The organism is Bacillus zhangzhouensis, from assembly GCF_000715205.1.
Classification (GTDB): domain Bacteria; phylum Bacillota; class Bacilli; order Bacillales; family Bacillaceae; genus Bacillus; species Bacillus zhangzhouensis.
The window spans coordinates 57,672-115,342 of the sequence record NZ_JOTP01000011.1 but is presented as its reverse complement, the minus strand read 5'-3'; the positions used below and the strand labels follow the sequence as shown (position 1 = coordinate 115,342).

Annotated in this window: 62 protein-coding genes and 1 riboswitch (2 of these 63 cut by a window edge); of the genes, 20 read left to right on the top strand and 42 right to left on the bottom strand. The window is 42.4% G+C overall.

Translation table 11 applies throughout. From position 1 onward, the window contains the following. The 6 genes in view from BA70_RS11165 to BA70_RS11140 are tightly spaced (at most 21 nt apart) and all read right to left on the bottom strand, a layout consistent with a single transcriptional unit that may run on beyond the window. On the bottom strand, positions 1-540 hold the 5' portion of the coding sequence (locus BA70_RS11165; RefSeq protein WP_034322040.1) for a cytidylyltransferase domain-containing protein. It extends 201 nt beyond the left edge of the window; the window shows 540 of its 741 coding nt (coding positions 1-540); it begins with the start codon at positions 538-540; the stop codon falls past the left edge of the window. Beyond that, positions 530-1,654, bottom strand: coding sequence for an N-acetylneuraminate synthase family protein (locus BA70_RS11160; protein ID WP_034322037.1), 1,125 nt, complete (start codon positions 1,652-1,654; stop codon positions 530-532). The genes BA70_RS11165 and BA70_RS11160 overlap by 11 nt, the downstream gene beginning before the upstream one ends. A gap of 1 nt (position 1,655) precedes the next feature. Further along, entirely contained in the window at positions 1,656-2,531 is an 876-nt protein-coding gene (locus BA70_RS11155; RefSeq protein WP_034322034.1) for a GNAT family N-acetyltransferase, read from the bottom strand. Beyond that, the gene (locus tag BA70_RS11150) at positions 2,528-3,706 is read right to left on the bottom strand and encodes a DegT/DnrJ/EryC1/StrS family aminotransferase (RefSeq protein WP_034322031.1); all 1,179 of its coding nucleotides are present in this window, start codon (positions 3,704-3,706) and stop codon (positions 2,528-2,530) included. Before BA70_RS11150 ends, BA70_RS11155 begins: the two co-directional genes overlap by 4 nt. 21 nt (positions 3,707-3,727) lie before the next feature. Further along, positions 3,728-5,140 carry a capsular polysaccharide export protein, LipB/KpsS family gene (locus tag BA70_RS11145; RefSeq protein ID WP_034322028.1) on the bottom strand — a complete coding sequence of 471 codons (1,413 nt, stop codon included), beginning with the start codon at positions 5,138-5,140 and terminating at the stop codon, positions 3,728-3,730. A 6-nt stretch (positions 5,141-5,146) separates the two neighbouring features. Beyond that, a complete protein-coding gene (locus BA70_RS11140) occupies positions 5,147-5,917 on the bottom strand; it encodes a glycosyltransferase family 2 protein (protein ID WP_034322088.1) in 771 nt (256 codons plus the stop codon). A 175-nt stretch (positions 5,918-6,092) separates the two neighbouring features. Between BA70_RS11140 and BA70_RS11135 the strand changes: the two genes are divergently transcribed. The 3 genes from BA70_RS11135 (at position 6,093) to BA70_RS11125 (ending at position 8,204) form a co-directional block, all read left to right on the top strand. Then, positions 6,093-6,767 carry a YIP1 family protein gene (locus BA70_RS11135; protein ID WP_034322025.1) on the top strand — a complete coding sequence of 225 codons (675 nt, stop codon included), beginning with the start codon at positions 6,093-6,095 and terminating at the stop codon, positions 6,765-6,767. Positions 6,768-6,917: 150 nt separating this feature from the next. Further along, positions 6,918-7,460, top strand: a complete 543-nt coding sequence (gene gerQ, locus BA70_RS11130) for a spore coat protein GerQ (protein WP_034322022.1) — start codon at positions 6,918-6,920, stop codon at positions 7,458-7,460. Between the two features lie 126 nt (positions 7,461-7,586). Continuing rightward, on the top strand, positions 7,587-8,204 hold the full coding sequence (locus tag BA70_RS11125; RefSeq protein WP_034322019.1) for a cupin domain-containing protein: 618 nt from the start codon (positions 7,587-7,589) through the stop codon (positions 8,202-8,204). Between the two features lie 39 nt (positions 8,205-8,243). Here BA70_RS11125 and BA70_RS11120 read toward each other — a convergent pair whose 3' ends face one another. The 3 genes from BA70_RS11120 to BA70_RS11110 all read right to left on the bottom strand — a co-directional run bounded on the left by BA70_RS11120 (position 8,244) and on the right by BA70_RS11110 (position 10,359). Then, positions 8,244-8,615, bottom strand: coding sequence for a DUF423 domain-containing protein (locus tag BA70_RS11120; protein WP_003215282.1), 372 nt, complete (start codon positions 8,613-8,615; stop codon positions 8,244-8,246). A 70-nt stretch (positions 8,616-8,685) separates the two neighbouring features. After that, positions 8,686-9,993 (bottom strand): purine/pyrimidine permease, encoded by a 1,308-nt coding sequence (locus BA70_RS11115; protein ID WP_034322016.1) that lies wholly within the window; start codon positions 9,991-9,993, stop codon positions 8,686-8,688. Positions 9,994-10,026: 33 nt separating this feature from the next. Next, on the bottom strand, positions 10,027-10,359 hold the full coding sequence (locus BA70_RS11110; protein ID WP_034322014.1) for a YwdI family protein: 333 nt from the start codon (positions 10,357-10,359) through the stop codon (positions 10,027-10,029). Between the two features lie 169 nt (positions 10,360-10,528). On the opposite strand from BA70_RS11110, the gene BA70_RS11105 reads away from it, so the two are divergent. After that, positions 10,529-11,887, top strand: coding sequence for an aldehyde dehydrogenase (locus tag BA70_RS11105; protein WP_034322011.1), 1,359 nt, complete (start codon positions 10,529-10,531; stop codon positions 11,885-11,887). A 32-nt stretch (positions 11,888-11,919) separates the two neighbouring features. Here BA70_RS11105 and BA70_RS11100 read toward each other — a convergent pair whose 3' ends face one another. Together BA70_RS11100 and BA70_RS11095 are read right to left on the bottom strand one after the other, a co-directional pair. Further along, entirely contained in the window at positions 11,920-12,600 is a 681-nt protein-coding gene (locus BA70_RS11100; protein WP_034322008.1) for a uracil-DNA glycosylase, read from the bottom strand. Beyond that, positions 12,597-13,424: a glycosyltransferase family 2 protein gene (locus BA70_RS11095; RefSeq protein ID WP_034322006.1), complete on the bottom strand. Its 828-nt coding sequence runs from the start codon at positions 13,422-13,424 to the stop codon at positions 12,597-12,599. Before BA70_RS11095 ends, BA70_RS11100 begins: the two co-directional genes overlap by 4 nt. Positions 13,425-13,552: 128 nt before the next feature. Here BA70_RS11095 and BA70_RS11090 point away from each other — a divergent pair, with 128 nt between their 5' ends. Together BA70_RS11090 and BA70_RS11085 are read left to right on the top strand one after the other, a co-directional pair. Then, positions 13,553-13,858, top strand: a complete 306-nt coding sequence (locus BA70_RS11090) for a general stress protein (protein WP_034322004.1) — start codon at positions 13,553-13,555, stop codon at positions 13,856-13,858. A gap of 126 nt (positions 13,859-13,984) precedes the next feature. Beyond that, complete coding sequence (locus BA70_RS11085; RefSeq protein WP_034322001.1) at positions 13,985-14,794, top strand: bifunctional hydroxymethylpyrimidine kinase/phosphomethylpyrimidine kinase; 810 nt, start codon at positions 13,985-13,987, stop codon at positions 14,792-14,794. A 162-nt stretch (positions 14,795-14,956) separates the two neighbouring features. Here BA70_RS11085 and BA70_RS11080 read toward each other — a convergent pair whose 3' ends face one another. The 5 genes from BA70_RS11080 to BA70_RS11060 form a co-directional block, all read right to left on the bottom strand. Beyond that, on the bottom strand, positions 14,957-15,211 hold the full coding sequence (locus BA70_RS11080; RefSeq protein WP_008359596.1) for a hypothetical protein: 255 nt from the start codon (positions 15,209-15,211) through the stop codon (positions 14,957-14,959). A 188-nt stretch (positions 15,212-15,399) separates the two neighbouring features. After that, complete coding sequence (locus tag BA70_RS11075) at positions 15,400-16,857, bottom strand: sucrose-6-phosphate hydrolase (protein WP_034321999.1); 1,458 nt, start codon at positions 16,855-16,857, stop codon at positions 15,400-15,402. A gap of 19 nt (positions 16,858-16,876) precedes the next feature. Then, positions 16,877-18,265 carry a sucrose-specific PTS transporter subunit IIBC gene (locus tag BA70_RS11070; RefSeq protein ID WP_034321996.1) on the bottom strand — a complete coding sequence of 463 codons (1,389 nt, stop codon included), beginning with the start codon at positions 18,263-18,265 and terminating at the stop codon, positions 16,877-16,879. A gap of 254 nt (positions 18,266-18,519) precedes the next feature. Beyond that, positions 18,520-19,353, bottom strand: coding sequence for a PRD domain-containing protein (locus tag BA70_RS11065; RefSeq protein ID WP_034321994.1), 834 nt, complete (start codon positions 19,351-19,353; stop codon positions 18,520-18,522). 52 nt (positions 19,354-19,405) lie between these two features. Continuing rightward, positions 19,406-19,681: a hypothetical protein gene (locus BA70_RS11060; RefSeq protein WP_034321992.1), complete on the bottom strand. Its 276-nt coding sequence runs from the start codon at positions 19,679-19,681 to the stop codon at positions 19,406-19,408. Between the two features lie 500 nt (positions 19,682-20,181). Here BA70_RS11060 and BA70_RS11055 point away from each other — a divergent pair, with 500 nt between their 5' ends. Next, positions 20,182-22,608: a S8 family peptidase gene (locus BA70_RS11055; RefSeq protein WP_034321989.1), complete on the top strand. Its 2,427-nt coding sequence runs from the start codon at positions 20,182-20,184 to the stop codon at positions 22,606-22,608. A 256-nt stretch (positions 22,609-22,864) separates the two neighbouring features. Here the strand turns inward: BA70_RS11055 and BA70_RS11050 are convergent, their stop codons facing one another. The 3 genes from BA70_RS11050 to BA70_RS11040 form a co-directional block, all read right to left on the bottom strand. After that, the gene (locus tag BA70_RS11050) at positions 22,865-23,866 is read right to left on the bottom strand and encodes an LLM class flavin-dependent oxidoreductase (protein ID WP_034321987.1); all 1,002 of its coding nucleotides are present in this window, start codon (positions 23,864-23,866) and stop codon (positions 22,865-22,867) included. A gap of 57 nt (positions 23,867-23,923) precedes the next feature. After that, positions 23,924-24,673 carry an oxygen-insensitive NADPH nitroreductase gene (gene nfsA / locus BA70_RS11045; RefSeq protein WP_034321984.1) on the bottom strand — a complete coding sequence of 250 codons (750 nt, stop codon included), beginning with the start codon at positions 24,671-24,673 and terminating at the stop codon, positions 23,924-23,926. A 110-nt stretch (positions 24,674-24,783) separates the two neighbouring features. Further along, positions 24,784-25,995 (bottom strand): FtsW/RodA/SpoVE family cell cycle protein, encoded by a 1,212-nt coding sequence (locus BA70_RS11040; RefSeq protein ID WP_034321982.1) that lies wholly within the window; start codon positions 25,993-25,995, stop codon positions 24,784-24,786. Between the two features lie 477 nt (positions 25,996-26,472). Between BA70_RS11040 and BA70_RS11035 the strand changes: the two genes are divergently transcribed. Continuing rightward, entirely contained in the window at positions 26,473-26,736 is a 264-nt protein-coding gene (locus BA70_RS11035) for a spore morphogenesis/germination protein YwcE (RefSeq protein WP_034321979.1), read from the top strand. Between the two features lie 77 nt (positions 26,737-26,813). On the opposite strand, the gene qoxD is transcribed toward BA70_RS11035, so the two are convergent. From qoxD to BA70_RS10995, 8 genes are all read right to left on the bottom strand, one after another. Continuing rightward, positions 26,814-27,194, bottom strand: a complete 381-nt coding sequence (gene qoxD / locus BA70_RS11030) for a cytochrome aa3 quinol oxidase subunit IV (RefSeq protein WP_034321976.1) — start codon at positions 27,192-27,194, stop codon at positions 26,814-26,816. Between the two features lies 1 nt (position 27,195). Next, positions 27,196-27,813 carry a cytochrome aa3 quinol oxidase subunit III gene (gene qoxC / locus BA70_RS11025; protein ID WP_034321973.1) on the bottom strand — a complete coding sequence of 206 codons (618 nt, stop codon included), beginning with the start codon at positions 27,811-27,813 and terminating at the stop codon, positions 27,196-27,198. Beyond that, a complete protein-coding gene (gene qoxB / locus BA70_RS11020; protein ID WP_034321971.1) occupies positions 27,813-29,771 on the bottom strand; it encodes a cytochrome aa3 quinol oxidase subunit I in 1,959 nt (652 codons plus the stop codon). Before qoxB ends, qoxC begins: the two co-directional genes overlap by 1 nt. Positions 29,772-29,798: 27 nt before the next feature. After that, complete coding sequence (qoxA, locus tag BA70_RS11015) at positions 29,799-30,755, bottom strand: cytochrome aa3 quinol oxidase subunit II (RefSeq protein ID WP_105927438.1); 957 nt, start codon at positions 30,753-30,755, stop codon at positions 29,799-29,801. A 516-nt stretch (positions 30,756-31,271) separates the two neighbouring features. After that, positions 31,272-32,354, bottom strand: a complete 1,083-nt coding sequence (locus BA70_RS11010) for a M24 family metallopeptidase (protein WP_034321966.1) — start codon at positions 32,352-32,354, stop codon at positions 31,272-31,274. A gap of 4 nt (positions 32,355-32,358) precedes the next feature. Continuing rightward, positions 32,359-33,879, bottom strand: a complete 1,521-nt coding sequence (galT, locus tag BA70_RS11005; RefSeq protein WP_034321963.1) for a UDP-glucose--hexose-1-phosphate uridylyltransferase — start codon at positions 33,877-33,879, stop codon at positions 32,359-32,361. 35 nt (positions 33,880-33,914) lie between these two features. Next, positions 33,915-34,907: a UDP-glucose 4-epimerase GalE gene (gene galE / locus BA70_RS11000; protein WP_034321960.1), complete on the bottom strand. Its 993-nt coding sequence runs from the start codon at positions 34,905-34,907 to the stop codon at positions 33,915-33,917. Next, positions 34,907-36,085, bottom strand: a complete 1,179-nt coding sequence (locus BA70_RS10995) for a galactokinase (RefSeq protein ID WP_034322085.1) — start codon at positions 36,083-36,085, stop codon at positions 34,907-34,909. Before BA70_RS10995 ends, galE begins: the two co-directional genes overlap by 1 nt. Before the next feature lie 182 nt (positions 36,086-36,267). Here BA70_RS10995 and BA70_RS10990 point away from each other — a divergent pair, with 182 nt between their 5' ends. Continuing rightward, complete coding sequence (locus tag BA70_RS10990; RefSeq protein ID WP_034321958.1) at positions 36,268-37,113, top strand: AraC family transcriptional regulator; 846 nt, start codon at positions 36,268-36,270, stop codon at positions 37,111-37,113. A 34-nt stretch (positions 37,114-37,147) separates the two neighbouring features. On the opposite strand, the gene BA70_RS10985 is transcribed toward BA70_RS10990, so the two are convergent. Continuing rightward, complete coding sequence (locus BA70_RS10985; RefSeq protein WP_034321957.1) at positions 37,148-37,405, bottom strand: hypothetical protein; 258 nt, start codon at positions 37,403-37,405, stop codon at positions 37,148-37,150. A gap of 27 nt (positions 37,406-37,432) precedes the next feature. Continuing rightward, positions 37,433-37,864, bottom strand: coding sequence for a GtrA family protein (locus BA70_RS10980; protein ID WP_078061709.1), 432 nt, complete (start codon positions 37,862-37,864; stop codon positions 37,433-37,435). Positions 37,865-38,272: 408 nt separating this feature from the next. Between BA70_RS10980 and BA70_RS10975 the strand changes: the two genes are divergently transcribed. From BA70_RS10975 to BA70_RS10950, 6 genes are all read left to right on the top strand, one after another. Continuing rightward, positions 38,273-38,413, top strand: a complete 141-nt coding sequence (locus BA70_RS10975; RefSeq protein ID WP_008345506.1) for an anti-repressor SinI family protein — start codon at positions 38,273-38,275, stop codon at positions 38,411-38,413. 302 nt (positions 38,414-38,715) lie between these two features. Beyond that, a complete protein-coding gene (locus BA70_RS10970; RefSeq protein ID WP_034321952.1) occupies positions 38,716-39,405 on the top strand; it encodes a class I SAM-dependent methyltransferase in 690 nt (229 codons plus the stop codon). After that, entirely contained in the window at positions 39,398-40,066 is a 669-nt protein-coding gene (locus BA70_RS10965) for a glycosyltransferase family protein (protein WP_034321949.1), read from the top strand. Before BA70_RS10970 ends, BA70_RS10965 begins: the two co-directional genes overlap by 8 nt. Positions 40,067-40,173: 107 nt before the next feature. After that, positions 40,174-40,488 (top strand): DUF485 domain-containing protein, encoded by a 315-nt coding sequence (locus BA70_RS10960; protein WP_034321939.1) that lies wholly within the window; start codon positions 40,174-40,176, stop codon positions 40,486-40,488. Then, complete coding sequence (locus BA70_RS10955) at positions 40,485-42,026, top strand: solute symporter family protein (protein WP_034321936.1); 1,542 nt, start codon at positions 40,485-40,487, stop codon at positions 42,024-42,026. Before BA70_RS10960 ends, BA70_RS10955 begins: the two co-directional genes overlap by 4 nt. Before the next feature lie 398 nt (positions 42,027-42,424). Next, on the top strand, positions 42,425-42,763 hold the full coding sequence (locus tag BA70_RS10950; protein WP_034321934.1) for a DUF4288 domain-containing protein: 339 nt from the start codon (positions 42,425-42,427) through the stop codon (positions 42,761-42,763). Between the two features lie 26 nt (positions 42,764-42,789). Here the strand turns inward: BA70_RS10950 and BA70_RS10945 are convergent, their stop codons facing one another. From BA70_RS10945 to cidR, 4 genes are all read right to left on the bottom strand, one after another. Then, positions 42,790-43,164 (bottom strand): nuclear transport factor 2-like protein, encoded by a 375-nt coding sequence (locus BA70_RS10945; protein WP_034321932.1) that lies wholly within the window; start codon positions 43,162-43,164, stop codon positions 42,790-42,792. Between the two features lie 133 nt (positions 43,165-43,297). Continuing rightward, positions 43,298-43,966 carry a thiamine phosphate synthase gene (thiE, locus tag BA70_RS10940; RefSeq protein WP_034321929.1) on the bottom strand — a complete coding sequence of 223 codons (669 nt, stop codon included), beginning with the start codon at positions 43,964-43,966 and terminating at the stop codon, positions 43,298-43,300. Next, positions 43,953-44,777 carry a hydroxyethylthiazole kinase gene (thiM, locus tag BA70_RS10935; protein WP_034321927.1) on the bottom strand — a complete coding sequence of 275 codons (825 nt, stop codon included), beginning with the start codon at positions 44,775-44,777 and terminating at the stop codon, positions 43,953-43,955. The genes thiE and thiM overlap by 14 nt, the downstream gene beginning before the upstream one ends. A gap of 17 nt (positions 44,778-44,794) precedes the next feature. Next, entirely contained in the window at positions 44,795-45,682 is an 888-nt protein-coding gene (gene cidR / locus BA70_RS10930; protein WP_034321923.1) for a cidABC operon transcriptional activator CidR, read from the bottom strand. Positions 45,683-45,847: 165 nt separating this feature from the next. Between cidR and BA70_RS10925 the strand changes: the two genes are divergently transcribed. Together BA70_RS10925 and BA70_RS10920 are read left to right on the top strand one after the other, a co-directional pair. Beyond that, a complete protein-coding gene (locus tag BA70_RS10925) occupies positions 45,848-46,231 on the top strand; it encodes a CidA/LrgA family holin-like protein (protein ID WP_078061707.1) in 384 nt (127 codons plus the stop codon). Next, positions 46,225-46,905: a CidB/LrgB family autolysis modulator gene (locus BA70_RS10920; RefSeq protein WP_034321920.1), complete on the top strand. Its 681-nt coding sequence runs from the start codon at positions 46,225-46,227 to the stop codon at positions 46,903-46,905. The genes BA70_RS10925 and BA70_RS10920 overlap by 7 nt, the downstream gene beginning before the upstream one ends. A gap of 37 nt (positions 46,906-46,942) precedes the next feature. On the opposite strand, the gene BA70_RS10915 is transcribed toward BA70_RS10920, so the two are convergent. After that, on the bottom strand, positions 46,943-48,124 hold the full coding sequence (locus BA70_RS10915; RefSeq protein ID WP_034321917.1) for a class I SAM-dependent rRNA methyltransferase: 1,182 nt from the start codon (positions 48,122-48,124) through the stop codon (positions 46,943-46,945). Between the two features lie 118 nt (positions 48,125-48,242). On the opposite strand from BA70_RS10915, the gene BA70_RS10910 reads away from it, so the two are divergent. Further along, a complete protein-coding gene (locus BA70_RS10910) occupies positions 48,243-48,626 on the top strand; it encodes a VOC family protein (protein ID WP_008345541.1) in 384 nt (127 codons plus the stop codon). 142 nt (positions 48,627-48,768) lie between these two features. Here BA70_RS10910 and BA70_RS10905 read toward each other — a convergent pair whose 3' ends face one another. The 3 genes from BA70_RS10905 to BA70_RS10895 form a co-directional block, all read right to left on the bottom strand. Then, positions 48,769-49,497 carry an amino acid ABC transporter ATP-binding protein gene (locus BA70_RS10905; RefSeq protein WP_034321915.1) on the bottom strand — a complete coding sequence of 243 codons (729 nt, stop codon included), beginning with the start codon at positions 49,495-49,497 and terminating at the stop codon, positions 48,769-48,771. Then, positions 49,494-50,138: an amino acid ABC transporter permease gene (locus BA70_RS10900; protein ID WP_024423856.1), complete on the bottom strand. Its 645-nt coding sequence runs from the start codon at positions 50,136-50,138 to the stop codon at positions 49,494-49,496. The genes BA70_RS10905 and BA70_RS10900 overlap by 4 nt, the downstream gene beginning before the upstream one ends. A 70-nt stretch (positions 50,139-50,208) precedes the next feature. Then, positions 50,209-50,973 carry a transporter substrate-binding domain-containing protein gene (locus tag BA70_RS10895; RefSeq protein ID WP_034321913.1) on the bottom strand — a complete coding sequence of 255 codons (765 nt, stop codon included), beginning with the start codon at positions 50,971-50,973 and terminating at the stop codon, positions 50,209-50,211. Positions 50,974-51,502: 529 nt separating this feature from the next. Between BA70_RS10895 and BA70_RS10890 the strand changes: the two genes are divergently transcribed. Continuing rightward, positions 51,503-52,588 (top strand): Rap family tetratricopeptide repeat protein, encoded by a 1,086-nt coding sequence (locus BA70_RS10890; RefSeq protein WP_034321910.1) that lies wholly within the window; start codon positions 51,503-51,505, stop codon positions 52,586-52,588. Positions 52,589-52,607: 19 nt separating this feature from the next. Next, the gene (locus tag BA70_RS20320; RefSeq protein ID WP_167331433.1) at positions 52,608-52,757 is read left to right on the top strand and encodes a hypothetical protein; all 150 of its coding nucleotides are present in this window, start codon (positions 52,608-52,610) and stop codon (positions 52,755-52,757) included. A 60-nt stretch (positions 52,758-52,817) separates the two neighbouring features. On the opposite strand, the gene ywaC is transcribed toward BA70_RS20320, so the two are convergent. From ywaC to BA70_RS10865, 5 genes are all read right to left on the bottom strand, one after another. Then, positions 52,818-53,450 carry a GTP pyrophosphokinase YwaC gene (gene ywaC / locus BA70_RS10885; protein WP_034321907.1) on the bottom strand — a complete coding sequence of 211 codons (633 nt, stop codon included), beginning with the start codon at positions 53,448-53,450 and terminating at the stop codon, positions 52,818-52,820. 93 nt (positions 53,451-53,543) lie between these two features. After that, entirely contained in the window at positions 53,544-54,557 is a 1,014-nt protein-coding gene (locus tag BA70_RS10880; RefSeq protein WP_034321904.1) for an ABC transporter permease, read from the bottom strand. Then, the gene (locus BA70_RS10875) at positions 54,554-56,050 is read right to left on the bottom strand and encodes a sugar ABC transporter ATP-binding protein (RefSeq protein WP_034321901.1); all 1,497 of its coding nucleotides are present in this window, start codon (positions 56,048-56,050) and stop codon (positions 54,554-54,556) included. The genes BA70_RS10880 and BA70_RS10875 overlap by 4 nt, the downstream gene beginning before the upstream one ends. A gap of 72 nt (positions 56,051-56,122) precedes the next feature. Beyond that, a complete protein-coding gene (locus BA70_RS10870; RefSeq protein WP_034321898.1) occupies positions 56,123-57,241 on the bottom strand; it encodes a sugar ABC transporter substrate-binding protein in 1,119 nt (372 codons plus the stop codon). A gap of 169 nt (positions 57,242-57,410) precedes the next feature. Next, a riboswitch (SAM riboswitch) is annotated at positions 57,411-57,521 on the bottom strand. A 118-nt stretch (positions 57,522-57,639) separates the two neighbouring features. Continuing rightward, on the bottom strand, positions 57,640-57,671 hold the 3' portion of the coding sequence (locus BA70_RS10865) for a DUF1565 domain-containing protein (protein WP_034322077.1). It continues 1,396 nt past the right edge of the window; 32 of the gene's 1,428 nt are visible here — the last part of the coding sequence; its start codon lies beyond the right edge, outside the window; it ends in the stop codon at positions 57,640-57,642.

Genomic DNA, 57,671 nt, shown 5'->3' with positions numbered 1-57,671 from the left:
TAATTGAAGGTGAAATTGCTCAGGATGCTTTCTGATATACAGTGTGACATGCTCACGCTCCGGCTGCGAGAGGGGAAAATTGTCGATTTCACTTAAAATAGGTGCATCAATCATTTCCCCGGAAATACCGAGTGGTGTTCCGTTTGTATACGTGTAATCAGCCTTCTCCAGTCTATGTTTTTCAAGCATTTTCGACAAAAGTGCCGGATCTATGAATGGATTATCTCCCGTTAAGCGTACAACAGTTTGTGGTTCAAACTGACGGACAATCTGAGCAAAACGCTGCAGCACATCCGTCTCACTGCCACGAAACACCTTATAGCCCTTTGATAAACAATAATGAGCCAACAGGTCATCTTCTGCCTCAACTGTGGTGGCGATCATGAGGTTTTGCGTTTTGTGATTGTAATGGTTTGATTGCTTTACCCGTTCAACAATCAAATCGATCAGCGCCATACCTCCGATCGGTTTCATTACCTTTTTTGGCAGCCTTGTCGAACCCATCCTAGCCTGTATCACAAAGAGCACATCATTGATCATTTTGGGACTCCTCCGTGAGCACATCTTTCCACGAAACGCCTGTATGGGCTGGGATGTCTCTCACAGCCTGTGCGCCAAGTAAAAGCTCCATGTATCGCGGGTGCAGGCCTTGGCTTTTTTGCCCTGGACGTAATACAGCTAGATTTTCTGCAGTCAATGTCTCGCCCTTTGCAATGTCTCTTGTCGTAAAAATCCCTCGATACGCAAATTCACGAATCTGACCTTCAATGGCTGTTGTCGTTTTATAAGAACTGCCAAGAAGCTCCTCTGACACAGAATGAGCGTCTGCTTCTGTTTGATTTCGTTGCTTTTCTGCTGCTCGAATATGTTGAACCATTTCCTTTAATTCTTCAGGATTAAGGGCAAAGGAATGATCTGCTCCAGGTAATGTTTTATCCACTGTAAAATGCTTTTCAATCATGGCTGTCCCAAGCTTCACAGCGGCAACAGGCGCTTCAGTCGGATGCTCACTATGATCTGAAAAGCCAATGACTGCCTCAGGAAAAGCTGAGGTTAAGGTTTGAAGCACACGAAGATTCGTGAATGCTCTTGGTGCAGGATACTTTGCCACACAATGCATAATGGCGATTTGCTTATTTTGCTGGCTTGTAATGGCCTCATATGCTTCATGAACATCGGCAATGGTTGCCCCAGCTGTTGAAAAAATGATCGGCTTTTGAAAAGAAGCGGTGTGACGCAAAAGAGGTAAATGATTGATTTCATAGGATGCCAGTTTAAAAGCAGGCGGATCGGTTTGATTCAATAAATCCGCAGATTCCTCGTCACACACTGTGCTTAAAAAGATCAGTCCCTTTTCCTCACAACGTGTTAATAAAGCTGGCAGCCATTCTGGCGGCAGCTCCATTTGTTCCACTAAAGAAAAAATGGACACTTCTTCACCTTTGGCCGTTTCGTACAAACCCGGTTCCTTTTGATACATCCGATCAGCTTGAAACATCTGAAACTTCACCGCATCGGCACCTGCTTCTTTTGCCACATCAATTAAAGCAAGGGCCTGATCCAGCTTTCCATCATGGTTAATGCCTGCCTCTGCAATGATAAAGACAGGCGCACCATCCCCCACTTTGCGATCTCCAATATAGAAATGTGCCATCTTACCTCTCTCCTTTTTTTGGCCACACATGGTAATACAAAAAGGCATTTGTTGTTCTAAATCCCATCTTTTCATACAGCTGGATGGCTGTCGTGTTATGCAGCTGTGTCCCGGCAGAAATGAATCGATGCCCTCTATCATAAGAGACCTTCATCATCTCAATAAATAGCTTCTTCCCAATCCCTTTTCCTTGTGCATCCGGTCTAATCGCAAAAAGCTCAAGTGCCATCTCATCGCCCTTTGTCATCCCTTGAATCAGACCAACCACTTCATCGTTCATCTTTGCCACGAGATTGATATCTGCGCGTCCGAGTAAGTTATTCCTCATCCATTCCTGATAGAAATGCTGGACGACACTCTGGTCTAAATATGGATCAAGTGCATACCGGCTTTTCACAAAAGCCTGATCACCTAGTAAAACTGCCTCATCGTATTCATTTTCAGCTGGCAGACTGATCATCACATCTTGACCAGTTGATGGCATCTCCATTCGAGCAGGCGGTGCCTCAAGCCGAGTGAGACCGCCGACATAGTACACATGTGATAGCCTTTGGACAATGCGGTTTTTTTCAAGATCAGCTGCTTCAAGACGTAAAAAGAAGAAATCACATTTCTCCGTTCTCATCCAGTTGATGAATCTCTCCATCAACTCTTTAAAGATAAGCGCTGACTCAGCTTCCACAAACTTCACATGAAAAATATGCTGATCAAAAATGCCGCTCTCCCATTTTGACCAATCGTATAACAACACCGCTCTAAGCTGGGCACCGCTGACAAGAGCAAACTGTTTGAAGCCTTTCATGTGTTCCGCTTGATGACCATATTTCACCAGCCAAGTGGAGAGCACCTGATCGTCTATTGCATGAACGACCTTCATGAAGATGCCTTCTTATCTTTTAAAATAGATAACACCGCAGTCATGACATCCTGCACATCTTCATCTGTCATACTTGGATAAAGAGGAAGTGAGAGAGTCCGCTTGTAATAGGTGAGTGATTCAGGGAAATCCTCTGGTAAATAGTTGTATGTTTGTTGATAGTATGGGTGCAAATGAACAGGAATAAAGTGAACACTTGTGCCGATTTTATACTCCTTTTGCAGCTGATCGATCATCTCATCACGTGTGATGAATGCTTCTCTTGGATCAACTTGCAGCACGTACAAATGCCATGCATGTCTTCCCTCTTGATGGACAGGCGGCAAGATCAACCCTGCTTCTTTTTGAAAAGCCTGATTGTATGCTTTCGCAATCTGTTCTCTGCGCGCCTGCATGTCATCCAGCCTGCTTAGCTGAACAAGTCCTAACGACGCCTGCACGTCAAACATGTTCATTTTATAGCCAGGTTCCTCGACCTCGTAGTACCATGTTCCCTTTTCTCCATAACGATTCCATGCTCCCTTGCTCATCCCATGGAGCGCTAGTCTTCTGATTCGAGCGGCAAGTGCATCATCATTTGTCGTCAGCATGCCGCCTTCTCCGGTCGCTATATTTTTCGTCGCATAAAAACTAAAGGCGGTTGCATCACCAATTGATCCAATGGGCTGACCATGATACGTCGTATAGAGGGCATGAGCAGCATCCTCAAGCACAAACAAATCGTACTTTTTGGCAATGGTCAAAATCCGGTCCATATCGCACGATTGACCAGCAAAATGAACAGGTACAATCGCTTTTGTATGTGGTGTGATGACCGCTTCCAATTTCTCTGCATCCAGATTGAGAGTCTCTGGATCAATATCGACAAAAATAGGTGCTGCTCCCGTATGGATGATCGTATTGGCTGTTGCGCAGAACGTCAGTGGGGTTGTGATCACTTCATCACCAGCCCCAATTCCCTTCGCCTTTAACGCTAAAAATAGAGCAGCTGTACATGAATTGACAGCTATCGCGTGTTTCACACCTGTCAGCTGCCGAAATTCTTCTTCAAATTGCCTCACTTTTGGTCCGGTTGACAGCCAGCCGGACTTTAATGTTCCAATGACTTCGTCAATTTCCTCCTGCTCAATCAAAGGCAATGCATAAGGAAGAAATTGTGCTCTCTTTTGTCCCATATCGCTTGCACACCCCTATCTTCATCTCTGAAAATCCACACCTGTTTTTGTTTTGAGCAGAGAAAGCAGAACATCGGTAGATCGCGCATGCGGATAATGCTGTTTAATGAAATGACCACCTTGCTGTTTCGCCAGCTTCATCTCTTGTTCATCCGACAAAATACGAATTGCTTTCTCAGCCAGTTCAACAGGGTTTTCCATATGATAGCTGCCAAGCGACTCGTAATAAGGGTATCTTCTGCCTTCTGTCATTTTCCCAATCAGCACACTCTTTTCAAAAAGCATCGCTTCTAGACCGACTGTTGATGTGAGCGTAATGACCATATCCATATACGGCAACAGATCATACAAGTCGATTTCTTTTTTTATCAACCTCACATGGTTCCACGCCCGCTCAATGGCCACGTACTCATCTAAACGGTTTCGGGCGATTTCCCACGGATGCGGCTTCATGATCAGTTGAATGTCTTTGCGTTTTGCAATCGTTTTAAGAACATCACCATAGAAGGCTTCTGAAAACGGCTGTGTTGCCACAAGCACTGTCTTTCTGGCTGGACTGAAGTTCAATTTACGAAATAATAGTTCCTGTTGAAGCGGCGTTCGTTCCTTCACCAAATCAAATCTCGGATGACCTGTGATCTCCACCTGTTCAGGCTGACAGCCTTTGTCTTCATACCAGTCCTTTTCATACTTTCCAAACACCCCGTGGCAGGTGGTGAAAATCGGCAAAAAGGCTTCGTCTCCCATGAGCGCGCCGTGCTGAAGGCAGATACTCGTGAGATGGCGTTTCACTGTTTGCAGAGCGAGTACACGGCTGTAAACATCCTCCGTCGTCCCAACAATGACAGCTGCAATAGGCTGCAGGTGAAATAGTGTTTCTGTCTGGTCAATCACATCAATAAATTGCACAATGTCCTTCCGAAGTTTTTCTCTAAAAAAGACATTGCCAAAGACAGGGTGCTGTGCGTAAGGTTTAAGTAAAGCATTTGCTTTTTCAATATATTCAGCATGGGCTTCTTTATTAACCTCTCCGGCTAATTCCGGCTTGCTGATGACTGGTAATCCGAAATAATCAGCCTTCTTCCAGCGAGCGAGTACCACTGTTTGATCCGGATGGAACCGTGTGTAATTTTGTTCAGTAAAGCGCAGGTGTTCGAAATGAAGCAATACCTTTCCATTCGTCGGACGATAAGCGGTACGATTGATCTGCTGTTTATGTTGATCAAAAAATGGCTGAATCTCTTCCGGCGATGGACAAGTGGTCGTCAGTTCTTGACCAAACGCTTCATCTTCCATATGTTCTCTCACTTCAGGGCTGATGTATTGATAAAAATTACTGATCAAGCCAAGTGGAATTTGCTTATAGGACAAGTCCTTCATTAGATTCACATACTCAAAGTACACTTGCCAATAATGATGAATATAGTGCGTCACTTAAGGTCATCTCCCATGTCTTTGTTTTAATATATGACGGAGCTCCCAGCAGGTAGACTGCGGAGGAAGTGCTTGAATAAAGTCACTTTTCTCTTCTTCTGCCAGCTGATAATGAATGGACTGTTCTGTGATGTAATTTGTATCTAATACTTCATCATAGGGGTAGAACGGATAAAAATGATTTAATCGAAAAAAGAACCGGGCATCCCCTATTCGATAAAAATGCGGACTCTCGTCCCAGTAGGACCCAAATTCAGCATGAATTTTTGTTAAAATAGATGCACGATGAACGACTGAGCAATGATCAATGGCACAGGGTGCATTCCATTGCACTGTTTTCGCAGGTCGAATCGTTTCCTTCACTGGCTCTTTTTTGCTATTTAAATAGATCACTTTAGAACCAGAATAGACAATATCTTCACCCGGGCGGGCATCTAGATAATTTATGAGCTTCTCTAAACGATCCGGGGCGTAGACATTGTCATCTGTTGCATAGGAAATATACTCGCCCTTTGCCTGTTCTAATGCTTGATTAATGAGCACAGCATAGCGGGTTTTCGCTGTTCTCTCCTCCAGCGTTTTGACACCGCTTTGGATAAAATGAACACGCGAATCTTTTCGAAAAGGCTCAATAGCAGCAAGGGTTTTTTCGTTTGATCCATCATCCATGATAAAAAGTTCAAGGTCTGACAACGTCTGTTGCAGTACCGCTTCAATCGATCTGCCAACGTAAGCCGCCTTGTTGTAGCTCGTCATAATGACAGTTACTTTTGTCAAAGTTTTCACCTCGGTCTCTTTCAAACTATGTTTATCATATGTGTCTCCTCTTAAAGAGACTGTAGAGGGACCTATTTTTTATAAAATTGTATTTTTTTATTGATCTATCTTTGAAAAACGCGAACTTTTTGGTAATATAAGTAATCATTTGTGTGTATTAAAGGAGTAAAGAACATTGGAAGCTATGAAAAGTGATCTCTCCCAAGAAGAGGAAGCAAAAGGATTTTTTCGATTTTTAAAAATTTTCATCGCAACAAAAACGATTATTCGCTCATACCAACATTCCTCTATCCCCATTTGGCTGATGATGCTCCTTGCAAGTATCGCTGGTACGAGCTGGATCTACGAAGGGTATTTTAGCGAGTATATGGGCAATCATATTCCATTCCCTTTTATTCTGTTACATGGGGCGGGTTTTGGTATTTTAGCAGGCAATTTCATTCTATTTATCGGTTCACTCATTTTACAGTGGTTAGGACGGCTCTTTTTTGGCAATAAAACGCCTTATCGAGATGTGCTCAAGGCCTGCACGCTGACGGTCATTTTCCCTTCCGCTTTATTTGCTCTTACTTGGATTTCCACTGTGGGGATGCTCGGTCCGTATACATTTGTGAAAATCTCACCATATTTAGATCAGCATTTTGAAGTTTGGTATTATCTCGATATATTGCAACTTATTAATGCGTATGCAAAGACATGGATATTGGGGATGGCTGTGTTAGGCATAGTCGCTGTGATGAAGCTAAGAGTATGGCAAGCCTTCATTGTCGTCATCACACCGCTGGCCGCATTTTTTCTCATCATGACACTTTTATTTGATGTCCAGCGGGCTGTCAACTGGATGATGTAAAGGGAACTCCTTCAAGCAGTTCCTTTTTTTCGTTCAATGTACATATTCTCCCCTCCTGTCTCATAGTGTGAAAGAGAGAAAGAATGCTATGGAAACAACAGGCTTAAACGCCTTCTGTTTAGAACACCATGAGGAAAGAGGAGGAACGTTATGAAATTGAAAAATCAATTTGGGCAAGGTTCGGGTTTCGAAGGTCAAGATTTTCGCCAGCAACAATATGGAGCAAATCCGTATCCTGCGCAGCAGATGGGTTATTCAGTCCCTCCCCAAACGCAGGGTCAAATGCAAGGTCAAATGCAGCAGGGTTTTTCGCCAATGCCATCTACTGGTCCATCACAAGGAGGCCAAGGCGCGCAGAGCGGCGGACAGCCATATCAAATTCCATCTGGACCGATTTATCAGCAGAATGTCACCGGTCAGCTGCCAATTGAGCAGTCCTATATTGAAAATATTTTACGATTGAACCGCGGCAAGGTAGCCACGATTTATATGACGTTTGAGGCGAGTAAGGAATGGAATTCGAAGATTTTTAGAGGGGTCATTGAAGCCGCAGGACGTGACCACATTATCATTAGTGATAACAAGACAGGGACACGATACTTACTGTTAACGATCTACCTTGATTACATTACGTTTGATGGAGAAATTCAATATGACTATCCATACTCTATGTCAACGTATTCTCCTAGATAACTTCAAGCAAAAAGCAAGGCGCAGACGCCCTTGCTTTTTTTCTTTTGACTAGGTTTTTGACACACTTTTCTGGCGCCGCTCATAAGATGCCTAGTAGTTTTTATCAAAAGCCTAGAGGTGACATCAATGACTGTTGAGCTGGATTATACATCACCAAATATCAAATATTCATTCGATCTGAATCAAAGCCCCCTTGTCAAATATGATCAACATAACCTGATAAATGTTTTAGGAAAAAAACAATTAAACTCATTGGATCAAGTATCCCTGCTGGATATATATTTGAGTAAAAGCAAAGTAGTAGAGCCTCATTATCACCAAAATGCCGCAGAGCTTGTTTACTGTATAGCCGGTTCTGCTGCTGTATCCATGCTGAATCCATTCACAAAAAAGTTGCATACCTATACCATTACCCCTGGGCAGGTGGCGAACGTGCCTCAAGGCTGGTGGCACTATGAAGTCGCCTTGCAGGACAGAACCCATTTGTTAGCCATTTTTAACGCATCTACGCCAGAAGTGATCCTAGGCTCAGACCTTCTCACCCTTACCCCATCTCACATCATGGCACATACTTATTGCATGAACGAAACGCAGTGGAAGAAGGCGACACAGCCTGTGAAACCAGGTGTGTTTATCGGTCCGTTCTGCCACAGAGAGGAAGAGGCCCAAACGCATCCTGTCCCTCCTTCTCACTACGTCCCTTATTATCAAGCACCCCCCAACTACACCCCTTATTGGAGTTAAAAAAAAACCGATGCCCCATCTGAGCATCGGTTTTTTGACTTATAAATTTTTTGCTGCTGCAATGACAAGCATGATCCAAGAAGCGATAAATGCCACTCCGCCAATTGGGGTAATGGCACCTAGAATCTTCACCTGAGTCAATGCCAGCACATAAAGGCTTCCCGAGAAGAAAAGGATACCTGCAAGCATTACCCAGCCAGCGGTCGGTACTAAAGAGACACCTGACAGCTTATCTGCAAGAAAGGCCACTATAAATAGTCCAATCGCATGGAACATCTGATATTGAACACCTTTATTCCATATCTCAATATACTTTTCAGGGATTTTCCCTTCCAGTCCATGTGCACCGAAGGCTCCAAGACCAACAGCAAGCATGGCATTAATTGCACCTAATATGAAAAATAGTTTCATTCGTCATTCTCCTTATCTCGTTCATTATGTTTATCATAGCGTGCCTCACATCAGACATTCAACTTTCCTTTTATGCTGACACGAGATTGTCGGATTTCTTCTTCTTTCTTAACAAGACTTGGTCAACAACGATCGCAATGAGTGTACCGAGAACAAGACCATTGCTTAATAAAGAAATCAAGACAGGGTGCATGCCTTTCAAGGCTGCCTGCGGAACAAACATCGCCCCTACACCTGCTAAAACCGCAATCCCCAGTACAAATCGAATGCGTGGAACCTCTTCCTTTTCATATTGATCAAATTCAGACATGGCGATCCCAATCATAGATGAGAAAACCACAAAGTTCACAGCGAGCCCTACTGGTGATGGCAATGCTGAGAAAAAGCTCATCAATAATGGGAATAAACTAATCAACACAATGAGCAGGCTTCCGAGGAAAAATGGCTTTCTCGATGGAATTTTTGTTGTCTGTATAAAGCCTGCTGCCCCCGAAATAGGTACAGGCGCAATCGCACCGATCATCCCGCTTAGTAGATGACCAAAAGCCGCCACAAAACCAGCAGGTCGAGCTCTTTTACGCTCACGCAGTTCACCAAATGCCTTCACTGAACTTTCCACAATTCGAATACTTGCCAGCATATTCACAATGAGTAAAATCGTAATAAAAAAGGACGTGACAAGCAATCCACTGTCAAAAACCGGCATGCCGAATGGAAACAGCTTCGGAAACTCGATGATATGCTCAGGAATTCGAACCGGCTTCGCCAATCCGAGTAAAGCGAATAACAGCCACCCGCCTGCAAGTGCGAATAACACAGAAAACTGTCTTAAGTAATGCCATTTTGAACGGCTGATCATGAAGGTGAGGACAATAATCAAGATCGATAAACAAAAGACAAGCCCGTCCACCTGATTTCCCCGATAGCCGATGCCCATCAGCCCTTTCATGATCGGCTGACTTAACTGCACAACAAGTAAGAGCAGGTAAATACCTGTGACGACTGGCGTAAATAAAGATGCGAGCCAATTAATGATTTTAAATAAACTAAAAATAAAAAAGAAAACAGCACTAAAAATTAAAGCCCCTTGTAATGCTTGCAGGGTTTCAGGATACGTCGCAAAGATCGTCCCTGTCATGCCTGCATAAAGGGTATACACACCCCACCACAGCCCTGCTGGACTTTCATTGATTGGCAGCATATGGCCGCATAAACACTGCACCATCGCCACAAGTCCAAGTGAAAAGAATGTACTCTGAATCAGCTCTGCCGATTGCACTTGATTCAATTCAAACGCTTGTGCAATCGCAATCGGTACTGCAATAGAAGCTGCGATAAAAAATGCCATCCACTGAATGGCGCCCAAAAATAGTTTCAAACCGATCACCTTCCCTTTGTCGTGACAAGACCACTAAAAATCAAAAATAGAGTCGCCGTTCCCATCCTTCCCTTTTTGCCCTTCTTCTTTATGCTGAAATGTTTTTGCACCACTAGTGCCCATCAGCTTCTCAAGCATGGCTTGATCCGTAGACACAGACGGTGCAGATGGTGTAGATATCGATGGAGGTGGTGAAATGACCGAAGACTGCGGCATTTGCACCTGTGACGGCGCGTCAAGAATGACATCACATAGTGAAGAAATCGCCGCCACTTGACGCTTCACCTCTTCATCATTTCCACTGTGTTTCGCTTTTTGAATCGCTTCCTCCATTTTTTGAAGCAGACTTGATATATGAATATTCAAGGGTAGACCCTCCAATCATAAAAATTCGTTTTCAACATTATTTTACCAAATGAACAAACCAAATGGGTTCATTTTTTCAAAGCAGTGCGCTTATGTACCTCTTATTTGACCAGTATCGGTTATTCACACATAATAAAAGGGACAACATTGTCTATGAAAGGATTGAATAATGAACAATCTCACTGCTCTTTTTAACAAACAAAAAGTCTTTCACAAGCCGGCGGTTCAAGACCGTATCCGCATCCTTAAAGACTTGAAAGCAGAAATCAAACAGCATGAAAAGGATATTTTACAAGCCTTAGCACATGACTTACATAAATCGGAACAGGAAGCTTATACAACAGAGATTGGGATGGTGTATGAAGAAATCAATCATACCATCAAGCACCTTCACAAATGGGCAAAGCCATCCCGCGCGAAAACACCTTTGACTCATATTGGATCGAAAAGCATGATCATCAAGGAACCTTACGGAAGTGTGCTCATTATTGCCCCTTGGAACTATCCTTTCCAACTGGCCCTTTCTCCATTAGTCGGAGCCATTTCTGCGGGAAATGCCGTCACATTAAAACCGTCAGAACTGACGCCGCAAGTCTCACAAGTAATCGGCTCAATTGTGGAACGTGTGTTTAAAGAAGATCATGCGGCAGTCGTAGAAGGCGGTGTAGATGTCAGTACAGAGTTGCTGAAGCTGCCCTTTGATTATATCTTCTTTACTGGAAGTGTGGCTGTCGGCAAAGTCGTCATGGAAGCCGCCGCAAAGCATCTGACACCTGTCACACTTGAGCTTGGCGGAAAAAGCCCTTGCATTGTCATGCCTGATGCAGACATTAAGCTTGCTGCAAAGCGAATCACTTTTGGGAAATTCACCAATGCTGGTCAAACATGCATTGCACCAGACTATTTGCTTGTTCATGAATCTATTAAAGAGGACCTTTTGCGGGAAATGACGGCTTGTATCCGAGACTTTTATGGCGAACAACCCGAAACGCATCCGCACTTTGGGAAAAATGTGAGCCAGCGTCATTTTGATAGGCTCTCACAATTTCTTTCAAATGGTACGATCGTGACGGGCGGACAGCGCAACGAACAAGAGCTTAAAATCGCACCGACAATTTTAGATCACATCACATGGGAAGATCCAGTGATGCAGGAGGAAATTTTCGGACCAATTCTGCCTGTTATGACATTTGATTCTCTGCATGAAGCAGCTGACATGATCAAGGCAAGGCCGAAGCCGCTCGCCCTTTACTTATTTACAACAAATAAAGAAACAGAATCCTATATTCTAGACAACCTCTCATTTGGCGGAGGCTGTATCAACGACACACTGATGCATGTGGCCACGTCTTACTTGCCGTTTGGAGGCGTCGGTGAAAGCGGCATGGGACGATATCATGGTAAGGAAAGCTTTTCCACCTTTACGCATGAAAAAAGTGTCCTGCGCCAGACCAATCGCTTTGATTTTTCCTTCCGTTATCCAAATGCGAAAAACGGACTCGACATTGTTCGTAAATTTTTAAAATAAACAGGACGAAGGGGTTTCCCCTCGTCCTATTTTCATTCAATATCCTTGATACACCAGTTGATTTCCTCAAGTCCCAGTTGCTTTAAATATGCGTTTGCCTGAGAAAACGGACGGCTGCCAAAAAAGCCGTTTCTTGCAGAAAAAGGACTTGGGTGAGGTGATTCAATGATGTAATGCTTGTTTTGATCAATGCGTTCTTTCTTATTTTGGGCATGTCTTCCCCATAACACAAAGACGACGGGCTGATCCCGTTCATTCAGCACATCAATCACACGGTCTGTCACACGTTCCCAGCCCTTGCCTTTATGCGAATTCGCCTCACCCTTTCTCACAGTGAGCACGGTGTTTAAGAGCAGCACACCTTGTTCTGCCCAGCTGACAAGCGAGCCATGGTTTGGGACAGGACAGCCAAGATCATCCTTTAGCTCCTGAAAAATATTTTTTAAAGAAGGCGGCTGTCTGACACCAGGCTGAACAGAAAAGCTTAACCCATGTGCCTGTCCTGGGCCATGATAAGGATCTTGTCCCAAAATCACCACTTTAACCTCTTCATACGACGTCAAATGAAGGGCACGATAAACGTCTTCTGGTTTCGGAAAAATGGTCTGCGTGCGATATTCTTCCTTCATCCACTCACGTAATTCCTGATAATACGGCTGTTCAAATTCACTCTTCATGACAGCCCACCAGCTATCATTTAAAAATGGCTTCATTGCGGTTCTCCTCCTTCTGTCTGCTGTGCCAATCTTGAGATCATCGGTTTTCCATCCCACACAATCTCACTCTCTGATTCTCGTTTTTTCATCGCTGGTTCTTCTAATAGGACAGCAAAATTAGCTGTCGGCAGATCGCCCAGTTCATGCTTTTCACTTAGATCATCTAAGTAGTTCTTCCTTGTTTCCCCAAGATCACTAGACTGATTACCACCGCCATCAAAAAACGCATAGATCACGCTGGCAGCTGGTACCCGTTTTACTCGCGCATGTTGTGATACACGCAAGAAAAAGTCCCAATCCCAGTAATGATGCATGGCCGGGTCAAAGTAGCCAACCTCTTCGTGTATGTGGCGTTTATACATACTGCCCGAAGGAACATATGTAGAAAAGACACGCATATCCTCAATATCCGCTGTATAAGCAAACAAACGTCTCGATAATGGAAAACGGGTAGCGCCTTTTTCTTCAAATGAAACTATTTCCGCGTCAGAAAAGACAAAATCGGCGTCGTCCAGCGCCTTGCTCATACGTTCGATATGACAAGGTGTAAAATAATCATCGTCGTCACTTAGCATGATGACATCGCCTGTCAGCTCACGCACCCCCACATTTCTTGCATTGACATGCTGGACATTCTCATCTAAATGAATCAAGCGGATCGGAAGCTCAGGATAGAGTTCCTGAATGATGTCCACTCGCTTACCTGCATCATTCACTACTACAATTTCAAAAGGCTGTACGGTTTGTCTCGAAATAGATTCAAGCAGCTCACACAGCGCACTTAGTCTGTTATGCGTCACAATTAATAAGGATATCTTCATAATAAACTTACTCCTTTAATAGATTCGTCTTTTTCCATTAAAACATAAATTGGCTTTCTTCTCATGATATAAAAGGCGGTTTGATCTTGTGGAAAAATGGGAATTTTTGATGAAAAGGAGTGATCACTATGGAATATATCACGGTAGAGAATAGCAAAGAAGCGAAACAGACCATTGAAAGTATACATTCATCAAAGGATGCCATCTTCGTTTTTGCGTACGATCCAGAACGCTCTGATACCGTAACTGAGTATACGGATGCCAAAAGCATGACAGCAGTCGATCAAGGGATTTTAGATCAAGTAGCCAATGTCATTCGCACGAGGGATGATGAGCTCATGGCCAAAATGATGTCGGTCGGCGCTGATCAGGAGTTAGCCTTAACACTTTTAGAGGAACTGAAAAAAGGGAAATTGGTGATTTGTAAAAGATAAGATTTGAAGCGTTTCTCTCGTTGAGGAACGCTTTTTTATGCCGTTTCATTGTGATAAATGGAAAAGCTGATTATAATAAGGGATAGAACAATAACTGTTACACATCACATTGGAGGTTCAGCAACTATGTCTATGAATAAAGCACTCACCATCGCAGGTTCGGATTCAAGCGGCGGTGCAGGTATCCAAGCAGATTTAAAAACGTTTCAAGAGAAAAACGTCTACGGGATGACAGCTTTAACAGTTGTCGTTGCAATGGACCCTCATAACTCATGGGATCATCAGGTGTTTCCAATCGATACGGCGACCATTCGTGCGCAGCTCTCTACAATTGTGGAAGGCATTGGTGTAGACGCTCTGAAAACAGGTATGCTCCCAACGGTCGACGTGATTGAACTCGCGGCTGAAACCATCAAAACATATGATTTGAAAAATGTCGTCATTGATCCTGTCATGGTTTGTAAGGGTGCAAACGAAGTCCTTTACCCAGAGCATGCTGAAGCTTTACGTGAAAAGCTCGCGCCACTGGCAACCGTTATCACACCTAACCTTTTCGAAGCAGGTCAATTAAGCGGCATCGGTGAGATCAAAACGATCGAACAAATGGAAGAAGCAGCAAAACGCATCCACGAACTTGGTGCAAAGTATGTCGTCATCACTGGAGGCGGTAAGCTAAGCCAAGATAAAGCGATTGATTTGCTTTATGATGGACAAACCTTTGAACGCCTTGAATCTGATAAAATCGACACACAATACACACACGGCGCAGGCTGCACATTCTCTGCGGCAGTCACAGCTGAACTAGCGAATGGATCAGACGTGAAGGAAGCCATTTATGCAGCAAAAGAATTCATCACTGCTGCCATCAAAGGCTCATTCAAGCTAAACAACTACATCGGACCAACAAAACATTCTGCTCATCGTTTTGACAAATAAAACAACAAAAACCGATTCAGCTCGTATAATAGTTGAATCGGTTTTTTGTTTATCGATATTTAAAAACAGATCTTTATCTTCAATTGTCATCATCTTCCATTTTCGTTCCATAAAAAAAGCGTACTCTCTCCTGAGTACACTCTTTTGTCCATACATGAATACCTACTTTTGCTGATCAGATTCTTTCGCCATTTTTCGAATAAAGGCTTCAATGGATTCAACAAATAAGGCATATTCTTTCATTTGTTTATACGTATCTGACAGCTTCTCTTTTAATTCTTCCTGCTCTAGAGAAGGTTCACCGAGAATAGATTGGACTTGAATCAGCAATTCTTTATATTCTTCACGTTTATCTTCAACATGATCTGCCATTGTCTCCAAGCGTTTTCTAGTCGTCGGTTGCTGTTTTGAATTCAAGTAAACAACCCCTTTTTGTCCCACCGCATTTGGATAAACGTCAGCCTCAGCTGTATATATTTTAAAATGATACCATAATTCAACCTGTTATCATATATGTAAAACGTCATCAAACCGCTTCAGGCCAACCTTGTATATACACGCTATAGGCTCTAAGATACAGGCTGATCTCACTAGAAAAAAGCAGATCAATGACCTGCTTCTTTTTGTAAATGCCATGTCTTCAATTTCAGCTTCGTTTCATTTCTGCCACTCATCGAGATTGATTTATTTCCCGGGGAAGGAAAGTAGCGTGAGGTAAATACTTCCCTGCCTCCGTTTACAAAAATCTCAATCGACGATGCATCGATAAAGATATGCAGGTCCTGTAATTCCTCTATTTCCACTTCACGAATTTCCTTTGATCGATCTTCAAATCGATCTCGTTCTAATGTCAGTTTCCCCTCGTCTTTATCATAAATGATACGGGCAGCCGCACGAATACAGCATTCAAACCCTTTCTGTGTTTCAATTTGATCAATGAATACCTCTGCACTAGTAATATCATCTACAGGAATGGAATGAACAGAGCGCTTAATATAAAATACATGCTCTTGTTCATTTGTCCGCATGGTCTGAAGCTCAGTTACTGGCTTTTGAATAAGATGTCCCTCATCATCTAAACGGAGCTCTCTCGGAATCGTTAAACAGTGTATCCATTGATAGGAAATCGTCGGGTGATGCTCTTCTCCTTGATCAGGCACACCCATCCATCCAATTAAAATACGTCTGCCTGATTCGTCTTGAAAGGTCTGCTGCGCATAGAAATCAAAGCCGCGATCCAGCTCCTCAAATGCTCCGTGTGTATATTGATAAGACGCATCATCCAATGTGCCAACAAAATAGCCTGATTGATGTGTATTGTGATATTTTAAGCCATCAGGCTTGAGCCCTTGCGGCGACACAATCAATACATCACGGCCGTCTAATTCAAACAGATCTGGGCATTCCCACATATAGCCGAAATCGTCTAAACCATTTTTTCCACTGCCCGCAATCATGCCCTGAAACGTCCAATTGTCTAATGTATCAGAGGTGAACAAGACAAGATGTCCTTTGAGGTCTTGGCTTTGTGCACCTAGAACCATGTACCACTGACCATTTCGCTTCCATACCTTCGGATCACGAAAATGTGCGGTGAATCCTTCTGGCAATGTCGCCACGACTCCCTTTTTCTGAAAATGAATTCCATCGTCTGAAACAGCTAAACATTGATATGTCTCACGGTTTCCTTGTTCATCCCGAACGTTTCCAGTGTACATCACACACATGTGTCCGCCGTCTATAAAGGCACTGCCTGAATAACAGCCGTTTTGATCAAACCAATCACTTGGGGCAAGAGCGGCTTCTTCATGCTGCCAATTTACTAGATCAGTAGATGTGTAGTGACCCCAGAACTTTGCACCATGTCCCGTTTTGAATGGCTGCCATTGATAAAAGACATGGTATATCCCCTTCCACTGAATCAATCCATTCGGATCATTTAAAAGACCAACTGGCGGTATCAGATGAAAATGCTGGCGGTACACATCTTTTTTCACCAAATGCTCATAGTTTCGAATACGATCTGCTACCTTTTGACGAAGTGCTGCATCAATTGTTGTCATGACTGTGACCACTCCTTGATTATTTTTCGACTTCTTTTACTTTAAAGATGATGGTGAGAATAAATGAAACAGCAACAGCGATTAACATACCAATAACATAATTTACCACATTCTGTAAACCAAATGGTGCTGCAATGGCAATCATCGGAATACCTGTCAAACCATAAGCGTTAGCTGCTACCTTCGTGAGGACAACGAATGCCCCGCCTAATGCGCCTCCGATCATTGCGGCTATAAACGGCTTACGATAGCGAAGGTTCACACCGAATATCACAGGCTCTGTAATGCCTAAAAAAGCAGAAAATGCTGCTGGAAGCGCGATTTCCTTTGTTTTCGCACGCTTCGCTAAGAAAAAGACAGCCAATCCCGCGCCGCCTTGTGCTACGTTGGACATTGCCCAGATCGGCAGCAAATAGTTCCTTCCAATATCATTCAACAATCCTGCCTCAATCGCATGGAAGCTATGATGAACCCCTGTGAGCACAATTAAAGAGTAAGTACCTCCGAAAATGAGTCCGGCTAAGAATCCTGCATGGTCATAAACAAATGTCAGTGCATTTGAAATTCCTGTACCGAGCATTCTTCCGAGCGGCCCAACCGCAATAAACGTCACAAATCCAGTCACAATCACCGTCACAAACGGGGTCACAAGTAAATCAATGCTGTTTGGAACGACTTTTCTCAAATTCTTTTCAACAAGACACATGATATACACAGTCAATAAGACTGGAATGACCGTTCCTTGGTAACCAAGAAGAGCAATATCAAAATTGAATAAATGCATATACTCTGGTTTCGCCTCTGTCAGTCCCCATGGGTTGAGCAGGTTAGGGTGAATCATAATTCCCCCAATGACTGCACCTAAGTACGGATTTCCACCAAACTCTTTCGCTGCACTGACACCGATTAAAATCGGTAAAATGATAAAGGCAGCACTTGAGAACATATCAAGCATTTGGAAGATCGCAGAGCTTGGATCAACCCATTTAAATGCTTTCATCATGCCTAGAAGACCCATTAATAAACCGCTCGCAACAATCGCCGGGATAATTGGTACAAAAATATTCGATAACGTCTTGGCAAAACGTGCAAGTGGATTCATTTTTTGTTTCACTGCTTCATCATGGCTGACAGGCTTTTGTTTCTCGTCGTCTGTCTCAAGACCGGTCTCACGAGCAAATGGCTCATATACTTTGTTGACAGACCCAGTCCCAAAAATGACCTGAAATTGTCCTGAGCTTGAGAAAGCCCCCTTCACGCCTTCAAGTTCTTCAATGGCCTCTTTGTCAATCAGATCCTCATCCTTCATCACCAACCTGAGTCGTGTGGCACAATGCGTTGCACTGATGACATTTTCTTTACCACCTAATAATTTTGTTAATTCTTTGGCTGTTTTTTGATAATCCATGCTGTCTCCTCCTTTTTTAAAACAAAAAAGACCTAAAATTCACCAACGATCAAAGGACATACACGTCCAATCGTTACGCAAATTTTAGGTCTTGCCTGCCTGACAGTCACAATCCCACGATATCGAATTTTGATTACGCTTTCATCATAGTATAAGAGTGCGACCTGCGTCAATCTATTTTTTCGAATCAATTGACCCATATACACTAATAAGAGTAGTGTGCATAAAAAAAAGCCTGCATGCAGGCACAACCATTAAACCAATTCGGCATCATGCAGACGCTGGACATGCAGCGTGATGTAGCCGATCTCCGATTTAGGGAGATGAAGTCCATATTCATTTTTCAACAAGTCAGCGAGTCCAAGTGCACACTGGTAAGCCGAATCATACTTTGTTTGGATAAAAATCAGCATCTCATCGTCCATAATTTGAAATGCTTCATTCGATTCCAACCTGCCTAGTGCATACCTCAAATGTGTCACTAGCCGCTGATAGGATATACTATCTTCATCAATCGAGTGATGAAAATAGCTTTCAATATGCTCGATCATTTCTTTGATCATCGTTGTGTATTTGACGGTCTTCTTCATGGACTCCGTATTCATTTTGGCCGTATGAATATGAAGCGCCACATATCCTGCCTCATCGTCCGGCAGTTCAACCCCAAGCCGCTCCTTTACATAACGAATGGCATACTTTCCAATGTCATATTCCTGCTTATATAAGACTTTGATCTCACCAAGCAATTTATTATATAGCACAATGCCTTTTTGAACGCGTTCAATGGCGAAGGATAAATGATCCGTCAGTGATATGTGGATATGATCACTGAGCGGCATCATGAGTTCACCCTCTGCATAACTGATAATATGCTCTGCCACCTCAATATGCGCTTCTGGCAATGTTGCAAGAATTTGTTTGAATTTCTCATTTTCTTCACGCACAACAAATATTTTCTCTATTTTTTGAACGGGAACGACGTCATTTTTCCCCTTCTGAAAAGCAATTCCGGGCCCCATCACAATTTTCTCCTGATCACCCTCCTTTACAACCACTGCATTGTTATTCAATATTTTATATATCTTCAAGGGGTATCCTCTCCCACCAAATAACGTTTCTTATGTGGGATTTTACCCTGTTTCACCTCTTCTGTAAAGGTAAGAGCGGACCAGCACGCGCCTCTCTCGTCGCCTTCTCATAAAGCATCATCAGACTTTGCTGAAACTGTTTCTCTGCCCTGCGCTTCTTCTTATTTTCCTCTGCCAGCTTCTCTAGCTCTCTCTCTTTCACTACTTGAAAGAATCCAGCATCCACTGCGGCCGCTTTAAAGCCTTGCTTCATCATCACACCAGGATTCACAAGCACATTCATCATGAAACCAAACCATACACTCAACCAGCTCTTCAATTTCTTCACTCAACATCCCTCGCTTTTCTTAGAATCTAGCAGCTCTAGCAAAACAACTGCTCCTATCATATCCCGAGAAAAAAGAGAGGTTTGTCACAATCTGGGTGAAAAAACAAACTAGTTTTCAGAGGTTTTGTTGAAAAGTGCAGAAGATCCTCACGTTCCATGATCTTTTAAGAAAAATATTATACACACACTATCCAAAAGATAAGCACACCTTATCAACAGGGTTTATCCACATATCAACACCCTCTCACTAGATTTTGTGTATGGATTTTTTTTGTTTTCCATATATGTATCCGGATATTTGAGTTATCAACAGACAATTGTGCATAAGTGCGACTTTATAAACAAAATAGTTCTTTATAACTATGTAAAATAAGACCATTTTAGTAAAGGAATTGTTTTCATCGTATTGAATACTTAATAACGGGCAGTGAATCTTTCCTATTTATCCACAAAAAGAAAGGCTATCTCCCTAAATACACAGCTAGAAAGGGGAAAATTAATTGAAAAAAGGAATCTCTCGTTCTTCTGTTCTATTGTTCTCCACTATTTTTATTCTATCCACATTCTTTTCAGGTCAACAGGCTGCTGCCGCTCCATCTAACAAAAAGATGGAATTGGAAAAAGCAGAAGTCTTCGGCGAAATCAATGTCAACTCAAGAAAACAAACCACTGTCATTGTTGAATTAAAGGAAAAATCCTTAGTTGAAGCCAAGCAAGAAGGCGAAGCACAAACGAAAGCCTCCCTCAAAAAATCTCGAACAAAAGTAAAGAAAGCAGCACTCAAAGAGGTAGATAAGGCGAGTGTTCGTCAAGAATATGAAAAAGTCTTTTCAGGTTTCTCTATGAAACTTCCTGCTAACGAAATCCCGAAGCTGCTCGCAGTTGACGGAGTAAAAGCCGTTTATCCGGATGTTACATATAAAACAGATGAAGTGAAAAAGGAAAGTGTCCAGCTTCCAAATGAGGATGTCTCCCCACTTATGGATAAAAGCGCTCCATTTATCGGTGCACCAAAAGCTTGGGATGCCGGCTATTCTGGCAAAGGGGTAAAAGTTGCTGTCATTGATACTGGAGTTGACTATACCCACCCTGATTTAAAAGGAAACTTCGGTTTATACAAAGGCTATGATTTTGTTGATAATGACTATTCTCCACAAGAAACACCTAAAGGAGATCCTAGAGGCGAATCCACAGATCATGGTACACACGTCGCAGGAACGATTGCGGCGAATGGGCAAATTAAAGGTGTCGCAAAAGATGCCACACTTCTTGCGTACCGTGTACTTGGACCAGGTGGATCTGGGACAACTGAGAACGTCCTTGCAGGCATCGACCGGGCTGTCACTGACGGAGCAGATGTCATGAACCTATCCCTCGGAAACAGTGTCAATAACCCTGATTACGCAACGAGCATCGCACTCGATTGGGCCATGTCTGAAGGCGTTGTCGCTGTTACATCAAATGGAAACAGCGGTCCGAACAGCTGGACAGTCGGTTCTCCTGGTACGTCAAGAGATGCCATTTCTGTCGGAGCAACTCAGCTTCCGTACAGCCTTTACAATGTGAAATTCCCGAACTATTCTACGGCAAAAATCATGGGCTATTATCAAGAAAGTGATTTAAAAGCACTTGACCAAAAACAAGTCACACTCGTCCCAGCAGGTATTGGTGACGAAAAAGCATTTGAAAACATCGATGTCAAAGGAAAGGTTGCGGTGATTGAACGCGGAGCCATTGCCTTTGTTGATAAAGTGGACAATGCAAAAGCCGCTGGTGCGATCGGCGTTGTCATGTATAACAATACCGATGGAGAAATTCCAGTAGATGTACCAGGTCTTGCTCTTCCTACAATTAAGCTTTCAAAAGCTGAAGGAACAGCGCTTGTCAAAGCCATTGAGGCTGGAAACAATACAACGACTTTCTCCATTCAATTTGTCAAAGAACTCAGTGAACAAGTAGCGGACTTCTCATCTCGCGGACCTGTTGTGGATACGTGGATGATTAAGCCTGATCTATCAGCGCCTGGCGTCAGCATTGTGAGTACAATCCCGACGCATGATCCTTCGCAGCCATACGGATATGGCTCTAAGCAAGGAACAAGCATGGCATCTCCACATGTCGCAGGGGTTGCAGCGATCATTAAGCAAGCAAAACCATCGTACTCAACTGAACAAATCAAAGCATTGATGATGAATACATCGGAAAAACTGTATGACGCAAATGGCAGCCCATTCCCTCACAACACACAGGGAACAGGCAGCGTTCGAATCATCGAATCACTTCAAGCGTCTTCTATCGTTTCTGATGCCAGCTATTCTTACGGCACTTTCTTAAAAGAAAAAGGCGTTCAAATCAAAACGAAAAAATTCAAGGTAGAAAACCTTTCAAAAGCACCGAAAACCTATACCATTGATTACAAATTCGATGGCAGCGGCATTAGTACAAACGGAACGAAAAAAATCACCGTCAAAGGGAATTCCACTGGATCCTTTACTTCCGCGGTACAAGTGAATTACGCAAAAACCAAAAAAGGAACGCACCAAGGCAGTATCACGATCCGCGAAAATGGCAAAAAGGTCACTGAAATCCCTACTTTACTGATTGTGAAAGAGCCTGATTATCCGCGCGTCACTTCGGTTTCCGTAGAGCCTGATAACCGTGCTGGAAGCTATGTCATTAGCAGCTATCTGCCAGGCGGTGCTGAGAACCTCGCATTCCTCGTCTACTCGACAGATGGAGAGTATTTAGGTGAAGCGGGTGTTTATCAACATGTTGATAAAGGGGAACAACGCTTGAAATGGAATGGCACGATCAATCAAGGTCAAAAGCTAGAAGCTGGAGAGTATACAATGGTTGCGTATGCGAGTCTGAAAGGTAAATCAGATACCGTTCAAACGAAAGAACCTTTCGACATTTATCCTGAATAAACGAAAATCACATAAAAAGCCTTGTATGAGCGGATCAGCTCATCAAGGCTTTTTTATTTCTATCATGAATGAAGGAAGAGCGACTGATGTTGAGATGGCTATGGATCGTTTCTTTTTTTTACTGCTATTTATCTTTCGATCACCTTGGTTTATTTTTTTACCTTTTACATGCGAGCTTACTGGCTTGCTAGCGACAAGCCTTATCATGATGGTCCTATGCCCCTTTTATTGGCTGCGCGTACGGTAAAGATACATATTATCCATCAAATGCTTCCTTTAATAAACGATACGATGTGAGCCGATCTTGCATACGTTGTGTGATGGTCACAGCGATCAATTCATCTGTACGATAAGCCTTTGCTAGTGCTGTAAGCTGCTGTTTCACAGAAGATGGCGTCCCAACCACCATCCTCTTCCGATTGGCAGCCACTCGTTTTTGTTCATATGGACTGTATGAATAAGCCTTTGCATCTTCATATGAAGGAAAGCCCCCAAGGTTCTGACCCTGTTCATTGGCTAGTAAGGATAAATCTAGGCTGACAGCCAGTTTTTCTGCCTGCTCCTCTGTTTCTGCGCATAAAACGAAAACCGCAAGACTGACGCGCGGCTCACCACCGAATGCTGAAGGCTCGAACCGATTGATATATTGCTCCACAGAGTTTTCTCCGCCTTCACCATTAATAAAAAGAGCAAACGTGTAGCCAGCACCTACTTTCGCTGCTAGCCTTGCACTTTCTCCAGATGAACCAAGCATCCATACCTCTGGTGCGGTTTCTACCTTCGGAGAAGCGGTCAGGTGAGGCAGCGGGTAGAATTCATCCGCTAGATCATGTAAATAGACCTTCAATTCTTCTACCTGCTCAGGATATTGATCACCTAGACGCTTTCGTTCACCATGATGAAGTGCAATAGAGGAGATCGGCATACCTCCAGGGGCACGTCCAATCCCAAGATCAATTCTGCCCGGAGCCAATGCTTCGAGAACCCTGAAGTTCTCTGCTACTTTATACGCGCTGTAGTGAGGAAGCATGACGCCGCCTGAGCCAATGCGCATGTGTGACGTAACGGCTGATAAATGGCCGAGAAGCACCTCAGGGCTCGATCCTGCAAGCCGGTTTGAATAGTGATGCTCTGATACCCAAAAACGGTGATAGCCCCACTCTTCCGCCTGCTTTGCCAGCTCAACGGTTTGTCTCAGCGCTTCAGCAGGCGTTGCATCTCCAATCAAAGGAGATTGATCCAGTATACTTAATTTCATTAAGTTGCACCTCTTACAGAAATCCCCCTCTCTCAATCGAAAGGGGGATGTCATTATTTATTTTCGATTAAAGCCCTTCTCTTTCACAAAATCTCCAAGGAAGGCACGCTTTGGCTTGCTAAAGCCCCGAAGCATCTGCTCAGACCAAGTATCTTTTCTCTCGCCGTTTGTTCGCTCTTCATAATATGCTGAAATACGATCATCATATTCTTTTAAGTAACGATCCACGTGCGCTTCATCTTGCTGATATGAATTTTCATGATAAATCAGTTCAATTGGCATCCGTTCTTTTTGTGACGATTGATTGGCTGGATGTCCGACAACCAGACCAAATAACGGCAGCACATAGGAAGGCGTTTCAAGTAATTCAGAGACTTCTTTCAGCTGATTACGCAGTCCTCCAATATAGCAGATCCCAAGTCCCATTGATTCTGCGGCTACACTGAGGTTTTGCGCAGCCAATGCCGCATCAATGACGCTAATGAGAAAGGCTTCCGTATTCTCAAGGGACTCCTGATGGTTCTTACCTGCTTTTTTCGCAATGTAATCGTGACGTTTCAAATCTGCACAGAAGACAAAGAAATGCCCATTCTTCTCAACGTATGGCTGATTGCCAGCCAGTTCAGCAAGCCTCGCCTTCTTCTCCTGATCCGTTATACCAATGATGCTATATGCCTGCACATAGCTTGATGTTGAAGCAGCCTGTGCACTTTTGACGAGTGTCAGTATCTCTTCCTTTGTCAAACGCTCGTCTGTAAACGAACGGATGGACCGATGATTTAATATGGTTTCTATCGTTTTATTCAATTCTAAGACCTCCTTCACTCCTACTATCATATGACAAAGACATATTCCTTTTCAAAAATTAGAACTCACACAAAAAAGACAGCCTATGCTTAGACTGCCCTTTACCCGTTTTATTTAAATAAGTAACTTTGATATTTCGTTAATTGAACACTTGCGTTATATGCGATACCGAATCCAATAAGAACAGATAAAACAGAGCTTCCCCCGAAGCTGATAAATAAGAGCGGAATCCCCGTTACAGGCATCACGCCTATGTTCATCCCAATGTTCTGGAACGTATGGATCACAATCAGGGCTGTATATCCCACACAGAAAAATGACGCAAATCGGCTATAAGGATGGATACGGTCGATCAGCACGACAAGCCTGTAGATCAGGAAGAAGAACATGATCACAACAAATGCACAGCCGACAAAGCCAAAGGCTTCTCCTATAATGGAGAAAATCATATCTGTTTGTGCTTCTGGGACATAGACTTTTAAGTTCTTAATGCCATTCCCAAAAATTTGTCCCGCACCAATGGCCATAATGGCTTGATCCACTTGATATTTATCAGACCCAGATGCATCCTGTGTCTGCGCTTGATTGGCTGAAGTAGAACTATCAGGAAGCCAAGCGGTAATCCGGTTAATCTGATACTGCTGAATACCAATTGTTTTCGCAAAATCAGGGAATAGAATGATTACGGCTAATACAGCGGCAACTAATAGTACAACCACGGAACCGATGAGAGAGATCAGTTTCCAATTGACACCTGATAAAAACACCATCACAACGACAATAAACATACAGACAGCCGCCGTACCAGCATCCTGCATAAAGATAAGTCCAACTGGTATAGCAGACACACCAGCAATTTTTAATAGAAGAAAAATATCATCTTCTAATGTCCGCTTTCCTCTAGGGGTTGCCTTCCCAATGACAGAAGCGAGCATCATAATCAAGCCAATTTTCATGAACTCTGAGGGCTGAAGTGTTCCAATCCCCGGTATCACAAACCAACTTTTTGCACCATTTTTAATTGGAGCAAAGTCATAACTTCCAATTTTTGCAGGAGCGACTTTCAATAGAATTAACAGCATAATGCCGCCTATAAAAATATATAAGCTCAGCTTTTCTAATTGCTCGAGGTCAAAGTAATTAATGGCCACAATACATATTACCCCGACCATGTAGTAAATGATCTGTCTGGTCCATGCATTAGATCCATACTGCCCAAATTGACCCGCAGCATAGATGGCAATGACACTGATGGCAAAGAAGGCTAAAAATATAAAAATCAAATCTCCTTGATAGTAAGGAGATGTATTCTGCTTGTTCATGAACTAACCACCCTTATTACAAAACATAAAATCCCTTATTTATATTAGATTGAAATTTTCATAAAAGCAACTCACCTTAAATATGACGGAAGATACGTCTGAAAGGTTCCAATCAATTTTCAAAAAATGAAATACTTTTCATCCTAACAATAGGAAAAAATTCCTTTCGACTCTTTCATTTCAACCGATCACAAGTCCTTTAAAAAGATCATTTTACAGATTTTAAGGGGGAAATTCAATGACCTATGTGGCGATATGACAAGCAAACATCCAGCCAGCATAAGATGTACTGAGGAATGAGGAAAAAAACCACTTTCTACGGAATAAGGCCCATTTTCCAATTATTGAGTTTACTTCAAAGTCAATTGTGGTATAATACTTGTAACAAAATGTTCACAATATCTCCTAAAAACAGACACAATTGCATCCAGACCTCTCATTTGATTTGAACATCAACTTACAAAGGAGTTGGATACGATGGATATGTTCTTTGCGTACCTATGTATTGCAACGGCTACACCCCTGTTTTTATGGCTAGAAAACAGAAAAATCGCATTAGCTTCAATTCCACCTATTTTGATTATGTGGATTTTCTTCGGTCTTTACATGACAAGCAGTTTATCTCCAACAGGACATACCTTCATGATCGCATTCTTTGCCATTAACGTAATTCTGGCTCACATTGCAGCGTTCCTCATCTATGGACTTCCATTCATTCGCAAAAGATTCAGCAGCAGATAGATATCGCACCACCAATTGGAAGCGCTATCGCAATCATTATAAAAACCACTCATCTATCGAAGATGAGTGGTTTTTTATTACTTATCTGAATGCTCAGACTGCTTTGGCGCAGACGGTGAATATCCGTCTTTGCTGTTCTCTCCGTGGCTGTAGTGAGCCGCGAAGATCCAAACAGATCCGATGACGAAAATAATCGCACAGAATAGACCAAACAATGTATTTCCGACTTGAACAGTCCCGTTCTCGCTCTCTGTCATGTGCATGAACATGAACAGCTGCAAGAATGCTTGAATGAATGCAAAACCAAAGATAATCCATAGTTTTGCGGAACTGCCAATTTCAGCTCCAATGGCAATCCAGAATGCTAAAATGGTTAGCACGATGGATAGGATGAAGCCAACTACGTGTTTCCAAGGGAAGTGTTCATGCTCTGCTGAGGAATGTGTTTTTCCAGCCATATCACAAAAGCCCCCCTAATCCGATCAAGTACACAGCTGTGAAGATGAAAATCCATACAACATCAAGGAAATGCCAGTATAGACTTGAAATAAAGATCTTCGATGCTGTTTGTGGAGTTAATCCACGTTTTTTAATTTGGAACAAGACCCCGGTAATCCAGAAGATACCGATTGATACGTGTAGTCCGTGAGTTCCTAAAAGAACGAAGAATGCAGACCAATACGCACTTGTATGGATGCTAGCACCCTCGTGTACATAATGGAAGAACTCATAAATCTCAAAGCCAACGAAGCCTGCACCTAGAAGCAGTGTCAGAATTGTCCAAATGACAACCCCTTTTGTACTTCCACGGCGCATTTCATGAACGGCAATCCCACATGTAAATGAGCTGACTAATAGCAGGAATGTCATGATCAATACAAGCTTCATATCAAATAGCTCAGCTGGTAAAACGCCACCAGCTGTTCTGCCATGAAGAACAAAGTAGGTCGCAAAAAGTGTTGAGAATAACACGATTTCCGCGCCAAGGAATATCCAGAAACCAAGGATGTTTAAACGTCCGGTTTCAGACTGATATTCAAGCGGTGCATTTGCATAGCTGCTATCATTATGTCCCATTACTTCTGCGCCTCCTTATTCTTTTTCTCTGTTTCAATGACTTCTTCAACAGGAATATAGTAGCCATCGTCATATTCAAATGAACGTAAAATCATTGTGGCGAATACACCGATTAAGCCGATAACGCCAATCCAGTACCATTCAAATACAAGACCGAATGCACCAAGTCCGAAGAATGCAGACATGATCAGTGGTCTGCCTGAATTGTGCGGCATGTGAATTTTCTTAAACTCTTTTTCTGGATGAACGTCCACATTGTTTTTCTTCCAATGATGGAATGCATCTGGTGTTGTCACTTCTGGAAGTGCTGCAAAGTTATAATGCGGCGGAATTGCAGAAGATGTCGCCCAGTCAAGCGTACGTCCTTCTCCCCAGCTGTCTCCAGACACTTCGCGTTTTGCGTGTCTCCAGCTGTAGTAAATGTTATAGCAAAGGATGATGAATCCGATACCCATCATGAATGCACCAATTGTTGAAATAAAGTTTAGTGCAGTCCAGCCATCTTCTGGTCCATACGTATAAATACGTCTTGGCATTCCTTGCAGTCCTAAGAAGTACTGCGGGAAGAAACAGATATTGAATCCGATCATGAATACCCAGAAGAACCATTTGCCGATTCTTTCGTTTAACTTGTAACCAAACATTTTTGGATACCAGAAAACAAGACCAGCGAAACAAGCAAATACAGTACCTGCGATTAATACATAGTGGAAGTGGGATACAAGGAAGTACGTGTTATGGTACTGGTAATCCGCAGCTGCCATCGCAAGCATAACCCCAGTTACACCACCGATCACGAAGTTCGGGATGAAACCAAGTGCCCAAAGCATTGGTGATGTAAAGCTGATACGGCCGCGATACATCGTAAAGAGCCAGTTAAAGATTTTAACACCTGTTGGTACAGATATCGCCATTGTTGTAATCGAGAAGAATGAGTTAACCGCTGCACTGTTCCCCATTGTAAAGAAGTGGTGAACCCACACAAGGAAACTAAGAACAGAGATAGCCACAATCGATACAACCATCGCTTTGTAACCAAACAACTGCTTTCTTGAGAACGTCGCAAAGATTTCTGAGAAAATACCGAAAGCCGGCAAAATCACGATATAAACTTCAGGATGTCCCCAAATCCAGAAAAGGTTCGCCCAAAGCATTGGCATACCGCCTGCTTCGAGTGTAAAGAATGCAGAACCGAATAAACGATCAAATGTCATAAGTGCTAAAGCAACTGTTAATACAGGGAATGCGAAAACGATGATGACAGACGTAATCAATGTTGTCCATGTAAACATTGGCATACGCATAAGTGTCATACCTTTTGTACGCATTTTTAAGATGGTCACCATGAAGTTAATACCTGTCATCAGTGTACCAATACCTGCAATTTGGAGCCCGAGCAAGTAATAGTTCTGTCCAGGTCCTGGTGAGAAATCATTTCCGGCTAGCGGCATGTAACTCGTCCAGCCTGCACTTGGTGATCCTCCAATAACGAAGGAAATGTTGAACAGCATTGCTCCGACCATGAATGTCCAGAAGCTAAGGTTGTTCAAATACGGGAATGCAACGTCACGTGCACCAATTTGAAGAGGAACAACGACGTTGATTAAACCAATTAAAAATGGCATTGCCATGAATAGAATCATGATCGTACCATGCGTTGTAAAAATTTCATTATAGTGGTTGGAATCTAAAAACGTATTATTAGGAAGCGCCAGCTGTGCGCGCATCATCAGTCCGTCTACCCCACCGCGGAAGAACATAATCACAGCAGCAAGGATATACATGATCCCTAGCTTTTTATGATCAACTGATGTTAACCATTCTTTCCAGAGCCATTTCCACTTTTTGAAGTATGTTAAAACAAAAACGATGGCAATGGAAGTAAGAGCGATAGAAATTTGCGCACCAAGAATTAATGGGTCTCCAGTTACAAAAAACTCATCCCATTTTAAATGCATAACGGCCTCCTCCTTTCCTTAGTCAGTTTATTCACTATCTAGTTTTCTTTTATAGTTCTTCACATTCTCGAAAGGATCTGTTTTGGAATGCGGAGAAACTGATTGATAACCTAAACGTTTGCGTGCTTGGAGTGCATATTCAGAGTCCTCTCCATGCTTCGCAAAAGATAAATGTGTTGATGAGAATGTCTGCACATCTGCAGCATCAGGAAGCATCAGGTAGTCATACGTTTTCTTCGTTAACTTTGGTGCTTCTTTTTTCGTTTTGTTTACCCATTTATCATAGTCAGACTGCGTCATCGCATTGACTTTGAATTTTTGCTGAGCAAAGCCCTCACCTGTGAAGTTGGCGTTTCTTCCTTCGTATGTGCCTACTTCATCAGCTTGAAGATACTGTTCCATTTCCATTCCAGCCATCGCATACTTCTCCCCGCCTAGCTGAGGAATCCATAGTGATGCCATTGTATCAGCGGAAGTGATTTTGAATAAAACCGGCTGATCTTTTGGAATGTTTAAGTAGTTCACTGTTTCGATATTTTCCTCTGGATAACTAAAGATCCATTTCCAATCAACTGCTGTAGCATAAACAACAAGTGGATCTTTATGGCTTGTTGCTTGAGGTGCCTCTTCCAAAGAGTAAATTGTTTTTACAGTTGGAACCGAAAGGGCAGCAACGATTAATATTGGGATCACTGTCCAGATAACTTCTAGAAGCGTATTCCCATGAATTTCTGGATTATAAGAGGCGTTTCCAACGTCCTTACGCTCACGGTATTTAACCAAAATGATGGTAAACAGTACAAATACCGCGCCAACGATAAAGAGCATGAATCCGATAGATAAAAGGATTAAGTCTTTTTGTTGTGCTGCGACAGGTCCTTTAGGATCTAAAACAGCGATATTGCTGCAACCTCCTAATACAAAAACACTCACGAGCATCGCTAATAAAAGCATAGGTTTAATGGCTCTGAACAAGAAGATCACCATCCTTCCTTAGATAATGTATAAATTGCTAAATAATTGTGAAAAGCCATCTGCCTTCGAAAACTTTTCTTCCCTTTGTAATGCTATCAAAATCTGTAGGAGTTAGCTCCCCTTTTTTCAAAAGTTCATTTATTTTTCAACAGATTTCTATTAAAATGTCATAAATTCGACATAAATTTATATTATTGCACACACAATAAATTTCTAGGAATTTGAAAAGTTGAGAGTTGAAGGCAAAGGACATACAATCAAGAACTTTGTCAAATTTAGGTTTACCACAATAAAAAAGTTTGGTCAAATTTCAATTTAACTTAATGAAATTTTATCTAGGTAAACAATTTCGATATAGGTATCCCCACATTTAACAAAAACCTTACTCATTTTAACGCAAGTTGACAAGAAAAGAAAGTATCGATCTTCAGCCTGTGCGCTGTAAGAATTGGTAATGCTGATAAATGAGTGGAATCTCACTAAAGACTTCCAGCAAAAAACCGGCTGATCGCCGGCATTCTGCATTTATTCATCTCTCACCAAGATGTCAGGTCGTCTATAGATGTCCCCTTCATGTTCAATGTCAATGTACGTCCACTTGCCCGTATAGGTTAAAAAGCGATTCTTTTCTTTCTCCACTACCATCGTATCCTCTGATTTCAGCCCTGGCAATGAAGGATTCCAGGTGAACACTTGATGAAGCTGAACCTCCTCCTTAGATGAAGGAACTGCAATGATCTCTCTAGATACAAAGCCCGTCTTTCCTCCTTGGTGAAGTTTTTTCCAACTATCCGGAAAGCCTTCTTTTTCGTACTGAGCAATTCCTGCCTTCAGTACATCTCCAATGGTTTTTCCGGGACGGGTGGCTGCATTCATAACCGTATCAATCCGCGCAAGCCGTTCCTTGTTTTCCTCAAGCTCCTTCGGAAGCTGACCAAAGTAAACGGATCTTGTCACATTGGCCACGAGTCCGTTCCGTTCAGCACAAAGCACAACAAGCGCATGCTTTTGAAGCGCCTTTTCGGTAGGAATTGGATGACGGTATTGATGAATACGGTCATCTGTTGCCACGAGCAGCACTTCAATCGTCATGCCTTGCGCAATCGCTTTTTGGGCGACAAGCGAAGCAATTTCGTGTTCCGTTTGCCCTGGAACGATTTCTTTACAGACACTCTCTACAATAACAGCTGTTTCATGACAAAGGGTTTCATATTGGCTGAGCTGTGATGCTGAAAGGATCGATCGAGCGAGCGACAAATCTGGCTCGATCAACTCAAACCCTTCCATTTGAACGTCTGCCCCAATTCGTTTGCCTTTTGTGAGTGTGCGAATGTAGGGGGCATCATCCTCATACCAATCCATTGTGACCACTTGAAAGGGATGGTCGACATACGCCATTTCTTCTTCAATGATCCGCTTTTCTTCCATTTGATTCACAATGAGGACAATGTCGTCTTTCAACACGAGCAGCTGACACACGCCCTCTGGCGTATTTAACACAATGTGATTCCTTCTTCCTCCTGTTAGCCAAGAGAAGTTATTCCTCTTTCGAATCAGGACACCGTCGAGTTGTTTTTCTTCCATTAAGGTTCTTACCTGTTCAATCATCTAATCACCTGCCTGTATGGAGTGTTTGAATGAAACGTTTAAAAGCTGTTTTCCCTTGCTCGGTTCTTTTAAACACACCCGCCTGCGAGAGAATTCGAGAAAAAATATAGCCGATTTCTTGTTGTAAAATGGCTTCTGTATTATCCTCTGTGAAGGTGTTCTCTTCAAGCAGGCGCTTCGCCCATGTTTCGTGCTTCGTAATTGCAGGGCGGGCTTTGATTTCTTCAAGGGGTTTTTGGGATAGCAGTGCCGCTTTTAACTGGCTTAATTCCTCAGCTAATCTGCCAGGAAGGACGGCAAGGCCCATCACTTCAATTAACCCGATGTTCTCTTTTTTAATATGATGAACTTCTTCGTGCGGGTGAAAAATTCCGTCTGGGTGCCGTTCGTCTGTACGGTTATTACGCAGCACGAGATCTAATTCATAGTCTTCCCCATATCGGCGTGCAATTGGTGTAATGGTATTGTGCGGAGTCTCTTCTGTATGAGCGATCAGCCCCACTGCTTCATCTGAATACATTTTCCACTCGTGTAAGATAAAGTCCGCTGCGTCGGCGAGCGTTTGCGGGTCGCTGCTTTGAAGACGAATCACAGACATCGGCCATTTCACAATGCCAGCCCTCACATTTGGAAACGCTTTGAGTGAAAAGACGTCTTCCATCTCTGCTTTCGCCATCGGAAATTCATGCGCACCGCCTTGAAAATGGTCATGGCTTAATATACTCCCTCCAACAATAGGAAGATCGGCATTCGACCCAATGAAATAGTGCGGATATATAGATATGAAGGAAAGCAGACGTTCAAAGGTCTTTTTTGTGATCTGCATCGGCTCGTGCTCGCCCTTGAACACAATGCAATGCTCGTTGTAATACACATAGGGTGAAAATTGCAGAAACCACGATTCGTCTGTGAGCGTTACAGGGATAATCCGGTGATTCTGTCTCGCTGGATGATTGATTCGCCCCCCAAACCCAACGTTTTCTTTACAAAGCAGACAAAGAGGATATTGCTTTTGACTGAGCTTCTTGGCTTCAGCGATCGCTTTTGGATCCTTTTCCGGTTTCGATAGATTAATAGTGATTTCCAGCACGCCATCATCTGTTGTTGTAAACCACTGCACATTTTTGGCGATTCTGCCTGTATGAATATAGTGTGCATGCTGCTGCATCTCATAGAACCAGCTTGTAGCCGCCTTCGGTCCTTCTTGCTGGCGTTTCTCTTCAAACTTCGCATAGATGACACTTGGAGGCGCCACCAAACAGCCCATGATTTTTGCATCTAGTAAATCACGATACGTATCTGTCCCCTCAGGAATAAGGCCTGTTTCTACTGCCCAATCCAGTATCGGCATTAAGATGTCTTCAAGGTCCGCGTCTCCCGAAATTGTTCTTGCTTCAGCGTCATCGAGCCCAAGCACCTCAAGCAGTCGATTTCTCGTATAATCGATATCTAGTGGTGTAATCAGCTCTTTATTGATCCCATATTGAATCAGCTGTTCCAGCTTTTCAAAAATATCTATCGCCATTCCCTCTGTCCCCTCTCTTGCCTGCCTGTTACGCTTTATACACTTTCGTAGCCATCTGGATGCTTCTGAAACCACTCCCACGCACTTTGAATGATCGTGTGAAGGTCAGCATATTGAGGCTTCCAGCCCAATTCTTGCAATGCCTTTTCAGAAGAAGCAATCAGCTTTGCCGGATCTCCCGCACGTCTTTTGGCTACCTGTGCCGGGATGGCATGCCCCGTTACTTCCCTTGCGGCTTCGACCACCTGCTTCACAGAGAAGCCTGTGCCATTTCCTAAGTTATATGTCGCACTTCCTTTTCCTTCGCGCAGCCGATCAACGGCTAAAATGTGCGCCTCAACTAAATCCATGACATGAATGTAATCTCTGATGCACGTTCCGTCCTCTGTCTCATAATCATCGCCGTAAATCATGATCTGATCACGTTTCCCTAAAGCGACTTGAAGAATAATCGGAATGAGATGTGTCTCAGGCTGATGATCTTCACCGACAAGCCCTTCCGGATGAGCACCGGCTACATTGAAGTAGCGAAGCACAACGTATTCCAGCCCATATGCTTGCTCAGACCACTTCAACATTTTTTCAATCGCTAGTTTCGTTTCTCCATAAGGATTCGTCGGGTTCGTCTCATCCGTTTCAACAATCGGCACACGCTTTGGTTCACCGTACGTGGCAGCGGTTGAAGAAAATACAATGTGCTTCACATCAAATTCATGCATCACCTGAAGTAAAGCCGTTGCCCCTCCGACATTGTTGTCATAGTACTTGAGCGGGTCCGTCACACTCTCGCCAACAAGTGAATCTGCTGCAAAGTGCATCACCGCTTCGATTTGATGCGTTTGAAAAACCTGTCTTAAAAAAGCTTGATCTCTTAAATCTCCCTCTTCTAATACAGCTCCCTCTACAACAGCTTCTTTATGACCTGTCTGCAAATTATCAACTACCACCACTTGTTCGCCTTTAGCTAAAAGAGCCGCTACCGCATGACTGCCAATGAACCCTGCTCCTCCGCAAACTAAAATTGTCATCACATTTCCTCCTTCGTTAACTCTCTTGCGCCGCCTCCAATTCCAGCTGTGTAAAAAGAGGCTTGAATGCCCGTTTTTTCTTGATAAATCGCACCTGTTTCTTCTATAAATGAATCCAGCAGCTCTTCTTTCACAATGCTGATCGTGCAGCCACCAAAGCCTGCACCTGTCATACGAGAGCCTATCGTCCCAGGATAAAGCCACGCAGCTTCAGCAAGTGCATCTAGTTCAAGTCCAGTCACTTCATAATCATTCTTTAAAGAAAGGTGAGAGGCCTTCATGAGAGCACCTAGTTCTTCCATTTTATCATCTTTCAGAAAATTTACTGCTTTCATGGTCCGCTCGTTTTCCGTCACCACATGTCTTGCACGTTTGCGGCACGTTTCATCTTGAATCAAATGGGCATGCTGGGCAAATTCTTCCGCAGTGAGCTCACATAAATGTGCAATGTCGATTTCTTTTCTAAGGTCGTTTAAAGCAGATTGACACTCTGACCGGCGTTCATTGTATTTGGAGTCAGCCAGCGCCCGCTTTTTGTTTGTATTCGCAATCACAAGCGCTAGCCCCTCTTGCCGAAACGGACTGTATTCAAAGGCAAGGGTGTCACAATTGAGTAAAATAGCGTGATCTTCTTTTCCGAGAGCAATCGAAAACTGATCCATAATGCCACAATTGACGCCAATGAAGTCATTTTCTGCACGCTGCGAAAGAAGGGCAAGATCAACAGACGAAGTGCCGAATGAAGACCATTCATTGATCAAGACAGCTGTGACGAGCTCAATGGAGGCAGATGAGGACAGCCCTGCGCCATTTGGAATATTGCCGCCGTATACGATATCAAACCCTTCTTTGATATCCATACCTGCTTCTATAAACTGATTGAACACTCCCTTTGGGTAGTTCGCCCAGCCGTCCGATTCTGCGTAAGCGATTTCAAAAAGGTCAAATTCTTTCACACCATCTTCTTCAAAGTTCAAGGAATACATTCTGACGCGTCCATCTGACCGTTTTGCACCGGCAGCATACGTACCGAGAGTGAGCGCGCAAGGGAAGACATGGCCTCCATTGTAATCGGTATGTTCACCAATCAAATTCACCCTCCCTGGGGCGAAAAAATAACGAAGTTCTTCTTTATCTCCAAATTGCTGGTGAAATGCCGCACGTAACCTATCGATCATATCCATTCCCCTTTTCTCTTCTGATAATCTTATTTTAGTTGCCTCAATAGCGGAAGTTCAATGGTAAAAAAACCGTTAAAAAATACCCTTTTTTTGCTGTGGAATGGTACGATGTGATATGAGGTGTACCATGATTCAAAATAGAAAAAGGTTGTTTTTTGCTGCGAAGGGGGATTTCCAATTTGAAGAAGGAAGCATTTGCATTTCGTTTTCACCATTCTGATGTTACATTGCCAGCGCAAATATGGTCTGTTGGCTGGGAAGTTCAATCATCTTCGTTATACAGCTGGAATGGCGTAGAGCGGAAGGATCAGGGCAAGTGCATCTTTCAGCTCACACTGTCTGGACATGGCATGATTGAAATCGGACAAAAGCGATTCAAAGTATTGCCTGGGCAGGCCTTTCTCGTGAAAAGCCCAAGTGCCTATCAATATTATTTTCCAGAGGACAGTGAGCATTGGGAATTTCTATATTTGACGCTTTACGGGGAAGCCTGCGATCTTTGCTTTGATCAATTTATGGATCACGGAAAGCAGGTCATGCGTTTTCATCCAAACTCAAAACCGATCCGCCTACTGAAGAAAATTTATGATGAAGCCAGTGAAAGACGGATTACCAATCCATTTGAAGGGTCTAGCCTTGCTTATCAATTTGTCATGGAACTGTATTCATATTTGCCAAAGCTTGAGGGACAAATGGAGAAATGGCCTGAGCCCATCGTCCAAGCAGCCTTGTTTGCAAGCCATCATTTTCACGAGGAAATTGGCCCTGACGATATGGCAGCTGCGGCACGTTTATCCAAAAGTCATTTTACGAGGGAATTCAAAAAGGCAACTGGCTTCACACCGATTCACTACTTAACCAATATTCGATTAGAAAAGGCGGAAACGTTACTGAAAACAACGAAATATTCGATTGAAGAAATCGCCATACAGTGCGGCTACCGAAATGCGAATTACTTGAATAAAGTCTTTCGAAAAAAAATCGGCATGTCTCCAAAGCAATTGCGGGAAACAAGCGATGCATAATAAAAAGCAGCCGCTTTTCAATTGGCTGCTTCTTTTACGCTTTCGTCAGATCAACACGAATTCTCCCTTGTCTTAAAACAATGGTCATTTGCGTGTCAGGGGTCATTAAGTTTTCTAAAATGTCCGTTGCCGTTTGAAGCGCAATGTCCATGCGATTGATCTTTTCCTTTTCTTGTTCTGAAAACGCTTCTGGATGTGCAGTTATTTCTTTGACTAGCCTCAGCACTTGTTCATGCTGCTTTTCTGTTTGTTGATATATGGCATCATATAATTCGTCTGACCTGCTGCTCATTTCACATCACCTGTCTTTTTTCATGTGTTAAATCGCATCTTCTTTTGTTTTCTTAAAGACGAACCATTTACTGGCGACATAGTTGACTACCACAATCACAAAGTTGACAAGAATTTTTGCGACAGTTTCATTGAGCGCCATTTGGCTCACAAATAAAATCATCAGCCCCAGATCTACACCTAGAGACATGAGACGGACACTAAAAAATGAAGAAAGCTCACGCATAAGACTTCTTGTATCACGAGCCTTTTGCTTGAAGACATACTTCTTATTGGTGATATAAGCAAAGAGAACAGCAAATACCCATGAAACAACCGTTGCTGTTTTATAATCCATGGAAAACATCTCAACGAATAAATAGAAGCTGACTATGTTGACAATGGTTGTGCACACACCCATGACAAGATACATGACAACTTCTTGATACTTTTGAAAAAGGCTATTCATGTCTTTCTTCATTCCTTCTTGGTGGATTCTGTTTCTTTTAGAATACCATCTTGAGAAGAACTTCCCAAACGAACAATATGTACGTCCTGCAAAGATGAAATTTGCTTTAATCGATGGCATATGTCAACCTAATCAGTTTGTATGAGTCAAATGATTCAGGTCTTTATCATTATTTTAATTTATAATCTTTTAACTGACTTTACAATTGTTTATTATTAGAAGTAAGAATTCAATAATTTTGGGTTTTTTAGTCATTTTTTTAGGGACGTGGTAGGTGATAGATTTTACAAAATAGGTTAAATGTCATCATTTTTCGACAAAATCTAATTTGGGCTGTTTTCACACACACGTACAGTTACTAGACGGTTTGTTCAAGTCATTGGTTGCAGATGAATATGTCTTATTGAACTGGAGGATATTATGGATACGCAAGTGAAAAGAAGAGTTGACGAAGAGTGGGTTTATTTGATTCAGGAAGCGAAAAAAATTGGACTAGGCATCGAAGAAATACAAGCTTTTTTAACATCCAACGGTGATCAGAAGATGATAAACAAACCGTAAATCAACGCCGTTATCCTTTGTCTTTCAGACTGCTTTGGCTAAAAGTTCTGACCTGTCAATTGACCTTTCGAAAATCCTTTCATGACGATACGCTACAATAATTGAAAACCTCTTCAAACCAATCCCTTCCACTCAATGGGGTTCTGTCTTTCTATATTAGGAGGACAGTCCATTTCCCGTTCTTTATATGATCCCTTTTTAACTGCCATTCATGAAAATTGCCCATCTCTCGTTATAAAACCAAGCTACCCACCCATATATTAAGCATGAGACCAACGAGAAAAAAGAAAGGTGGGTAGAGCATGAGTTCAGATTCCCTTTCCTATTATCACCAAAAAAAGGATCAGTATTATCACGGTGTAAACCCTGTCATCGTCAGCCGTATTCGTGAGGAATGGACGTCTATTTTGGATATCGGATGCGGCACAGGCAAGCTTGGAAAAGTCCTTAAACAAAAGGACCGAACCATTTACGGGATTGAATCTTTTGAGAATGCAGCAAAGCAGGCTGAGCAGGAGCTAGATCATGTTCTATGCGGCAATATTGAACAGATGGCTCTCCCTTATCAACATGAACAATTTGACTGCATCATTTTTGGAGACGTACTTGAACATTTATTGGACCCGTGGGCTGTTTTAAAAAAAGTCAAACCCTTCCTTAAAAAAGAGGGTGCCATCCTGTCATCCATTCCGAATATCGGCCATATTTCAACGGTTTTAGAATTACTAGCCGGCAGATTTTCTTATACAGATGCAGGGTTAATGGATCAAACACATTTACGTTTCTTTACCCTTCACGAAATTCATGCCCTTTTTCATTCAGCGGGTTTTCGCATTCGCGACCTTGAAGCCATTCGCGTACAGCACCCTTCCTATGCGAGTGTGATGAATGATTTACATGAATTACTCGTAAAGCACGGCATTCGTTTTGATTTTAACGAAGCAGCTACAGCCTATCAATATGTAGTTGAGGCGGTTCCATTCAATGAGTAATCCCACTATCCTATTTGTTTTATGTGTGAATGATGAATCGATGTTTCAAGCTTGCTTCCGGCAGCTCGCCTCACTTCCCGCTCCGCATGGGTATCATGTGGAGGTCTTGCCGATTAGACAGGCATCAAGTATGGCCTCTGGATATAATGAAGCCTTCACTCATCCTGCTCAGTTTAAAATTTATCTTCATCAAGATACACTGATCGTCAAACAGCATATGCTTCTCGAGCTCATCCCACTTTTTTTGCAAAATCCGTCACTTGGCTTGCTTGGGGTGATAGGTGCAGAAAGTGTGCCTGACAATGGGATTTGGTGGGAGAGCCAGGATTGTAGGGGGAAAGTGATTGAATATCGGCACGAGACTTATCAGCTGCTTTCGTTTGAATCTGGTCGTCAACAAGCGGAGTCCCAAGATTATACCAAAGCTTCGGCTATTGACGGTCTTTTTATGGCGACTCAGTATGATATCAGGTGGCGTGAGGATCTTTTTGACGGCTTTCATTTTTATGATGTATCGCAGTCTTTTGAATTCGTGAAGCAAGGATATGAGGTCGGGATCGCGAGACAAGAGGAGCCTTGGTGTATACACAAATGCGGAGATCATTTTGACGCTGAAGCATATGAAAAAGCGAGACAAACATTTCTTGCGAATTATCGGTAGAAAGCACCCTTTTCGGGTGCCTTTTTTATGATATACTGTCATAAACAACCAGATCGTCTCATATGCATTGGAGTACCTTGTCCCTAATTCGTACAAAGGAGGAAACAATGGCAGACAAAAAAGTTCATTATAAGAAGGTTGCCGCTTCAGAGGATTTTCGAAAACTTCTTGAGGAAAAACGCAGATTTATCGTACCGATGACGATTTTCTTTTTTCTCTTTTACTTTTCACTTCCGGTTGCTACATCCTACTTCACCTTTTTGAACACGCCGGCAATTGGTGCTATCTCATGGGCTTGGTTATTCGCCCTCACACAATTTGTCATGACATGGGTTTTATGTGGACTTTATGCGAAAAAAGCGGCTCAGTTCGACAAATATGTAAGCGCTTTAAAAACTGAATCCAGAGGTGATGACGAATGAGCATGACCGCTTTTATTTTATTCGTAGCGATCGTAGGGCTCACATTGGTCATCACATATTTTGCTGCGAAGAAAACAAGCAGCGCGAGTGATTTTTACACAGCAGGCGGAGGTCTGACAGGGTTTCAGAACGGTCTTGCCATCGCAGGCGATTATATGTCCGCTGCATCATTTTTAGGAATCGCCGGAATGATCGCGTTAAATGGATTTGACGGTTTTTTCTATAGCATTGGTTTTCTTGTGGCGTATCTTGTCGTTCTTTATGTTGTGGCTGAACCGCTAAGAAATCTAGGGAAATATACGATGGCCGATATGATTGCTGCACGATTTAAGCGGCCGGCCATTCGAGGGGTTGCTGCCTTTAACACGATTACGGTATCTACTTTTTATATGATTGCACAGCTTGTTGGAGCAGGCGCATTGATTAAACTGCTTCTTGGCATTGATTATTGGATCGCGGTGTTGATCGTGGGTGTCTTGATGACCATTTATGTGGTGTTTGGCGGCATGATTGCTACTAGCTGGGTACAAATCACAAAGGCCGTTCTCCTCATGCTTGGAACCTTGATCATTTCACTGCTTGTGTTTGCAAAGTTTGATTTTAGTCTGCTGAAGATGTTCGAGCAGATGAAAACAGCGACCCCGCTTGGTGAGTCATTCCTTCATCCGGGGAATAAGTATGATGTGCCCTTGGAAACCCTGTCTCTGAATCTTGCCCTAGTGCTCGGAACGGCAGGTTTGCCACATATTTTGATCCGTTTTTATACGGTAAAGGATGCTATTTCCGCGCGAAAATCCGTCCTTTCAGCCACTTGGATCATCGGGATTTTTTATTTAATGACGGTTTTCCTTGGCTTCGGTGCCGCTGCCTTTGTTGGATCAGAAGCGATCACAGCAGCCGATGCCGCAGGGAACATGGCCGCACCTATGCTCGCACAAGCCCTTGGAGGAGATTTCTTATTTGCCTTTGTTTCTGCAATCGCCTTTGCAACCATATTGGCTGTGGTAACGGGACTCGTATTATCCGCCGCATCTGCTTTTGCTCATGACTTTTATAGTCAGATCATCCGAAAAGGGAAAGCGAGTGAACGGGAACAGGTCAAGGCCGCACGCTTTGCTTCAATTGGTGTGTCTATTCTCTCCATCGCCCTTGCGTTATTTGCCCAGTCCTTAAACGTTGCTTTTCTCGTGTCTCTCGCCTTCGCAGTAGCAGCAAGTGCGAATTTACCATTGATTATCTTCACTGTCTTTTGGAAACGATTCAACTCCACTGGTGCCATTGCAGGGAGCTTAACAGGTCTTCTGAGCGCACTCATCATCGTATCTCTCAGCCCAAGCGTCTGGGACCCATCGGGAGCAGCCATCTTCACAGGCGAGCCACTCATCCCGCTGTCGAACCCAGGGATTATCTCTATCCCACTTGGATTCCTCGCCGCGTACTTAGGCACCATTTTCTCCTCTGAAAAAGCTGATGAAGAGACCTTTACAGAAATTCAAGTAAAGGCACATACAGGCATGCATATGGATACCGATTCATAAAGAAAAGCCGGCTGCTCTGCCGGCTTTTTTGTGTTCTTTCTATATTAAAAACAGGTCTCAATACGGTTTAAATTGACCCTTTAATTTATTTTTATACCTTTCTAATCTAGCAATTCTTCTAAACGTGATAAAAGAGCAACATGCAATGATGATCAACAGAATTTCATGATCTTCCCCTCTGTTATCAAAGATACTTTTCATTCATATCCCCTCCCATTACGGATCGTATTTGTGGACACATATTCCACCAAATGAAGTCATTCCTATGTTATCATTTTAAACACATATTGGAAATTATTTTAAGCTCCCTGAGGTATTCACCTTTCATATAGAGTACTATTTGGTTAAACACATCAATAACATTCAAAAAAGCCTACAAGAAAGACGTGAGATCACATATGCGTAGAATTTATTCTGCAAAATTATTATTCGAATCCATCTCATCACCAAGTGTTAGATCAGATAAAATCTTTGAAGAACGAATCATCCTGGTTAGAGCAAAAAACCGACGTAAAGTGAAGGAAATAATAAAACACAGCTTTCCAGAAGACAACTTTGATAATGCAGACGGTGGACAAACAACCACAAAGCTAGCAGCCATCCTAGATATCTTTGAGCTTGTAGATAACTTAGAAGAAGAACCACTACACTTAATTGAAGTGTACAGTCGCCACCTTATTTTTGATAAAGAAACATCTGCTGAAGAAGCGATTGAGGCATATTCTTTAGACCAATAAAAGAAGCCGGCTGCTCTGCCGGCTTTTTAATATCGCTGGAATAACTCTGGGTTTTTCGGGACGTTTTCTAAATAAATGATGTTCCCTTGGTCGTCCAGCTCCGCAATATCAATTCCTTCTGCTGTATATACACGACCATTCGTGAGCTTTCCGCAAACGGCCCAGTTTGTTTCATACTTTCCATCTTCTCTTTTCACCCATCCATCCCACATATGCTTAATGTCTTCATGTACGTGAAAGAACGTGTTCAAAAATTGTGTAAACTCTTGGATACCAGGCTTTTGAGCGCCATTTAAGACAATCATGACATCATCAGAAAACAACGCCAGCAATTCGTCCATTTGCTCCTGTCCTTTTCCCGCCTCATCATATCGGCGAAAATACGTATCGAGCACTTCCATTGTTCATTCTCCTTTATTTACCTGTCATTTCGAAAATAATCGAACAATAAGATTGTACACAATTGTTTCTCTCCTGTCTATTTTCCCCCAAATAAGAAAAGACATGAATGGAGTCATTCATGTCTTCTACAGGTTAAAGAGATGCTTTTTCTGATACAACAAGTGATTTTAATTCTTTTGCTGCTTTTTTTGGATCCGTGCTTTGGCTAATGGCGCTAATGATGCTAATGCCATCTGCTCCTGCTTGTATGACTGGTGCAGCATTTTCATATGAGATGCCGCCAATCCCAACGATCGGAATATGAAGACCATGACGACGTACTTCGGTGATCAAAGACACACCTTGGACAGTGCGTGTATCCTTTTTCGTCTCTGTTGGGTAAACCGGACCCATCCCGACATAATCTGCCCCGTCCTTCATCGCTTGTTTCACTTCATCTATATGATGAGTGGACACGCCTAATAGTTTATGTCCGATCCTCTGCCTCACGTCTTGTGCATTTGTATCTTCCTGACCAACATGGACACCATCTGCATCAAGATCTATCGCTAGCTGTACATCATCATTTACGATAAAAGGGACATTCGCTTCTTGGCACAGAGCTTGTATGTCCCGGGCCAATTGTTTCTTCTCTTCACCTTGCAGGGCTCCTTCACCCTTTTCACGAAATTGAAACATGGTGATCCCGCCTTGAATGGCTTCTTTCACGACATCCAGCGGATGCCTGCTTGTATTCGTTGTTCCCATAATAAAATAAACCGATAATTGCTGTTTGATTTGCTGTTGATCAGCCTTTGTCATGCGAAGCTCCCCCTATTTTCCCTAACGTGATCACATCATCGCTATTTGTGTTTGATAATGCGTTTAACAATTCTATTTGAAAGGTTCCTGGTCCACTCCCTTTTGTCTGCTGAGCAGCCTTTTCAGCTGCAACACCATAAAACAAAAGAGCAGCTGCCGACGCATGAAGTGGCAGTTCACCCGTTGCACAAAATGCGCCGATAACAGATGTGAGTAAACAACCAGTCCCTGTCACCTTTGTCAGCCATTCATGTCCATTATGAATGGACAGCACCTCATCTCCATCTGACACCACATCGACTTTTCCTGTGATCACCACAACGGTTTGAAATACGTTTGCCGCTTGCTTCGCTAATGCAGATACATCCCCATTCGTCTCTTTCGCATCAACGCCTTTTGACTGCCAGCCATCCACTCCGAGTAAATGAGCAATTTCAGCAGCATTTCCTCTCACAACGGATATCTTTATTTGCTGTAACAGCTGTTTCGCTGCTCTCGTCCGAAACGTTGTTGCACCGGCCCCAACAGGATCTAAGAGAACAGGTACACCTTTCTCATTGGCCGCTTGTCCTGCAATGACCATGGCCTCCACAGTGTCCTTTGTCAGTGTGCCGATATTGAGCACAAGTGCATCGGCTAGTTGCGCCATTTCGGCGACTTCCTCTTTGGCATTTGCCATGACTGGAGAAGCACCTAAAGCAAGCAATCCGTTGGCTGTAAAATTCGTCACGACTTGATTGGTGATATTATGGACGAGTGGATTATGTGCTCGAACTTTCTCCAGTAGATTAGATGCGTGGCTTATTTTCATCAGTATCGTCCTCCCTTTTACTCAGCATCCCAAACATAGGATTTAGTATGCTTTAACCATTCTCTTGCTGCAAAGGACAAATAGCGGTCCTTTCGCCAAATGACCCCCAAATGCCATGGAATTGATGGGTTTAAGGAAATGACCTTCACCTTTTCAGGATCAAGATCACGGCAGATCCGTTCAGGAAGAAGTCCGATCCCAAGGTTCTCGGCTACCATTTCACTAATGAAATCCCATTGAGACGTTTCATAAATGACATTGGGCCGGAACCCTGCATTCATACATTCATTCAATATTCGACTGTGCAGAACAAAATCTTCTCTAAAGAAAATAAAAGACTCTTCTTTCAAATCAGCTAAATGTACCTCATCACGCCCTGCCATCGGATGCGATGGATGCGTCACAAGCTTCATGTTCTCTTTAATAATGGTGTACGTATGAAAAATTTTATCATTTGCAGGTAGAACAATGACACCAATATCTAACGATCCATCCTCCACGCCTTCCTCGACTTTGATGGAGCCGTGCTCAACCAATTGAAATGTGACATCAGGATACTGCTGACGGAATTCTCCCATGACATTCGGGAAGAAACTTGACCCAATCATAGGCGGCAGTCCTATTCGGATATGCCCTTTTTTCACATTCATTACATCATTTAATTCACTCGTTAAATTCTGAAATGATTGGGTGATTTCACTTGCCTGTGTATACATGGTTTGTCCAGCATCTGTCATTTCAACCTGCCGCCCATTTCGGTAAAATAACTGCACCCCCAGCTCATCCTCCAGGTTTTTGACCATCTTGGAAATGGTCGGCTGGGACACATAAAGGGATTGCGATGCTTTCGTGAAGCTCTTTAGCCTTGCCACTTCTAAGAAATATGTTAAATGTCTGATGTCCACATGGCTCACCCTTTCTATAGACAAAAGGAATAATAACTATTCGATATATGTATTTTACCTATAACAGAACGTGCTGTACACTTTAAAGTAAGCTCATCAATAAGAACGTTGTCATGTTTTTGTGAAACAGTGAACAATTTATATAGAAAAAGGAGTGAACAGAAAGTGCAATTGCTCAAAACGCCGCTGATTGCTACCCTTCAGATTATGGCTTTATTTGTTTTTGCGAAATTAATGAATGCGCTGGCGGCCTTTTTGCATTTAAGAATTCCGGGCACGATCTTAGGCATTCTTGTCATTTTCTTATTACTTCATTTTAACATCATTAAATTAAAATGGATTGAACTTGGCGCCGTATGGCTGCTTGGAGAACTGCTGCTCTTCTTTATCCCGTCAGCAGTAGGTGTAATTGATTATGGAAAATTGCTTTCTCAATCTGGCACAAGTATTGTCCTTGTCGTCTTACTTAGTACTTTTGTGGTCATGCTTTCGACTGGCATGATGACGCAAATGATTGCGAAAAGAAAGGAGCGAAAAAAGCTATGTTAGTTGGCGGACTATTTTTGATCTTAACGGTTCTTTTATATCTCGGATCAAAAGCGGTGTACAAACGGCATCCGAAAGTCTATGTTTCCCCGTTACTTGTGACTCCGCTTGTCCTAGTAGCCTTGCTGTTAATCGTCAATATTCCTTATGATGCTTATAATCAAGGCGGGAAATGGCTCACGAATATGCTTCAGCCTGCGACTGTTGCTTTTGCCATTCCTTTATATAAGTATTTTCACATTCTGAAGAAGCATGCAGTGGAAATTATTTTGAATGTGGCTTGCGGATCTGTCATTGCGATCTTATCCACGGCATTTATCGCCAAATTGTTTCATTTGGATACAAGCCTTATTGAAAGCCTTGTCCCAAGGTCTGTCACAACACCGGTGGCGATGAGTGTGTCAGAAATGATAGGCGGCATGCCTTCCGTTACGGCTGTATTCGTCATTCTAACGGCACTATTTGGTTCAATCATCGGTCCAATGGTCATCCGTTATTTCCACATTGATAATGACATTGCCATGGGCGTCCTACTTGGTACAGGTGCACACGGAGCAGGAACATCGAAAGCCTTTGAATTAAGCTCTGTCTCAGGCACGATCTCAAGTGTATCGATGATTATTTCCGCCATTATTACATTATGTGCAGCGCCTATCCTTATGTCGTTCGCCTTATAAAAAAAGCCATTTCCCCTTATCGGAAAATGGCTTTTTCTTATGCTTGGATGAAGACAACCTTCAAATAGTTTCCTTCAGGATAATTCTTGGTTGTACGGAAATCCTCGGGAAGTGTATATTCTTCGAGGATACGATATGTTTGCCCAGATTCTTTAAAGGCCTGAGCAATAAATCCTTTAAATTTTTTCATTCCAAATGCACTGCTATTGGTTGATGCCACAATGACGCCGTTCTCAGCTGTGATTTGGATGGCTTCTTTTAATAGCTTTTTATAATCCTTCGCTGCACTGAATGTGTGTTTTTTCGTTCGTGCAAAGGAAGGCGGATCCAAGATGACTAGATCATAGGTCCATCCCTTCTTCGCTGCAAATGGGAAGTATTTAAATACGTCCATGACCTTGATATCCTGCCCGTCCACATCAATTCCATTGACTTCAAACTGCTCGGATGTTTTTTTCAAGCTGCGGTTTGCGACATCCACACTTGTCGTACGGCTCGCTCCGCCAAGCGCTGCTGCCACCGAGAAAGCACCTGTGTAAGAAAATGTATTGAGCACAGTCTTTCCTTTTGCATAACGATCTCGAATTGCTTTTCTCACATGACGTTGATCAAGGAAAATGCCTGTCATGGCACCATCATTTAAGTAAACCGCCACATTCATGCCGTTTTCTTTGACGATAAGAGGGAATTCCCCTTTTTCTCCCTTCACAAAATCATCATCCTCAATATATTGTCCAGACGTATCAAATCGTTTCTTTTCATATATTCCTTTATAGTTTGGATATACCTGCTCAAGCGCAGCCAATACATCTGCTTTTAATGTATAGATCCCTTCGCTATACCATTGGATGAGATAGAATCCGTCATAATAATCAATGGTGATCCCACCAATTCCATCACCTTCTCCATTGAACACACGGAAAGCAGTCGTCTGCGCATCTTGAAATAAATGCGTTCTGTTTTTCGCTGCCTGCTCAAGCTTAGAGACAAAAAAGGACTGATCTATTTTTTCGTTCGCATTAAAGGAAAGCACCCAGCCGATTCCTTTATTTTGCACACCATAATACCCTTTTCCTAAAAAGGAGCCTCTTTCATCCACCCATTCAATGAGCTCGCCTTCCTGCACACCGTTCACACGCGATACAGCATCTTTTGAAATGAGCGGATATCCCTTTTTCACTTGTTCTGCAAAAGTTTGTTTTAATGAGATTTTTTTCATTTGTGTCATCCTTATCCTAAATTGACTCTCTCTATCCTACCATATGAATGTATACGTTACTTCTATTATGATAAGATGAGGAGAAAAATATCAACATGACATAGGGGAGGCTCTTCTTTTGACGACATTACGCTTAGATCATACAGGTATTATGGTCACGAATATTGATCAGTCCATTGATTTTTATGAAAAGGTTGTGGGCATGAAATTAAAGGATCGGATCACTCATACAAACGGGGTAATTGAGCTTGCATTTTTGGGATTCAAAGACGAAGCAGAAACAGAAATTGAGCTCATTCAGGGCTACAGCAGTGACCTGCCATCAGAAGGAAAGGTTCACCATCTCGCCTTCACAACAGACAATATTCATGCTGAATTCAACCGTATTCAAAAGTTGCAAATTGAATTAATTGATGAAGAAATCACGACATTGCCAAATGGATATTGCTACTTCTTCTTCAGAGGACCCGACCAAGAATGGATTGAATTCTTCCAGCGCTAATATTTCCTAGGAAATTTGGTTTCGGAAACTGTCCCTGGTCACTACCTTGATATCAGTGGAGATTTTTCACACACATGTAAAGGAAGATACCTTTTACAGGAAAAAAAGAGTAAGAGCATGTATATCTGCTCTTACTCTTTTTTTATAGCACCTTACTAAGGAATGATTTTGTACGCTCATGCTGTGGGTTTCCAAAGAGTGCTTCCGGTTTGTCTTCTTCGACGATATAACCGCCATCCATAAAGATCACGCGGTCCCCTACCTCTCTTGCAAAGCCCATTTCATGTGTGACCACAATCATCGTCATGCCTTCGACTGCTAATTGTTTCATAACAGCTAATACATCCCCAACGACCTCAGGGTCAAGTGCCGATGTCGGTTCATCGAATAATAGCACTTTCGGGTCCATCGCCAAGGCTCTTGCAATGGCGACACGCTGTTTTTGTCCACCAGATAATTGGTTAGGGTAGCTTTTGGCTTTGTCTTTTAAGCCGACCTTTTCAAGCAAGTCTATGGCTTTATCGACTGCCTCCTTTTTTTCGACGCCTTTTACCTTAATTGGTGCGATCGTGATATTTTCTAAAACCGTTTTATGAGGAAATAAATTAAAGTGCTGAAACACCATGCCAACTTCTTGTCGTACTTTATTGATGTTGACCTTTGGATCTGTAATCGTATGTCCATGGACAACGACTTCTCCAGCAGTAATATCCTCTAATTTATTAAGACATCTTAGAAACGTGCTCTTTCCTGATCCAGAGGGACCAATGACACACACTACTTCCTTTTCCTCAATGACTGCATTAATATCCTTTAGTACTTCATGATCTCCAAAGGATTTCTTTAAATTTTTCACCGTAATCATACTCATTTGATATCAAATCTCCTTTCTGCATAGCTAGCCAGTAGAGAAAGTAAATAAATGATCACGAAATAAATGACACCGACAATGAGCCAGACATTCAAAGGATCAAATGTGGCCGATGCTTGAACTTGTCCTCGCTGCATAATATCGGCGATCCCGATAATAGATAAGAGGGACGTATCCTTCAAGCTGATAATGGCTTGATTTGTAATCGCTGGAAGCATACGGCGAAATGCCTGCGGAAGGACAATAAAGCGCATGTTTTGTCCCCCTGTAAAACCTAGAGAGCGTGCGGCTTCTGTTTGTCCTTTATCAATGGATTGAATTCCTGCACGAATAATTTCTGAGAAATAAGCCCCCGCATTAATCGCTACTGTAATAATCCCTGCCGGCACTCGATCAAGCGAAATGAATTCAAGTGTATTCAAACCAAAATAAATGAAGAATAGCTGTACGATAAATGGGGTACCTCGAATGGCATTTACAAAAACGAGCGCAATGAAATTCAAGATTTTAAATGGTGACAGGCGGAATAATGCCACAATTAAACCGATGATAAATCCTAAAATGATAGCAACAACAAAGATATATAAAGTGGTTTGCAAACCATCCATTAAATACGGAAATGCATTAATAATCGTATCCATGTTTCTCCCTCCCTAATTCACATACGGTGTACACATAAAGAAAGCGCGCTCGAAGCGCGCCTCGCTTGTGTTATGACTTCAAATATTTATCAATAATTTTGTCATATTCACCGTTTTTCTTTAGGTTCTCTAGGCCTTTATTGATTTTCTTCAATAAGTCTTGGTTTTTCCCCTTCATCACAGAGATACCGTATTGGTCCCCATTCAAACGGTCTCCAACTGTTTTCAATTTTAAATCTTGTTGGGCGATCGCATACGTAATGACAGGATAATCCTCGATCAATGCATCTGCATTTCCGTTCGATACTTCTTGGAACATAGATGGACTGTCATTAAATTGAACAACTTCATACCCATATTTATCTGCGTTATCTGATGCAAATTTTGCACCTGTTGTCCCATTTTTAACAGCTAGCTTTTTCCCCTTTAAATCATCAATTGATTTGATACTGCTGTCCTTTTTCACGACAACTGTCAGTCCAGCGTCGAAATATGGATCTGAGAAATCTACTTTCTTTTTACGCTCATCTGTAATACTCATCCCGCCCATTCCCACATCAAGCTGACCTGCTTGCATCGCTGGAATGATTCCTGAGAAGTCCATTGCTTCAAGCTTCACTTTGAAATCTTGGTCCTTTGCAATCGCGTTAATTAAATCAACGTCTATTCCTTCATATTGACCATCCTTTTCAAATTCAAATGGCGGATATGTTGTATCTATCCCAATTTTATATGTACCTTTGCCTTCTCCCGAACCGCTGTCCGATTTTGATCCACAGGCTGCCATGACAAGCACAACAATTAGTCCCATGATCAGTAACATCGATTTCTTCATAAAACAAGACCCCCTATTGTCAGTTTTATCTAAATATTCGCAATAACAATATTACTATACCACGCTAAAGCTATGGTGTGTGATGTTTTTTATCAATACCAATGATCCATACAATTATAGATCAATAGTCTCTTTAAATTTTACTTTTTTGCGAATAACTCATTTTATTCTGAAAGAAGAGTGATTCACAATCATGATGTAAGATAATCTTACGAAAAAATGAGGCTACACCTTGAAAATCGCCGTTTCTTTCTAATCTATGAAAAAACACTCATCAACCGCCTTTCTCTCTCTATTGATATTGTGATATATTTTTTCGAAAACCCTCTTTTTACCTAAAAAAATGTAAGCGTATTCAAAAATCCTTTAAATCCCTTTATTTTTCACTATTGGTTGAATTTACATCAAAAAACATGTTTTACAAATTGCGAGAGAGCGCTTAAAATATAAGAAGATACTTAATATGGAAAGTTGATTCAAATGATCGGAAATCGAAATAGGTGGAGAGATGAAGAAAGGAGGATATGAATTGGCAGAAACAGGGGTTTTGTCGTCCGTTGATGTAGCGAATATGCTAAATGACTGGTATGTTATGATGAAAAAAAGAGAGATTCAAGAAGCGATACAGCTAAAAGAAGACATTCTTCAAGCGTTTGATCGAATGGAAGAGAATCAAGACGTCTTACTTTACTATCAATTACTAGAATATCGTTTTAAGGATCTCATCGAAGATACAGCTTCGTTAGATCATAGTCTTTTTGTAGATGAAAATGCGATCCGTACGGATGATATGCTCAGCTACTATTTCTATTTCTTTAAAGGCATGTATGAAATGCGCAGAGGAAATCAGGATACAGCATTTCATCATTTAAAATTGGCCGAGGATAAATTAGACCTCGTGCACGATGACATTGAAAAAGCAGAATTTCATTATAAAACTGGGTGTCTATACTATAATATCAGGTCCACGCTTCTCTCCATACACCACTTAAAGATGGCTTCATCTATTTACGACGCAGATCCATGTTATGTGAAAAAATCAATCAGCTGTCAAATGATGCTTGCTTTGAATTATGCTGATCAATCGAAATATGATGAGGCAGAGACGCTGTTTGAAGAAGTGATTCATTCACTAGAACAGGTGGAAGACCCAGACTTACTTGGTCACGCGTATTGCAATGCAGCCTTTATTAAAAGTTTAAGAAATGAATACAGTAAAGCTGTGCCGCTCCTAGAAAAAGCTTTATCCATTGAAACATTCGAAACGTCTTCTCCAGGCGGCTATTTACTTGCCATGTATGCCTACACAAAAGCACTATTTAAGCTGAAAAAGCCTGGTTTGTTCCACTATTACGTACAGCTTTCACTTCACAAAGCAGAAAATTTAAAACAACGAAACATTTCACTTAAATTATCCATTTTAGAAACACTCATGCTTCAACCAGACAACATGATCGAGCAAATCAAGTCTGATTGTGATCAATTAGATTCAATGAATTTCCTTGTCGATCTTGAAGCCATCTGTCAGGATATAGCAGCTTACTTAACGGATAATGGGCTTCATGAAGAATCCACTTATTTTTGGAACAAGGCGTTGTCATTAAAAACTTGTTAAGAATATGGAGTGATGTATGATGAAGAAATGGCTCATCACAAGTGCGATTTTCACGCTCTTGATAACAGGTATTTCCATTGGCTCTTCTACTCAAAAAGACAGCCAATCTGCACAATCTCAAGACAAGGATACGATCATTCAAAAGAGAGATCGCGGAACCAACCCTTAATATGGAAGCCTATGAATAAAAAGAGTAGCTGTGATCAAAAACAGCTACTCTTTTTATCTGCTAATCAATTTCTCGTTTGATATTTTGCATTTTTTCATCTAAGTAATGGGCGATATCTGCCGCTTCCTTCAGTTCATCGGTGAGCTGATGAGGGACATCGTTTTGCAGTTTATAATAGATTTTATGTTCAAGACTCGCCCAGAAATCCATCGCAATGGTCCGCACCTGAATCTCGACCTTCACATGCTCCACACGATTCGTTAAGTAGACAGGAATCTCAACAATTAAATGAAGACTTCTGTAGCCGTTTGGCTTTGGATGTTGAATATAATCCTTCACTTCAAGGATCTTTAAATCCTCTCTTTGCCTCAATACATCAATAATGTTATAGATATCCTGAATAAAAGAGCAGATGATGCGGACTCCAGCGATATCATGAATATGCTCCTTCGCACATTGTGTGGTGATGTCGCATCCCTTTCTTGCTAGCTTATTCACGATGCTCTCAAAGGATTTGATCCGTGATTTTGTATGCTCTATTGGGTTGTGTCCATGGATTAAATTATATTCCTGACTAATAATCGAAAACTTTGTATCCATTTCATCTAACGCAAATTTATATACTAATAATTCATTTTTCCAGTCTTCCATGACACTTTTCAAATCTTCTACATGAGTTGCTGACATATTCATTCTATTTGTCATCTCCTTTTGACAAACGGCGGTTACACCGCTTTCCGTTTACTAGACGGAGAGAGGACGCGAATGGTTTTAAAAAAATACCCGTTAGCCACGCTGCTTGTAATACGTCAGCGCCAGCGCAAGTGCAAGCACCGATCCTTTCACGATGTCCATCGCATAGTAAGGGACAGACATCATCACAAGTCCATTTTGTAAAATACCGATGAGCACAGCACCAATAAAAGTGCCAAATGCGTTTGGCTTACCTGCTCCCATGACGGAAAAGCCAATAAAGGCAGCCGCTACTCCATCCATTAAATAAGGCGTTCCAGCGTTAATTTCTGCTGTCATCACCCTTGACGCCAGCACAATACCACCTATCGCTGCAAATAAAGCAGACAGAAGATATGCTGCGATTTTGTATTTGTTCACATGAATGCCAGACAATCGAGCCGCTTCCTTATTCCCACCGATGATGTACATAAATCGACCATGCTTTGTGTAGGTCATGAAAACATGCGCAAATAGCACGATGGCTGCCATAATCAAAATGATATATGGCACCTGTCCAATTTTGCTGAAAAAGGCGGGGATGGTACCAGTTGAGAAAGTACCATCAGGCAGCACCATATTTTCAGAAATGGTCGCACCTTTCGTGTAGGTTTGAGCCAGCCCTTGAATGATAAACATCATGGCTAATGTCATGAGCATATCTGGAATCTTCATTTTGACAATCATCCATGCATTCAGTAAACCAACAATGATAGCAGCCGCTAGCGCAGAGAGGATCGCAATCAGTGGGTTTTGCGAGAACCATACAAACATAGAGATCACAATCGCATTCGATAGCGTAGCAACTGAGCCTACTGATAAATCAAAGCCATTCACTGCCAATGATATCGTTAAGCCCACTGCAATGATGGTGACAATTGAGATAGATCGTAAAATGTTGATGATATTCCCTGATTGCAAAAACGCTGGATTCGCTGCCGCAAATACCACGATCAAAACGACAATCGTTAAGATGGTGCCATATTGATAAAAAAAATCAAACAGGTGAAATGATGGCCGCTGTTTTTTGATTTGCTGAACAGGGGCTGAAATTTGTCGTTCGCTCATGATTGTCCTCCTGTTGAATGATATAAAAGCTCTTCTTCAGTCGTTGGTGCGGTCATTTCCCGGGTAATGCTGCCATCATATAGCACGTATACTCGGTCTGCAATGCCCGCAATTTCCGCCAGCTCACTTGACGCATAAATCACGGACTTTCCTCGGGCGGCAAGTTCTGCAATAAGAGAGAAAATGTCTTTTTTCGCTCCAACGTCTACCCCTTTGGTTGGTTCATCAAAGAGATACACATCCGCCTCAGCTAGCAGCCATTTTCCAATGGCAATCTTCTGCTGATTTCCACCAGATAAATGCTTTACCTTCGCCTCAAGAGAAGGCGTTTTGACGCCAAGCCGTTTGACGATTTCACCTGCTGCCTGCTTTTCCTTAGGACGATGTAAGAAGCTGAGTATCCGTGAGAATGAGCGAAGACTTGCAGCTGTTAGGTTCCATCCCACGGTTTCTTCCGTCAAAATTCCTTCTTTTCTCCGCTCCTCGGGAACAAGTGCCAAGCCGGCTCTCACTGCTTGATGAGGCGATTTGATTTGAATGGTTTTACCATGAAGCTGCACAGTGCCCATCTTTTTTTCTGAGGCGCCAAAAAGGGCTTTGCACAACTCTGTTTTACCAGCACCGACAAGTCCTGCAATCCCGAGAATTTCTCCCTTTTTCACATGAAGATGAATGTTGCTTAATTTATGCTGGTCGTATAACTGTTTCACTTCAAGCACAATAGGTGCATCCTTCAAAGGTGTACGGGGCGGGAATTGCTCCTCTAATGGTGTGCCTAGCATTTCCTCAATGACCTGCTGGGGATTTGTGTCTTTGACGAGGTGTGCTGCCACATCGGTTCCATTTCGCATCACAGTCAGCTCATCACAGATATTGAAAATTTCGGGCATTCGATGCGAGATAAACACAATACCCGTTCCATTTTTTTTCAGTTGATCAATCATTGAGAATAACTTGCTTGTTTCTGCATGACTAAGCGGAGCAGTTGGTTCATCTAAAATTAAAATGCTGCATTTGATCGAAACGGCCTTGGCAATGAGCACCATCTGTTTTTCTGCAAGTGTCAGATCACTCACAAGACGTTTTGTGGAGATGTCGATGTCCATCTCTTTTAATAGTTGAGCCGCCTTGCGATGAAGCTCTTTCCAGCGGACAAATGATTTTTTCTCAATCTCATGCATCATCATGTTCTCACCAACACTTAAATAGGGAACAAGAGCCGTATCCACTTCTTGATGAACTGTCTGCACACCGTATGAGGCCGCATCCTTCGGTGTTTGAATCGATGCAGTCTTGCCATTGATGTGGATGGTTCCCTCAAAATGCGAATGAGCGCCAGAGAGAACTTTCATTAACGTTGATTTCCCAGCACCGTTCGCCCCAATCAGCGCATGGACCGTGCCTTTTTTTAATGTGAAATTCACTTGATCCAACGCCTTAACCCCTGGGAATTCAATCGAAATGTTCTTCATACAAACAAGCGGCGAAGTCATAGGTTTCCTCCTTGTCTATTGATCGTCATTTGAAAAACGAAACACCCTCTATGGAAAGAGAGTGTACGTTGTTTATTTTGCATAATGTTTCTTCAAGGTCTTCATCCAATCTTCTTCAAAAGCAGTAGATGATCCGAATCCTTTTACTTCATCTGCAAGATTGACCATATTGATGGCCTTTCCTGCATCCTGAAGCTGCTTTTGTGAAATGAGAGAGGCCTCAAGGTCATAGGAAGATGGTGTTTTCTCTCCAGCTATTTTCTTCGCAAGAATCCTCACGTCAACTGCACCAATGAGCTTCGGATCAACCGCTGCTGTGTACTTCCATGGGCTGTCTTTCGCTGTCATTTCCTGAAGGTCGGCATTTGACACATCAATACCGTAAATCTTCACTTCTGTTCTTCCGGCTTCCTTTAAGGCTCTTGCCGCACCAATAGCAAATGCGTCCCACGTGGCAAAAATAGCGTCAAGCTTGCCCTTTGGATATTTATTCAACATAGCCGAAACCGCATTTTGTGTTTGAACTGATGTATCAGAGGCCGCAACGCCAAATCGGTCAAGTTCCTTGATTCCTTTATACTGTTTGAGCGTTTCTTGGTACACTTTGTTTCGTCTCACCATTGGTGGAAACCCATCTACCCAGAGGTACGCAATATTTGCTTTTCCTTTAAAATCAGACACGAGAGCATCTAATGATTTTTTCGCTAATTGTTCGTCATCTTGTGACGTCACTGTGACTCCTTTGATGTCCTTCAGCTTAGGATTCGAATCAAAGGCCACAACGGGAATGCCTTTCGCTGTGATCTTTTTCACATCAGCGACTGTCGCCTCATCGTCCCCATGAGAGATGATAAAGCCATCATAGTTTTCTTCTAGCGCCTGAGAGATCGCATCATGGAACTTCGCTGTATCCCCGTTTGCTGTGTACACGTCCACCGTAAAGCCTAGCGCTTCACCTTCTGCCTTTGTTCCAGCTAGAAACTGAGCCGTATGATCATCACCGCCGATTTTACGGATGACTTTAATTTTTGCTCCCTGTCCCTTTGCAAAGCGCTTCGGTACATTGTCAAAGGAAACTTTTTCGTCCGCATTCGCCTTTGAGCCTGAGCTTGATCCTGCTCCACAACCTGCTAATAGGACGGTTAGGATCGTCAATAATACAAGAGATGATGTCCAATATTTACGTTTCATTGCTGTTCCTCCTCGAGTTGTTTTATTTTTCACATCGGAAAACTAGGTAAAAAAGTAAGAAAACGCCAGTAAACCAGTGGATTGCTTCTAAAATAGAAACAAAAAAGCCTCTCTTGATGAAGAGAGGCTTTATCACCGTTGCATGAAACATGTATCGGGAAGTCTTCCTCTCTTATCTGTCAAAGCTGTCACAGCTTTGCAGGAATTAGCACCAATTTCTAAAAATAGAAACGGTTGCTGGGCGTCATAGGGCCAGTCCCTCTGCCTCTCTTGATAAGAGATCCGTTATAAAATTTGTTTTAGTTGAAATGTCTTCTTTACTTTAATGCGATGTCACGCCAATGTCAATGACTTTTTTGAATATTTCCAAAATGATGCGTTCGTGGCCATTGACTTGATTAACTGCCGATGATTTTCTTAGCAGGTGATG

Bases quoted from the DNA above. Each gene is read 5' to 3' on its own strand.
- qoxB (WP_034321971.1), bottom strand. From the start codon at position 29,771: ATGCATTTAAAATGGGATGAGTTTTTTGTAACTGGAGACCCATTAATT.
- BA70_RS10880 (WP_034321904.1), bottom strand. From the start codon at position 54,557: ATGAGCGAACGACAAATTTCAGCCCCTGTTCAGCAAATCAAAAAACAG.
- BA70_RS10945 (WP_034321932.1), bottom strand. From the start codon at position 43,164: ATGGAAGTGCTCGATACGTATTTTCGCCGATATGATGAGGCGGGAAAA.
- BA70_RS10915 (WP_034321917.1), bottom strand. From the start codon at position 48,124: ATGAAAAAAATCTCATTAAAACAAACTTTTGCAGAACAAGTGAAAAAG.
- BA70_RS11105 (WP_034322011.1), top strand. From the start codon at position 10,529: ATGAACAATCTCACTGCTCTTTTTAACAAACAAAAAGTCTTTCACAAG.
- galT (WP_034321963.1), bottom strand. From the start codon at position 33,879: ATGGCGATAGATATTTTTGAAAAGCTGGAACAGCTGATTCAATATGGG.
- BA70_RS10980 (WP_078061709.1), bottom strand. From the start codon at position 37,864: ATGAAGAAAGACATGAATAGCCTTTTTCAAAAGTATCAAGAAGTTGTC.
- BA70_RS11125 (WP_034322019.1), top strand. From the start codon at position 7,587: ATGACTGTTGAGCTGGATTATACATCACCAAATATCAAATATTCATTC.
- BA70_RS11070 (WP_034321996.1), bottom strand. From the start codon at position 18,265: ATGGATTATCAAAAAACAGCCAAAGAATTAACAAAATTATTAGGTGGT.
- BA70_RS10920 (WP_034321920.1), top strand. From the start codon at position 46,225: ATGTTAGTTGGCGGACTATTTTTGATCTTAACGGTTCTTTTATATCTC.
- ywaC (WP_034321907.1), bottom strand. From the start codon at position 53,450: ATGAATATGTCAGCAACTCATGTAGAAGATTTGAAAAGTGTCATGGAA.
- BA70_RS10985 (WP_034321957.1), bottom strand. From the start codon at position 37,405: ATGAGCAGCAGGTCAGACGAATTATATGATGCCATATATCAACAAACA.
- BA70_RS11100 (WP_034322008.1), bottom strand. From the start codon at position 12,600: ATGAAGCCATTTTTAAATGATAGCTGGTGGGCTGTCATGAAGAGTGAA.
- qoxC (WP_034321973.1), bottom strand. From the start codon at position 27,813: ATGGGACATAATGATAGCAGCTATGCAAATGCACCGCTTGAATATCAG.
- BA70_RS10975 (WP_008345506.1), top strand. From the start codon at position 38,273: ATGGATACGCAAGTGAAAAGAAGAGTTGACGAAGAGTGGGTTTATTTG.
- BA70_RS10965 (WP_034321949.1), top strand. From the start codon at position 39,398: ATGAGTAATCCCACTATCCTATTTGTTTTATGTGTGAATGATGAATCG.
- BA70_RS11090 (WP_034322004.1), top strand. From the start codon at position 13,553: ATGGAATATATCACGGTAGAGAATAGCAAAGAAGCGAAACAGACCATT.
- BA70_RS11155 (WP_034322034.1), bottom strand. From the start codon at position 2,531: ATGAAGGTCGTTCATGCAATAGACGATCAGGTGCTCTCCACTTGGCTG.
- BA70_RS10950 (WP_034321934.1), top strand. From the start codon at position 42,425: ATGCGTAGAATTTATTCTGCAAAATTATTATTCGAATCCATCTCATCA.
- galE (WP_034321960.1), bottom strand. From the start codon at position 34,907: ATGACAATTTTAGTTTGCGGAGGAGCAGGGTTCATTGGCAGTCATGCG.
- BA70_RS11160 (WP_034322037.1), bottom strand. From the start codon at position 1,654: ATGGCACATTTCTATATTGGAGATCGCAAAGTGGGGGATGGTGCGCCT.
- BA70_RS11040 (WP_034321982.1), bottom strand. From the start codon at position 25,995: ATGAACAAGCAGAATACATCTCCTTACTATCAAGGAGATTTGATTTTT.
- BA70_RS10960 (WP_034321939.1), top strand. From the start codon at position 40,174: ATGGCAGACAAAAAAGTTCATTATAAGAAGGTTGCCGCTTCAGAGGAT.
- BA70_RS11085 (WP_034322001.1), top strand. From the start codon at position 13,985: ATGTCTATGAATAAAGCACTCACCATCGCAGGTTCGGATTCAAGCGGC.
- BA70_RS11095 (WP_034322006.1), bottom strand. From the start codon at position 13,424: ATGAAGATATCCTTATTAATTGTGACGCATAACAGACTAAGTGCGCTG.
- BA70_RS10995 (WP_034322085.1), bottom strand. From the start codon at position 36,085: ATGATCGATAGGTTACGTGCGGCATTTCACCAGCAATTTGGAGATAAA.
- qoxD (WP_034321976.1), bottom strand. From the start codon at position 27,194: ATGGCTGGAAAAACACATTCCTCAGCAGAGCATGAACACTTCCCTTGG.
- BA70_RS11120 (WP_003215282.1), bottom strand. From the start codon at position 8,615: ATGAAACTATTTTTCATATTAGGTGCAATTAATGCCATGCTTGCTGTT.
- BA70_RS10905 (WP_034321915.1), bottom strand. From the start codon at position 49,497: ATGAGTATGATTACGGTGAAAAATTTAAAGAAATCCTTTGGAGATCAT.
- BA70_RS10895 (WP_034321913.1), bottom strand. From the start codon at position 50,973: ATGAAGAAATCGATGTTACTGATCATGGGACTAATTGTTGTGCTTGTC.
- BA70_RS10955 (WP_034321936.1), top strand. From the start codon at position 40,485: ATGAGCATGACCGCTTTTATTTTATTCGTAGCGATCGTAGGGCTCACA.
- BA70_RS11035 (WP_034321979.1), top strand. From the start codon at position 26,473: ATGGATATGTTCTTTGCGTACCTATGTATTGCAACGGCTACACCCCTG.
- BA70_RS11075 (WP_034321999.1), bottom strand. From the start codon at position 16,857: ATGACAACAATTGATGCAGCACTTCGTCAAAAGGTAGCAGATCGTATT.
- BA70_RS11050 (WP_034321987.1), bottom strand. From the start codon at position 23,866: ATGAAATTAAGTATACTGGATCAATCTCCTTTGATTGGAGATGCAACG.
- gerQ (WP_034322022.1), top strand. From the start codon at position 6,918: ATGAAATTGAAAAATCAATTTGGGCAAGGTTCGGGTTTCGAAGGTCAA.
- BA70_RS10900 (WP_024423856.1), bottom strand. From the start codon at position 50,138: ATGGATACGATTATTAATGCATTTCCGTATTTAATGGATGGTTTGCAA.
- BA70_RS10970 (WP_034321952.1), top strand. From the start codon at position 38,716: ATGAGTTCAGATTCCCTTTCCTATTATCACCAAAAAAAGGATCAGTAT.
- BA70_RS11010 (WP_034321966.1), bottom strand. From the start codon at position 32,354: ATGATTGAACAGGTAAGAACCTTAATGGAAGAAAAACAACTCGACGGT.
- thiM (WP_034321927.1), bottom strand. From the start codon at position 44,777: ATGAAAATAAGCCACGCATCTAATCTACTGGAGAAAGTTCGAGCACAT.
- BA70_RS10870 (WP_034321898.1), bottom strand. From the start codon at position 57,241: ATGAAACGTAAATATTGGACATCATCTCTTGTATTATTGACGATCCTA.
- BA70_RS10875 (WP_034321901.1), bottom strand. From the start codon at position 56,050: ATGACTTCGCCGCTTGTTTGTATGAAGAACATTTCGATTGAATTCCCA.
- BA70_RS20320 (WP_167331433.1), top strand. From the start codon at position 52,608: ATGAAGAAATGGCTCATCACAAGTGCGATTTTCACGCTCTTGATAACA.
- BA70_RS11150 (WP_034322031.1), bottom strand. From the start codon at position 3,706: ATGGGACAAAAGAGAGCACAATTTCTTCCTTATGCATTGCCTTTGATT.
- thiE (WP_034321929.1), bottom strand. From the start codon at position 43,966: ATGACAAAGGCTGATCAACAGCAAATCAAACAGCAATTATCGGTTTAT.